We start from the raw sequence: 57671 nt of genomic DNA, 5'->3' as shown, positions 1-57671 counted from the left end.
ATGCCCGCCGGCGGCGGAATGGGTGGAATGGGAGGGATGGACTACTAAGGAGAAGGGGACACCCTCTGCAGGGTGTCCCCCGCCTAGAGAATCAGGGCGCGGAGAAAACTCCGCGCCCTTTTTTTTGTGCGCCCATCATGGGCAATCAATGGAAGGTGCAACTCGCCCCGGATCCAGCCGGCAGGCAATTTGGCGCTCTAAACTAATGTCGCTAGGAATCTTTCGGCGGGCATGATCTCAACACCACTTGCGTGCACCACATCCCTGGAACCTTGAGCTGCGATTTGGACCGATCGGGTCTTAGGAAACCGCTCCTTGAGGTACAAGAGCCCCGGATGCAGCTTCTCGTCCGCCCATTTACATTCCAAAAACAGGATGGGTGAAGAATCTTCCAATACGGCGAAATCAACCTCGCGTTTGTCGATATCCCGAAAATACCGAAGTTCCAGATTTTGGCCTTCCGTATCATGGAGAAAATGAGTCCATTTCAACAGATGGCAGGCAACCATATTCTCGAATCGTAATCCCGGTTCCTGAACGAGCGTCCAATCGAAATGGTAATGTTTTTGTTCCTTTTTGACAGCCCGAATTTTGGGCGAACCAAACGGAGGAAGCCGGAAGAATGCGTACAGCCGCTCAAGCGCATCCAACCAACGTCGAACCGAATGATGGCTGACCTGCAAATCCTCTCGAATTGCATTGAGCGACAACGGAGCACCTACCAACGAGGGGAGGCGGAGCATCATCAGCTCGATGTTCCCAAGATCTTGTAGTGATTCCAAAGAACGCAAGTCGTCTCGAATCAGGCGCGTGCGATAGTCATTGGACCAGCGCTTGGAATCGACCCGCGATGTATTTAGAAATTGCTCCGGAAATCCCCCCAATTCGAGGAGTCCGAAAAGGTCCGCTTTGGTTTTCATTCTTAATTCGGCAAAACTGAGGGGGTGCAGTCGATAGTAGTAATGCCTTCCCTGCAAAGAATCCCCTCCGTATCGATACAGGTCCAATCGGGCACTGCCAGTCACCAGGATTTGCCTTCCAAAATCAGGATTGTCATACAATCCTTTGAGATAATTTCTCCACGATCTGTATTTGTGAATTTCGTCGAATAAAATGGGATTTCCGCGCGGGAACTCACGACGCAAAATGGATTCCCTATGCTCCGGCACATCCCAATTCAGGTAACTCTTCTTACTGGAAAGCAGGTGAAACCCGAGCGTGGTTTTGCCTACTTGCCGGGGCCCTCCCAGGAATACCATTTTTTTCCGGAGATCCCGCGCGATCGATTTTTCCAGGTAGCGATTCACAAGCCTGAATATAGATCGTTTTGATGTCCTAGTCAATTTACTCGCGAGTAAATTGACTAGGCGATTCGTACGCGACCCGACCGTTTCCGTGCTATCGAACGAGATCTTCGCCCGGTTGATTTACCTCCGAAGTGGGTGGCTGCCGGAGCCCTCATTTCCGGAGAGCTAGAAGTTTTGTCAACGGCAAAAGAAGGAGGAGAAGCACCGGCAGGGACGTAAAGCATACAACGATGAATGCTCCGGCCGGGAGATCCCACCGGTGGCTGAAGACGATGCCCAGAAGGCTCAGACAGAATCCGAGAGTCCACCCGAAAAGGAGGCGCGCTCGAATCGATTTACAAAACAGCGTGCTCACTACCGAAGGGACGATCAAATAAGCAAACACCTGCAAGATGCCCGCGAGACTTACGGACGAGGTGATCACCACGCCGAAAAGGGCGTAAAAAAGAAAATCCCAGAAGGGCGTCGTGCGTTCCCCTTTTTCGAAGGAGGATCGAATGAGCGGTTTTCGGAAGATAAAATGCACCGCTCCGACGGCACCGTAAATCAGACCGGTCCGAAAGACATCTCCCCACGTGACCCACAATACCTGCCCCACGAGAAGATCCTTGATGTGCTCGGCGCCGTGAGCCGCCCGGTCGACCACGAGCACGACGGCAGCGGAAGAAAGGGCGTAAACGATGCCAATAACGGCTTCTTGCGGGAAGAGTTCTTCGTGCCGGCGCGCAAGGGAAAAGAGCGCTGCGGCCAAAAAAGTGGCGGCGAGCGAAACAAAGTAGGTGGCCGTCCCGTGATGCTCGAACCCGAACAAGATGGCCACCGTCGCGCCGAAAGCTGCGACTTGCGCGAGGCTTAAGTCCACGAAGATGACTCCCCGGGCCAGGACGTGCAGGCCGAGGTAACAATGGATACCCGCCAGGATCAGGCACATGACGAACGGTGCCGCGAGGAAGCGAAAAACCTCCGTCCATTCAGCCGCCGTCATTTTTTCGCCTCGATCGTTGCGACCAGGGTTTCATACAGATCATCGAGAGATTTGATTCCGGGCGCTCCGCCGACGGCGACCGGAACGATGGCCGTGCGGACCGAAGGGACCTGTTCCACGATTCGATGTGTGACGGTCGGATCGAAATAATTTTCGATGAGAATCAATGGAACCGACTGATTCCGGACGATCTGAATGACTTCCAAAATGTGTCCGCTGGTCGGGGGAATCCCCGGCTTGGGCTCGAGAATGGCGGGATTTTCGATGTGAAAACGGTCCAGAAAATACGTGAGCGTCTTGTGATACGTGATGATTTTTTTGATCCTTGATTTCTCCAATCGTTGGGTCCACGTTGCGCTCTTGGCTTCCATCCGACCTTTTAGTTTCTCGGCATTGACCAGATAAATCGCCGCATGGGGCGTGTCGATCTGGCCGAGTCGTTCGGCGACCAAAAGAGCGGCTTTGCCAACTCGGATCGGGTCCAGAGTGAAATGGGGATTTCCAAACGGATGGACGTCTCCTTCCGCGCGCGTGATTGCGCCGGTGTGCACTTCGAGCGGTTCGATCGACGGGCCGATTTCGAGATAACCCGGATTTCCCGGCATAACTTTCGGATTTCTTGCTCCGCGCAGGATACTCGGGAGCCAGCTGGCAATCCCGCCGATTTTCCCACGGAGGGGATCATTTCGAACGTCGCCGTAGATATATTCCGTCTGCCAGATGCACGCTTTGTATTTTCCTCCTTCCGCGGGACGCCATTTGAAAACCAAATCACTTCCCAGCGCCACGGACGTGGCGTTGAACTGGTTCTTCCCTCCCGTTCCGAATCCGTTCCATTCGAGCGTCCAATCCGAAGAAAGATCCCAAAGATTTCGGAAATTTCCGACCGGTGCAAGATCCTTAGAGTCCGGTCGACACTATTTCTAGCGCCGGCCCGCAGAGATCGATATTTTGTCCGAGATTTGGAAACCGAACTCTCTTTAGTCGTTCCGATGTTTAACGAGGCGGAACGTTTAGATCGCTGCCTCGGGAAATTGCTCGACTCGCTCGTCCATCGACATCCGAATACACAGGTTATTTTGGTGGACGATGGGAGTACGGATGGGACACACGCCCGCGCACAGGATCTTTCTAGGAAATATTCCGCTCTGCGATTGGAGCTGACTCGTTTGCCCACGAATCGGGGAAAGGGAGCGGCGGTGCGGGAGGGAATGGATCGCGCGGTTGGTCGTATACGGATGTTCGCCGACGCGGACAACGCCACGCCGATCGAGGAGCTCGATCGACTATTGCCGTACGTCCAATCTCCCCGCCATATTGTGATCGCGTCCAGGGATCTTGAGGGGAGTGTTCTGGAAATTCACCAGCCCTGGTGGCGGGAAGCGATGGGTCGGTGTTTCAATTTCATCGTTCGAAGGATCCTGGGGTTCTCGTTTCGAGACACGCAATGCGGGTTCAAACTCTTCGGCCAAGAAGCGGCGGAACTCTGTTTTTCACGTCAAAAGCTGGATCATTTTGCGTTCGATGCTGAACTCCTTTGGATCGCGAAAAAGCACGGATTTAAAATTGTCGAAGTGCCGGTCCGGTGGCGCCACATCCCGCAAAGCCGCGTCAAGCCAATTCGCGACAGCCTACGAATATTTTGGGATACGTTACGGATTCGTTGGCTGCACCGTTGAGAAATCACGCTTCGCGAGAACGCAGAGCGACGAACCGAGCGGAAGCCGAAATTTTGAAATCAACTTTGCTTCCAAGTCAAACCAACGAATGACACATCGGTTGAACCAGTTCGGTCCCTCGATATAACTGCTGATCGGCTGAGGGGATCCAGCAGGGGTTAGAATGCGCCGGAGAATGACTGCGGGCAACAGGCTCATGAACAGTGCCGACGAAAAGTGAATCACAAAGCCGGAGTCCCTGAGGAGCCTGCGGAGCCCGGCAGTCGTGTAGCGGCGGTAATGCCCCAAAGCCTCGTCATTGGCGGAAAACAGGCTCGGATACGCGGGAACCGAAAGCAGGAACCACCCCGTCATCGCCAACGTACGGCGGATCTCCCGGGCCATCCGTTCGTCCTCCTTTACATGTTCCAGTACGTCCGCAGCGATGACGAGATCGAATGAAGAAGGGCGAAAGGGAAGCGCTTCGCCGCGAGCCACAATCTTCAGAAGCTCGGGTACCGAGCGAAAAGCAGGGTGAAGTTCCGGTTCGACAAGATAGAAACGGGCTCCGGAAGGGAGAAGCTCGCGTGTTTTTCCTCCGGCGGCGCCGATATCCAACACCCGGCTTTTCGCGGAAAGCACGACGGGAAAGCGGTCTAAGAGTGCCCGAAAATATTTCCGTTTGGCGACATGCCACCAGTACGTCGCTTCATGTTCGGCAAGACGTTCACGTTCTTTACTAGATAGCGACATATTTTTTAGAGGACGATCTCCAACCTCTGTTCGATTTGCGAAGCGGCGGCCGAGAGTCGCTCATTTGTCTGACTTTTCCACAGCGCAAGAATATGCGGTCCGAGAACATCGATCGGCGTGAAAGAAAATTTCTCCTCGCCGAACCGGCGTACGTTTTCATACTGCCTGGAAACGATCCGAGCGTCCTGCCGAAGAATTCCAAATAGAACCGGCCCCGCCAAGAGGAAGGCCAAAGTTTTCGGAATCCGAAGTCGAAAAACGATTTCCATAAAGAGCCGGGTTCTTCCCTCGTTTTCGGGCGTCAGCGCCGTCGTTTCGATGATGTGACTTTCGCCCAGTCGGTACTCAATTTGTGAAATCGAAGGTGAAAAGAATCGGTCGACATGGGTGACTTCGCCGGTTCCGGAAGCCAGAAGGGAACCGATCAATCCCGTTGGCTTGGGCTCGCCTTTGTATCGCGCTTCCACTCGATCGGAAAGGCGCCGGACGGTGACGGAAATCGCTCGGCCTGCGGAGGTGCGAAACAGCCCGCGATGAAGAAAGGCGGTATGCGGCACATCCAGAAAATTTTCGAGAATATAAAAAGCGGGGGCGTCGAAAACGGTCCGGTACCGAATTAAGCCGTAACTCGAGTCTCCCATATCCGGGAATCGAAACGGGGATGAGCTTGGAGCCTCCGTCGGACCCAAATGCACCCAAACGTAACCTTGCTGTTCGGCGACTCGAAAAGAAGGGACGTCTCTTCCCTTGGTGCCGGCGATGTCCGCAAGGCCCGGAATTTTGCGGCAGCTGCCCGAACGATCAAATTCCCACCCGTGGTACCCGCATTGAATGTGGTTGCCTTGGATGCGGCCCAATGAAAGCGGCGCATTCCGATGGGCGCATCGGTCGGACAGGGCCGCGGGCACTCCCTCCGCCGTTCGAAAAAGGGCGAGCCGCTGACCGTGAATCGTTATCGGCAGCGGACGATGCCGAAGCCGATCCGAGCGGCATGCGATATACCAGTCATGGGGAGGAGGATTCACGGGTGTCGGAGCGCATTCTAACTTAGACCCGGATTCAAGATCGAGGTTGAATGTATCGTCGGTTTATTCGATTCGGCGGATCGCCGTGCTAATCTATGTCCATGGGTCAAAAGGTAGCCGTCTCCATAGCGTTGTTTCTTACGTTGTTTCTTTTTAGCGGATGTCCCGTCAGCAGCACCTCCAGCGGAGGAGGCGGCGGGGGCTCGTCCGGAGGGGGTGCTGACTTACTTCCGCCCGGAGGTGCCGGAACGGAACCGAACTCCCTCTTGGAGAATCCACTCTCCTCCATCTGTCAGACCCTTTCGGGGGTTCTTTATGCGGGGAGCAACGGCGGAAAATTGCTGACGTCTTCGGACGGATCCACATTCACCGTTCTCGACGGCACCAAAGTGGACATCCGATCGGCCCATTGCGACCGGCAGTCGACATTGGAGACGAACGTTTGGTTTGTCGGTCCCGGCGGAACTATAGTGAAGTACGACGGCACGGCCCTCACGTCGGAAACTTCCGGGACCACGGTAGACCTGAATGCCGTATTCGGTACGGACAAAAGCAAAGTGTACGCCGTGGGAAACGAAGGAACGATTCTCTTCTTTGACGGTATATCCTGGACAGCGCAAACATCGGGGACGACAGAACATCTTATGGGAATCGCCGGCACGAATTCGCAGGCATTCTTCGTGGCGGTCGGCGGACGTGCGACCGTTCTGCAGTCGAATGGAATCAATTGGGACTCTGTCGATGTTAGTGGTACGGGAATTCTGGACGCCACGCTGAACGCCGTGTGGGGAGACGCTCTCGGCGGCGAATTCTTCGCCGTGGGAAACGCGGGAACGATTCTTCATCGGGCGGCCGGTACAAACGGTGCGTGGGACAAGCAGACGAGCCCGACGTCGTTGGATCTTCTCGCCGTTCACGGAACGTCCGGATCACAGGTCTTTGCCGTCGGGAAGGAGGGCGTAATCCTCTCGTATGACGGATCGACCTGGACCAAACAAACCAATCCCGCGGAGACCGATTTTCAGCTGAACGGAATATTATCGTTATCGTCTACGGCTGCCTTGGCCGTGGGAGCCGACGGAACATCGGCCACATCGACCGGGATTCTCCTCCAGCTCTCCGCAGCCGGCTGGGCCAAGTTACTTTAGGACCGACCCCTGAATCCCCAGTTCGTCGCCGAATGGCTTCAGCGCGTCGACGACGAATTGAATGTGCTCGGCCGGATCGACGCCCAAGAGTTCCGTTCCCTTCCGAATCTCTTCCCGTTCTACCTTCGCCGCAAACGCGCGGTCTTTGAGTTTTTTTCGAACGCTCGACGCCTCCAGCGTTCGAACCCCCTCGGGCCGGACGAGGCAACAGGCCACGACGAATCCGGTCAGTTCGTCACAGGCGAGGAGCGCTTTATCCATCGGAGATTCGTAAGCGACGTTCCATTTCGTATAGTGAGCCGAAACCGCATGAGCGATCTCCGGTTCGTTTTGGTCGCGCAGCCAAGCGACGATTTTGTTCGGATGTTCGGCGGGCCATCTTTCGTAGTCGGCATCGTGCAGCATTCCCGCGACTCCCCACATTTCTTCATCCAGGGAACCGCTTCCATAACGGTGTGCCGCCTTCCGCATGACGATTTCGACGGCGCGGGCATGTTTTCGTAGGGAGTCGGTTTCCGTCCATTCGCAGAGATGTTCCCATGCTTTTTGCCGAGTAAGATTCATGTGCGGATTAACCTCGTTCTTCTTCCGGTGCGCGCGCGAGGAGGTCGGCCACAGCCTGGCGCAAAGGTTTCCGGTCATAGAGTGTCAGGTAGATCTCCTCCAAAATCGGAGCGGCGACCTTCATTTCTTGAGCCAGGCGATGGGCCGCCTTGGCCGTGCGGATCCCTTCGGCCACCTGGCCTATTTCGCGGAGGATCGTCTTGAGCGGTTTCCCTTGGGCGAGCTTGAGACCGACTTGCCGATTTCGCGAGAGATCTCCCGTGCATGTAAGAAGCAGATCTCCAAGGCCCGACAGTCCCGAAAAGGTGAGGGGGTGCGCGCCCTTCTTGACGCCGATTCGCGTGATTTCCGCCAACGCCCGCGTAATCAGCGCGGCCCGGGCGTTCAAGCCGAACCCGAGGCCGTCGGACGCGCCCGCGGCGATGGCCACGACGTTTTTCAAGGCGCCCGCCAGCTCGACTCCGATTACGTCGTCGCTGGCGAAAAGCTGGAACGTATCGGTGTGACAAATTTCCTGCACCGATCTCGCCGTGCCGATGTCGTTCGCGGCCACGGTTAGAGCGGTCGGGATCTTTCGAATAACTTCCCGAGCGAAGCTGGGCCCGGAGAGCACGCAATAATGGTTCTGCACCCAGGTTTGTCCCAACACCTCGGAAGCCACGATGGACAGCGTGTCCAACGTGTCGGCTTCGAGGCCCTTGGCCGCGCAGACGAGAAATGTTTCGGGAGGGAGGCTGGACTTTATTTTGGATAAGAGATCTCGAACCGTATGCGAAGGAACGGCAAGGAGAATTACATCCGCGTCGCTCAGGGCCTTGATTAACGAAAGCTCGATCCGGATTCCCGAGTGAAGTTCCAGGTTGGGGTAATAGGCTGCATTGATTCGCGTTCGCTGAACCTGCCTCGACCGAGTTTCGTTTCGATCCCAAAGAACGACTGCGTGGCCGGCGCGGGATTGAACTTCCGCTAGAGCGGTCCCCCAGCTTCCACCGCCTAATATAGTGATACGTGCTTGCACGGATCCATGTCTATGCGGGGGACGGACGGTCGTCAAAGGTTGACGGGGGACATTCGACACCCCTTTCGTTTCATGTTAGCCAAAGAAGGGTTGTATGTTGCGCGAGCTACGGATCCGAAATTTGGCGATTCTCCCTGAGATTTCGGTCACTTTTTCCAGCGGTTTCAATGTCCTGACGGGTGAGACGGGGGCGGGAAAATCCATACTTATGGATGCGCTCTCTCTTCTTGCGGGGCAACGGGCGTCCGCGGAGGATGTCCGGGCCGGCGAAGTCATGGCCGTGGTCGAGGGAGTGCTTGAAATTTCCAAGACGTCGCCGATTTGGCCAATATTAAAGGATGCCGGAGTTTCGTCTCCGGATGGAACCGTCATCGTTCGCCGGACGATCGGTGCCGACGGTCGAAGCCGGGCGTACGTGAACGAATCGCCCTGGACGGTCAACGGCCTGGCCCAGTTGGCTACGGGATGGATTGACGTGAGCAGCCAGCACGGTCAGCAGAGGCTCTTGGATGAGTCGACGCACGTCGAACTCCTGGACCAGTTCGGCGGTCACGGTGCCGCGCGCGAAGATTATCGCGCGGCATTCGCGGCTGTTCTCGCCGTAGACCAAAACCTGGAGAGACTTCAACGGGACAAAGAAGAGGGGGCAAAACAGCGCGACTTTCTAGAATTTCAGGTGAAGGAACTGACCGCGGCTCAGTTGAAAACAGGTGAACAAGAAGAATTGGAAACCCTCCATCGGAGGCTCGCCCACGCTGAAAAACTGATGCGAGCGGCGACGTCAGTGGAGGGCTGGATCGATGGAGACGAAGGAATTCTCTCTCGAATGGGGCAAGCAGCGACGACGCTTCGGGATTGCGCGAGACTCGATCCCACATTGGAACCGCTTGCGGAAGAGTTGGCGTTGCTGGAATCCCGAATTCGGGATGTGAGTGCGCAGGTTTCAAAGTACGGTCGCCGGCTCGGATTCGAACCGGAAGAGATCGAGCGAATTAACGAGCGGCTCGCCCTGTTGCAACGGCTGGCGCGGAAATATGGTTCGATTGAGATCGCTATTGCCGAGCGGGAGCGGGCGGTTCAACGACTGGGCGCCGTCGAAAACTTTGAGTTGGCGGAATCGAACCTTCTTCGAGATCGAAAAGAAAACATTGAGGCGTTGATTCAGGCCGCCTCGAAGTTAACGGCGGTTCGAAAAAAAACCGCCCGGCAGTTCTCGGAACAGGTGACACGGGAACTTCGGCAACTGGGCATGCCTTCGGCCGAGCTGGCCGCGCGAATCATCGAACCCAATACGGGAGGTTCGGTGGTGAAAGAGGGAGACAAGTTCTTTTCGAGCGAAGGAACTGAAAGTATTCGTTTCGAGTTGGCGCCGAACCGTGGTGAAGGATTTCGACCGCTGTCGAAAATCGTTTCCGGTGGTGAATTGTCTCGCGTCCTTCTGGCCATCAAAGGAATCGCTCTTCAAGAACAAAAGACGGCTGACATCACGTTTGTTTTCGACGAGGTCGACACGGGCATCGGCGGGGAAACGGCCGAGAGAGTGGGAATTCAACTTCACCGTTTAGCCCAGGGACGGCAGGTGTTCTGCGTGACGCACCTCGCACAGATCGCCTGCTATGCGGACGCACATCTTCGTGTGGAGAAGAAAATGCACACCGGCCGCACAGTCGGAAACGTCAAGTTTCTGGCGAAAGAACATCGCGAGGATGAACTGGCGCGTATGATCGGAGGGATCGAAATCACACCCAAGACGCGCGATTACGCCGGTGAGTTGTTGCGCCGCGGAACCTCCCCCAACCATGATCGACCTATCCTCACTCGTTAAGTGGGCGTTAGGCATTGTTGCCACGGTTATCGGAAGCCTCCTTTCGATTTTCGTCTTGGTGTTCGACCGAGACGGTCGATATTTGCACTGGAGCATGGGCTGCTGGGCTCGATGGTGCCTGGCCATTGCAGGGCTCCGCATTGAGATCAGTGGACTGGAGAATGTTAAGGATAAGGGTCCGTATGTCGTCGTGGCGAATCATCAGGGGCAGGCCGATATCTTGGTCATCTCGGCGGTGCTTCCATTTCCGTTTCTTTGGGTGGCAAAAAAGGAACTGTTTCGAATTCCCCTGCTCGGGTTCGCGATGAAACGTGCCGGTTTCATCAGTCTTGACCGCAGTCACCGCGAGAAGGCGATTCAAAGTATGGGTGTTGTCGCCGAGAAAGTCCGACAGGGAAAATCGGTCGTGATGTTTCCGGAGGGCACCCGGTCCCGCGACGGCAAACTCCAACCGTTTAAGCGAGGGGCGTTTCACCTGGCGGCCGAAACAGGCGCTTCGATCCTTCCCGTCATGATTCAAGGGAGCTTTGATGTTCTTCCCAAAGGCTCGGCCAAAATCCGTTCGCGAACGATAAAAGTGCGCTTTTTCGAACCTATAAATAGTGGGAATTACGGCTTGGCGCGGAAGGACAAGCTTCAGGAGGAAGTTTGGGGTATTCTCAACAGCGGCCTGGCGGGGATTTTGACGCCTGTGGACGGGTTGGATAGGGTACCCTCCCTCAACCAGCGGAACTCGGAACCATGAAGATTATTTCGTGTGGAATTACGGATATCGGCCGGAAGCGGCAGCGAAACGAAGACAGTTACCTGGTTAACGACAAGCTGAAGCTTTACGTCGTGGCCGACGGAATGGGGGGACATGCCGGCGGCGAATTCGCCAGCAAGATCGCCGTATCCACGGTGGAAGAAATTCTGAAGGGGGAAGACCGGCAAAAATCCAACGTTCCCGAAAAAACATATCTCGACACCGAAGAAAACGAAGACGAGGGCCACGAGCAAGATCGGCTTCGAGATGCCATCGCCCGAGCCGGGAGCGTCATTGTCCGCCGAGCGGCGGAAGAGCCCGAATTGCGGGGCATGGGAACGACCGCAACGGTCATGCTGTTTCTTCAAGACAAAGCGTTCATCGCCCACGTGGGGGATAGCCGGGCTTACTGCGTTCGCGGTCGGAAGATTTCGCAGATTACAGAGGACCACTCCTTGGTTCACGAGCAACTAAAGAGCGGCTTAATTACGGAAGAGGAAGCCCGCACTCACCAACTCAAGAACATCATTACTCGATCCGTGGGAGTTCAGGAGGAGGTCGAGATCGATACAGTCGTCTGGACCGTCCAGCCGGGGGACTATTACCTACTTTGTTCGGACGGGCTTTCGAATATGGTGGCCGACCACGAAATGCAGAACCTCATGGTCGACAGTGAACCGGAACAGGCGGCCCGAGGCTTGGTTGACCTCGCCAATCAGCGGGGTGGTGACGATAACATCACGTTGATCGTACTCAAGATCGCCGAAGTGCAGGGACCGGTGAAAACGTAAACTTCGGTTTCCATTTCATCCTCCCGGAAAGGGAAGGTTTTTTTCCAGAAAATTGTTTGACTGCCCAACTTTCGTCGATAGGATCACGGCGAAAACTCGGGTAAAATACCTGGAGCCCTCATCGGCCCGAAAATCTAAACGAAGCAGACAGAATCATCGTGGCGAATCGCTTTTATACATTCATGCTCATTCCCGAGCGGAGTTCGCACGTCCGGAAATGGATCGTCCCCGTGCGCGCCGTTCGGTGGGCGCTGGGGCTGGCCGCAAGTTTGGTCGTGGTTGGAATTTTCACGACGTTCATGACGCTCCGTTACGTCGCCAAACAGGGGGAATTCCAGGAAGCGGTGCTGAAGAGCCAATATCTGGAAGGTGAAATTCAGCGGCTTCAAAACAAAATCAGCACGGCCGATGCGACGATCGTCCGAGTTCAAAACTTTGAGCGGAAACTTCGGGTTTTGGCCCGCATCGATGCGAAGCCCACGCACCTTGAAGGCATCGGCCCGATTACACCGGAAGATGAGCAGGCATTGGGTGGCGGCGAAACTCAGCTGGATGGAACCCTTGTCGCTTCGGCGGAAGGTGTTCCGGCGAGTACGAAGTTTCGTATGCGGTCGCTTGAACTCTCCGTGGACGATCTGCACTCGCGGGCGACGTTACAGGAGCAAAGTCTTCAGGAACTTTACGAACTCCTAAAGGACCAGGATTCGCTGTTGTCGTCCACGCCATCGATCTGGCCGGCGCAGGGATGGTTGACTTCACAGTTCGGTTACCGCGTTTCGCCGTTCACCGGAATTCGGCAGTTGCATGCGGGTCTTGATATTGCGGCGCCGGTCGGAACGAAGGTCACGGCCGCGGCGGACGGGATTGTGACTCAAGCCATCACCGATCCGCACTACGGCAAGGTCGTCATCATCAATCACGGTTATGGGGTAGTTACGCGCTACGGGCATAATTCGGAGGTTATGGTGAAGCCGGGACAGCGTGTGCGGCGCGGCGACGTGATTTCGATGATCGGAAGCACGGGCCGGGCCACCGGCCCGCATCTCCATTACGAAATCCACGTCAACGGTATCCCGGTCAATCCTTCGCGGTATATTCTCAACTAGCGTCGAATTTTTCTTTTATCTGTTAGTATGCCACGCGGTGTCACGATACCAGCATGATTACAGCCGTCGCTAAGAAACTTTTCGGTACGAAGCACGAACGGGATATCCGGAAGCTGCAGCCGGTCGTCGATCAGATCAACGCACTGGAGCCGGGGATACGAGTGCTTTCAGACCGGTCCCTTCGCGAAAAGACGGACGAATTTCGCGCCCGCCTGGCGAAAGAAAGCGATCCGGCCCGGCAGAAAGCGATGTTGGAACTTATTTTGCCGGAGGCGTTCGCCGTTTGCCGCGAAGCGAGCCGGCGAACGCTCGGGATGCGCCATTTCGATGTCCAATTGATCGGCGGCATGGTTCTGCACCAGGGCAAGATCGCCGAAATGCGGACCGGCGAAGGAAAAACTTTGGTGGCCACACTTCCGGTTTATTTAAACGCTCTGCTGGGTCGCGGCGTTCATTTGGTCACGGTCAATGATTATCTGGCCCGGCGCGACGCCGAATGGATGGGCCAAATTTACAGATTTCTCGGTCTGACCGTCGGCGTCATCGTGCACGAAAAGAACGATGAAGAACGGAAAGAGGCCTACAACTGCGACGTCACGTACGGCCAGAACAACGAATTCGGCTTCGACTATCTGCGCGACAATATGAAGTTTCGGTTGGAGGACTATGTTCAGCGGAATCTTTTTTATGCGATCGTCGACGAGGTCGACTCGATCCTGGTCGACGAGGCTCGGACCCCCCTGATCATCTCCGGACCGACGGAAGAATCGACCGACAAATACGTTTCCGTGAATCGGATCATCCCGTTGCTCAAGAAGGAACGTGACTTCACCGTGGATGAGAAGGCGAAAACGGTGATTTTAACGGAAGAGGGGATGCCCAATATCGAAAAAGCGCTGGGCGTGACCAACCTCTACGATCCGGAGCAGATGGAGACGCTCCATCACGTGAATCAAGCCCTCCGGGCGCATCATCTTTATCAACTGGACGTCGACTACATGCTCAAAGACGGCGAAGTCGTCATCGTCGATGAATTCACCGGTCGATTGATGCCGGGGAGGCGCTGGTCCGACGGCCTCCACCAAGCGATCGAGGCCAAGGAAGGGGTCAAGATTCAAAACGAGAACCAGACGCTCGCCTCGATTACGTTTCAGAATTATTTCCGCATGTTCGAGAAGTTGGCCGGAATGACCGGCACCGCCGACACCGAGGCCGAGGAGTTTCACAAGATCTACAATCTGGATGTCGTCGTCATTCCGACCGACAAACCGATGATCCGGAGCGATCATCCGGACATTATCTTTCGCACGGAAAAGGAAAAATTCGAAGCGATTGTCGAGGAGATCAAGAAACTACACGAGAAGAAACAGCCGGCCCTGGTCGGAACGATCTCGATCGAGAAGTCGGAGCGGCTGTCGAAATATTTAAAGCGCAGCGGCATCCCCCACAACGTGCTGAACGCGAAACATCACGAGCGCGAAGCGGAAATCGTGAAGGACGCGGGCCAACCCGCGCAGGTCACGATCGCCACCAACATGGCGGGGCGAGGCACCGACATTGTTCTGGGGCCGGGCGTGGCGCAAAACGGCGGACTCTTCATCGTCGGGACCGAACGGCACGAAGCTCGCCGGATCGATAACCAGCTGCGCGGGCGTTCCGGTCGCCAAGGCGACCCCGGTGAATCGAGATTCTATCTCTCGTTCGAAGACGATCTCATGCGGATTTTCGGAACCGACCGGATGAAGGGGATGATGGAAAAGCTCGGCATGGAAGAGGGGGAGGCGATCGAGCACAGCTGGACGACCAAGGCGATCGAATCGGCGCAGCGGCGGGTCGAAGGGCATAATTTCGATATCCGCAAACATCTTCTCAAGTACGACGACGTCATGAATCAGCAGCGCAAGATCATCTATGCCCTGCGCAAGGAGATCCTGGGCAAGGAAGATATTCGTGACGTCATCCGCCAGGACATCCAGGAAGTGGCCGAAGAGATGATCGTGGCTTTCACGCACGACGGCAAGTCCCCGGAAGATTGGGAGTGGAAGGGGATCGAGGAAAATCTCCGAAAGGTCTTCGGTATTAAGATGACCGTGGATGCTGCGACGCTCTCTCCACGAACGCAAGAGGGGTTACGCGATGCGCTCCTTGCAGCAATCAAGGCTCGGCACGAAGAAAGGGAACGGGAGTTCGGTGCCGAGTTCGCCCGATTGCTCGAACGGGAAATCAAGCTTCGGATGATCGACACGTTCTGGAAAGACCATCTTCTCAACATGGACCATCTGAAAGAGGGGGTCGGGTTTGAGGGTTATGCCCAAAAAGATCCTCTGGTGGTTTATCGGAAAAAGGGCTTCGAGCTTTTTTCCGAAATGATTTACAGCACCAAGGAAGCCACGCTCGAAAGACTGTTTCACGTCCAGTTGGCGCAGCGCGAGCCTCAAGAGGCGCTCAAGATTTTTCGCCCTCGGCGCCAGCAACAGATTTCATTGAGCCACCCGGAAGCCGCCGGAACGGCAGCCGTTGCTCAAGCTCAGGAGAACCCTCAGGCCCAGAAGCAGGTGGCCGTCGCCGGAACGATTCGCCGCCAAGGCGAGAAGGTCGGCCGGAACGATCCCTGTCCCTGTGGGTCAGGGAAAAAATACAAGAAGTGTCATGGCAATTAAGGGGACACACGACTGGACCCAAACTCGGCAAGTGTTGTGATCGTAAGCGGTTTCGGGCCCGGTTTCTTCTTTAGCAGCGAACGCCCGGTTTGGCTCTCGAGCCGTTTGATAAACTCACTTGAACCTAGAGGTCTTCCTGTGCGTTGATGTTTTCCAAGAAGTTCGACCAGTGCCATCTCCGTTCCCTCGGCAAGAAAGTTGTTCCAGTTTGAAACTCGCTGCAATAATGGCTCCGTGCGCACGAAATCGTCGTGGCTCAGACCGAGGTGCGCTCGGGCGCTGCTCCAGATGTAGTCCTGCGGAATTCCCACCAGCTTCGCCCGAACGGGGTTAAGTTCCGTGTATCGCGCGGCTCTCAGGAGATAAGCTTCGTCCATGGGAAAGGAACTAAACCGTCCTTGCCACAAGTATCCACGCCAGTTCATCTTGAAATTTAGGTAATGTGTGAAGGCCTCGTGGCCCTTGCCAATGGCGTTCCCCAGGACTTGTTCGGTCGGGAGACCGGAATTCGGGTCCAGTCGTGTGTCCCTTTAATTCTTATACGTTAAACCGGAAGAAAACGAGATCGCCGTCTTTCATGACGTACTCTTTTCCTTCCAATCGGATCTTGCCCTTCGCCCGAGCGGCGGCTTCGGTTTTATGCTCGACGAGATCGTTGAAATGGTAAATCTCGGCACAGATGAATCCGCGCTCAAAATCGGAATGGATCGTTCCGGCCGCTTGCGGAGCTTTCGTCCCTTTCTTGATCGTCCAGGCCCGGCATTCTTTCGGTCCGGCCGTAAAGAACGTCATGAGCCCGAGAAGGTGATAGGCCGCGCGAATGACCCGGTCGAGGCCGGACTCGGTCAGGCCGAGATCCTGAAGGAAACTTTTTCGTTCTTCCACCGACAGTTCTGAAATCTCCGCTTCCACTCGGGCGGAGACTTCCACCACGTCGGCTCCTTCCGTCTCCGCAATCTTTCGGACGATATCGACATACGGATTCGGTTTGCCGACACTCGATTCGCCGACATTGCAGACGTAAAGGACCGGTTTCGCCGTGAGGAGGTGAAGCTCTCGAAAAGCTTCCATCCCTTCGTCCGGCAATCGAAGGGAGCGGGCCGGTAGGCCTTTTCCCAGGTGATCCCGTATGGCCGTTAGTGCGGCAGACTTTGCCACGAGTGCCTTATCCGCCGATTTTGCAGCCTTTTGGGCGCGGTCGGCGGCTTTTGTAGCTGTATCGAGATCGGCCAGGCAGAGTTCGGTTTCGATGGTCTCGATATCGCGTTTCGGATCGACGCTCCCTTCCACATGCACGACATTCGGATCTTCAAAACAGCGGACGATATGAATGATGGCGTCCGTTTCACGAATATGTCCGAGGAACTGGTTCCCGAGACCTTCTCCTTTGCTCGCGCCTTTTACGAGGCCCGCGATATCCACAAACTCAATAGTGGTGGGGGTTACTTTCTCCGGTTTGAAGACGGAGGCGATATGATCCAGCCGCGGATCCGGAACCGGTACGATACCCACGTTCGGATCGATCGTGCAGAACGGATAATTCGCCGCTTCCGCCCGAGCCGACGACAGAGCATTAAAGAGGGTCGACTTCCCGACATTGGGAAGCCCCACGATACCGCACGAAAGACCCATGCTACTTATGGACCGTGGTTCCCTTCTGGGTCGCGATTCTCTTCAACGCTTCCAATCGCACGGCCTCGAATTCATCGTTCGGATTCCAGCGTGGCATCTCCTTGGCCTGGGCGACTTCGTAGCCGAGATAAAAATTGAGCTGGATGTCCTGGACGGCGCCGCTCAAATCCCAGTCCGGCCGGACTTCATCGCTCGGTTGGTGATAGTGCGTGTCCTCCCACTTTTCGATCTGTTCCTTTCCCCAACCCTTCGGTTTGCCGAGGATGTCGATTCCCGCGTCGAAGTAAGCCGCCGGAACCCCGATCTTGGCCAAACTAAAATGATCCGATCGGTAGTAGTAGCCCCGGTCCGGGAATTGATCCGGTTTAACGATCCGGCCCTGCATTTTGGCGATCGATTCGACTTCGGTATCGAGCGTCGATTTCCCTTTTCCGACCATCGTGAGGTCGGAAGCAGCGCCCCAAATGGAAATGCCGTCCATGTTAATCACGGCCGCCATGCGGCCCGGTTCGATAACAGGGCGGTGCGCCAAATATTCGGATCCCAACGTCCCGGCCTCTTCGGCGCCTACGGCGGCGAAGAGAATCGATCTTCGTGGACGTTCGGACAGAGAGTTGTATGCGCGGACGAGCGCCAAAAGGGCCCCCACGCCGCTCGCGTTGTCGAGTGCGCCGTTATAAATCGTGTCCTCTCCCGGTTTGGCCCCAGCCTTTTTGCCGAGGTGATCGTGATGGGCCATGTAAACGACCGCTTCTTTTGAAAGTTCGGGGTCGGATCCGGTCAGAATGCCGAGGACGTTTGCCGTCTTCGTTTTGTGAAGGACGTTCTTCATTTGAACGGAAAACGTGGTTCCCAGCGGCACGGGTCGAAAGTCCTTTTTCTCGGCCGCCGCACGAAGTTCGTCGAGGTTCTTTCCCGAAAGCGCGACAAGTTTCTTCACGGAATCTTCCGTGGCCCATGCGTTAAAGACCGTCGTCGGGCCTCCTTCGTGCGGAAGTTCGAACTGTTCACCGGCCCAGGAGGTCTGTACGACCTGCCACGGGTAACCCGCGGACTCATGCGTATGAATGATGATGGCGCCCGCGGCCCCCTTCGCGGCGGCGATTTCATATTTGTACGTCCACCGGCCGTAATAGAGTCTCGTCTTTCCGGCGAACAGCTTGTCGTCCGACGAAGGATCGTTGTTCATCATCAGTAGTATTTTTCCCCGGACGTCGACGTCCTTAAAATCATCCCAGCCATACTCGGGTGCGACGATTCCGTATCCGACAAAGACAAGTTCGGCGCTTTTTACACTGGCTGTTTCACTTTGGATTCCGGAGACGCCCATATAGTCCGTGGAATATTTTAGAGACAAGGTCTTAGATTTGTTTTGAAAGTGGATGATTTTGGGTGCGCCTGACGTGACGCCGACCAGATCGAATTCTTGAAACCAGGAACCGTTGGGTCCCGCCGGCTTGAGTCCTTCGGCCTCAAACTGAGAGGCGATATATTGCTGAGCGAGATGGTCGCCGTTGGAAGCCGGCGCGCGCCCCTCCAGCAGATCGCTGGACAAAAAACGGGTAGGGCCGAGAATCGTGTCGGCCTGAATGGTCTGCGCCGCTTTTTTTGCGTCGTTGCTCGGCCGATAGGTCTGTACAGCGAATGCGAAGGTCGTGGAAAATCCCAGGATCGTCGAGAAAAGAAGAAGGTTTTTCATGGCGGCGCAGAGTACCAGATTCAGACGTCTTGCCAACAACCGCCGCCCTGACGTAGGAGAAGGGAGAAAGCAGGAATTCGTGGCATTCATTGTGGACGAAAAAATCGAATGCTCACCGGCCGGCTGGAAGGGCGTTTTTTGAAACTCCTGGTCCAGATGCTTGGGGCTCGACGCGTGTGACCTCACCAATTACATCGATAAGCAAGCGGCGGAGACCATCGAAACGTCCAAGCGAGAAATGGGCGTGCTTTTTGAGGAGTTGAATCATCGCCTGGAAACAAGCCTGGAGTTCCCATAGAGATCACTCACAAGGATCATTCTTCCGGAGCCGAACTGTCGGAGTCTGGGAGAGGCGATTCTTCGGGGGCGGGTGAAGAAGGCGCGCTCTCGGGTTCGCTGGACGGCGTCAGCCAATCTTTGAGTTCGCGCGCCAGAGCGGATTGGGGATTCTTGTGGATCGCCTCGTCCAATAGCCGCCGGGCTCCGTCGGTGTTGCCATCCTCAATCGCTCGAATCGCCTCCAGGAGAAGCGGTTCCACGTCGTTCGTTTGCATCACCGGTGCCTCCGGCGTGGGCTGTGTTGGTGGCGGCGTATGGCGAAAAACTTTGTCGTAGACCACCCAGGCAAGAAAAAGGGCGCAGGCGATGAGCGTCGGTCCGAATGCATGGGCGAGAGTTTGTACAGGCGACGGCGGCAAGACGAATTCCGTTCTTGGGGACCCTTCTTGCACGGGAAGCGGCGTTTGTGCGCCCGCGGCTTGCGCATCCGGGGGGCGAACGGCGGTTCCTTCTTCCCGAGGCTCCGGCTCACCCAAATCCACCGTGGTTTTCTCCGATGGGTGCGGAGATTTGTCGAATTGACCTTCCGGGGCGATCTCCGTCTTGGAACCGAGCGATGGCATTTTGGATAGGACCGGGCGGACGGAATCGTAAGCACTCAGCTCGTCCAATTCGCGAATTTCGTTCGGGATCGGAGGTTCTTTGGGCGGAGGACGTGGAATATCTCTCTTCGGACGGACGTTTGTCGGCGTCTCACTCTCGTCCGGCGGCGGAGGCTCATCGACCAGCGATCCGCAGCGAGGGCATTGGACATCGGCTTGCCAGGGATTCGGCTTGAACTTGTGCCCGCAACCCGAGCAGATCCACTGTTCTTTCATCGGTCGATCACTTCCAGTGAACAATAATTTAACATGAGTTTCTTCAGACCGGCCCGCTGGAACTGAATCGTCAATTTCAGGTTGTTGCCGTTGCCTTCGCGTTTTCGAATCGTTCCCACGCCGAAGTCGGGATGAAGAACCCGCGTACCGGGTGCGTAGGGGGAACCTGCTTCGGCCTTCAGGGCCGCTTTTCCCCAAGCGTCTCGGGCCGTGCCGAAGTCGTCGTCATACGACTCCTGCCGAAACTCGTCGAACGGCGCGGTTCGAACTTTGCGTTTCGGGAGAACGCCGAGATGGACACGCTGGGAGCCGTAAACGGGCCGCGCGTCTATGTTTTGTTCCTGAATTTCGACGATCAAGTTTGCGGGAATCTCGCCGATAAACCGGGACACCGGGTTGAACTGCGTTGAGTGATAGAGTCTGCGCCGGTGCGCGGCGGTCAGCAGTAGCTGTTTCCGGGCGCGTGTCATCGCCACGTAACAGAGCCGGCGTTCCTCCTCGACTTCGTTCGGGTCCCCCTCGTCAATCGAGCGCTGATGCGGGAAAATCCCCTCTTCCATACCGACGACGAAAACGAGATCGAACTCCAGCCCTTTTGCATTGTGCATCGTCATCATCGTCACGTGGTCGGCGTTTGGATCGTACTTATCCATATCCGAGTAGAGGGATATACGATCCAAATAGGTGGCGAGATTTTCTCCCGTGTTTTCGCTGAATTCTTCCATGGAACGGAGCAGCTCCTCGATATTCTCGATTCGCGCCTCCGCCTCGATCGTTCCTTCTTTTTCCAGAGCTTTGATGTAGCCGCTCTTCGTCAGAACGATATCCGCCGCTTCCGCCGGGGAAAGCGTGGCCGCCTTGTCCCGAAAGGGCGTGAACCAGGCGTGGAATTCTTTCAGGGCTTCCGAGGCTTTGCCGCGGCCCCCAAAATGTGGAATCGTGTCCACGGGCGAAAGCTTTCTCTCCCGGGCCTCCGCGGCCAACTGTTCGAGGGTTTTTTCGCCGATCCCTTTGGAAGGAGTGTTGATCACGCGCAGGAACGAGACGATGTCCATCGGATTGAGGGCCAATTTCAGAAACGCCAACGTGTCCTTGATTTCCGCGCGGTCGTAAAACCGGACGCCGCCGAAAACGACATAGGGTTGACTGTGCCGGCGGCACTCCTCTTCCAAAAGCCGGGATTGCACGTGTGTGCGGTAAAAGATCGCCACGTTTCGCGCTTCCACGGCTCCGTCCCGGACCGCTTCGTCGATTTTTTCCAGGACGAAAGCCGCTTCGGCGTGGTCGTCCGGGGCGTGATAAAAGGAGACCGCCGCCCCTTCATCGTTCTCCGTCCAGAGCCGTTTTCCCCGCCGGCCGATGTTGTTCGAAATCACATGGTTCGCGACGGCCAGGATCTTCTTGGTCGAACGATAGTTCTGTTCCAATTTAATCAGCTCGGCGCCGGGGAAATCGTCTTCGAATTCCAAAATGTTTTCGACTCGGGCGCCTCTCCAGCCGTAAATCGACTGATCTTCGTCCCCCACGGCGCAGACCGTTCCCGACGTTCCGGCCAGAAGATGGACCAATTCTTTCTGGATTCGATTTGTGTCCTGGTACTCGTCGATCAAGATGTGCCGCCAGCGTCGGCGAAGAGTTTCGGCTACTTCGGAATGGTCGCGGAGCGCGCGGACCATTTCGGTAAGGAGCGATCCGAAGTCGAGCGCGCTGTTCTCCCGCAACAGGTTTTCATAGCGCTCCACCACATGAAGCGCCTGGTTGGAAAGGCCCGAATGTTCTACGAGGTATTTGAGAACATCTCCCGTTTCGTTCTTGGCCCGGTCAATGTGATACCGGATTAATTTCGGCGAGATCCGTTTGGGGTCGTAATTGAGTTCCGTGACGGCCCGTTTGACGGCGACGAGCTGATCGGTCTCGTCGTAGATCGAAAACTGATGCGGAAGGCCGATGGGGTCGGAAAATTCTTTTAAGATCCGGAGACACGTGGAGTGAAACGTTCCCACCCAACGAGGCTGCTCGTACGTGGGGAGCAGGAGCCGGACGCGCTCGGCCATCTCCTGCGCGGCTTTGTTTGAAAACGTCATCGCAATGATCGAAGAGGGGGATATGCCGCACTCTTCAATCAAATAGGCGATCTTGTGCGTCAACACGCGGGTTTTCCCCGAACCCGCGCCGGCCACGACCAAGAGATGGCGGTCGACGCGTTTAACCGCTTTTTCTTGCTCCGGATTTAGTCCCGCCAGCGCCCGCATTCCCCACGTTTTAGCTGAGATATTGGCTTGTTACTACAATTGTCGGGACGATCGAATCTCCGCGCTCTTAAACCACGACCGCATCGTGTTTTTTTCGGTATGAAATCCAGATACCATAGGGCCGTGCTCCGCCTAATGAATACGTTCTCCGGCAAAATCGAGCCTTTTGAGCCGCTCGTGGCCGGAAAAGTCACGATGTACGTGTGCGGTCCGACCGTGTACGACCACGCGCATATCGGCCATGGCCGCGCCTATATTTCGTACGACGCAATCGTTCGTTACCTTCGGTTTTCCGGCCTTTCGGTTCGATATGTTCGGAACATTACGGACGTCGACGACAAGATCATTCGGAAATCAAACGAGGAGAAACTCCCTTTCGGTGCCGTGGCGTCGAGGTACACGAAATCTTTTCACGAGGACATGGCCGCGCTCGGATTGCTTGAACCGGACGAAGAGCCGTTGGCGTCGGAGACGATGCCCGAAATTATCGGCATGGTTGAAAAACTGGTGAAGAAAGGCAAGGCGTATGCGGCGGGCGGCGATGTTTATTTCTCGATTCCATCGTTCGAAGCGTACGGAAAGCTCTCGAAAAAGGATGTCGAGGACTTAGAAGCCGGCGCTCGTGTGGAGCCGGGCGAGCACAAAAAGGATCCCCTCGATTTCGCCCTCTGGAAGGGAGCCAAACCGGGTGAGCCCTCCTGGCCGTCCCCTTGGGGCGCCGGAAGACCGGGCTGGCACATCGAATGCTCGGCGATGGCGGAAAAATTACTGGGGGAGTCGATCGACATTCACGCGGGCGGGCGGGACCTGATTTTCCCGCACCACGAAAACGAAATCGCTCAGTCGGAATCCGCACATGGAAAGCCGTTTGCGAAATACTGGCTTCACAACGGGTTCGTGAATCTGAACAAAGAAAAGATGTCGAAGTCGTTGGGAAATATCGTCACGCTCAAGAGTTTATTGGCCAAGTACCATCCCGAAGCGTTGCGCCTCTACCTGTTGTCGAGCCATTACCGTTCGCCCATCGATTTTTTCGACGGTGCGGTCGAAGAAGCGGCGAAGGGATTGGATCGAATGTACCGCGTGCTGCTTGCGATACCCGAAGACGTTCGGGAAGGTTCTTCCGCCGAGAAATATGCCCGGCCGTTCCGGGAAGCAATGGATGACGATTTCAATACGGCGAAAGCGATTGCCGTGCTTTTCGACGCCGTAAAGGAAGCCAATCGGCTCCAGCAGAAAGCGGAAACCGTGGCGGAAGCCATGGCTCTCCGGGCCACGGTGATTCGCCTGGCCAACGTCCTGGGACTCCTGCAGGACGACCCGCAATCGTACTTCCAGTCGATTCCCGGGAAGGCGGATTTTGATCGTCCCCAGATCGAATCGCTCATCGCCCAGCGGGCCGAAGCCAGGCGGACGAAGGACTTTCAACGCGCCGACCGAATTCGAGATGAACTTAAGGCGCTGCGCGTGATTGTGGAAGACAGTCCGGAAGGCACGACCTGGCGGATATCGGACACTAAGTGACGCCAAAGAAGTTGAATAACGGGAACAGCCCTTTTCGGCTTACCACCGATTTCGTGCCGAAAGGGGATCAGCCGGAAGCGATTGATTCGCTGGTGGCCGGTCTCGGTGAGAACAAACCGTATCAAGTTCTTCTCGGAGTGACCGGTTCCGGCAAGACGTTCACCGTGGCGAACATGATCGCTCAGACGGGGAAGCCCGCTCTGATCATCGCTCCGAACAAAACGCTGGCGGCGCAACTCTACAACGAATTCCGGAATTTTTTCCCGGAGAACGCCGTCGAATATTTCGTCAGCTACTACGACTATTATCAGCCTGAAGCCTACGTTCCGACGACCGACACGTATATTGAGAAAGACGCCCGAATCAACGATGAAATCGACAAGATGCGCCACTCGGCGACGAGGTCCGTTCTCACGCGGCCCGACACGATCGTCGTCGCGTCCGTATCCTGCATCTACAACTTGGGCAGTCCCGAGGAGTACAAGGCACAATTGGTTTCGATGAACGTCGGCGAGGAGATGGAACGGGACGCCCTTCTTCGCAGCCTGGTCGACGTTCAGTACCAGCGAAACGACTATGAATTCACGCGGAGCACGTTCCGTGTACGGGGCGATGTCGTGGAGATCTTTCCGTCGCACGAAGAGAAACGGGCCCTCCGGATTTCCTTTTTCGGCGATGAAATCGAGAAAATAAGGGAATTCGATCCGCTGACCGGCCAGTCAATTCGCGAATTGCCGAGTGCGGCGGTCTATCCCGGAACTCACTACGTGACCCCAAAAGACAAGCTCCGGCGGGCCATTCAGAGTATCCAAGACGAGTTGCGCGGGCGATTGCAGGAGCTTCGAAGCTTAAACAAATTGCTCGAGGCCCAGCGTCTGGAGCAGCGCACGCTGTTCGATATCGAAATGATGGAGGAAATGGGCTTTTGTTCGGGAATTGAAAATTACACCCGGCATCTGACCGGGGCTGCCGCCGGCGAGCGGCCGCCGACGCTCCTGGATTATTTCCCCAAAGATTTCGTTTGCGTCATCGACGAAAGCCACGTCACCATCCCTCAGATCGGCGGAATGTTTCGAGGGGACCGCAGCCGCAAGAGCACATTGGTGGAATACGGTTTTCGCCTCCCCTCCGCCCTGGACAATCGCCCGATGACGTTTGAAGAGTTCGAGGCATTTCCCAAGAGGACCGTGTTCGTATCGGCGACGCCCGGACCCTATGAACTGAAGAGCACGAAAGGGGAGGTGATTGAGCAAATTATCCGACCGACCGGACTTACGGATCCGGAACTCGAAGTCCGCCCGGCCACGCAACAAGTGGACGATTTGTTGGGTGAGATACGCAAACGGGTCGAGCGAAATGAACGGGTTCTGGTGACGACGCTCACCAAGCGAATGGCGGAGGATCTGACGGACTATTATCGGGAACTGAACGTGAAAGTGGAATATCTCCACTCCGACGTCGATACGCTCGAGCGGGTGGAGATTCTTCGCGACCTGCGCCTCGGGAAATTCGACGTGTTGGTCGGCATCAACTTATTGCGCGAGGGGCTCGATCTTCCGGAGGTTTCTCTTGTGGCTATTTTGGATGCCGACAAAGAAGGTTTTCTCCGGTCCATCACTTCGTTAATCCAGACCTTCGGCCGGGCGTCTCGAAACGTCCGTGGGCGGGTGATCATGTACGGGGATCAGGTCACGCAATCGATGCAAAAAGCGATCCACGAAACGCAACGACGGCGCGAGATACAGGCTCGCTACAACCAAGAGAACAACATTACGCCGGCGACGATCGAGCGGATAATACATTCGCCGATGGCGGCCGTGTATGAGGCCGACTACGTGGATTTCGCGAAAGCCGCCGAGCCATCCGAGGAATATATTCCCCTTGAAAATGTCACGTCGATGGTGGAAAAGCTCCGTAAAGAGATGTTTAAGGCCGCCCAGAACTTGGAATTCGAACAGGCTGCCGAGCTTCGAGACAAGATTTTGCGCCTTCAAAAGCGCTCCGTGATGACGGGATGATGCCGACATGACGGCGTCAAAAGATCGTCGACGATCCAAACGAATCAAACACCGGATGGTGGTCCGCTTCGAAGTGGGCGGAGTAAGTCAGCGTGGAGTGATTCTCGATCTCTCGGAAGTAGGGCTCTTTGTTCAATCCGATCGAATCTTAAGCCTGGGATCGGAGCTGTCACTGACGGTGGGTTCCGGAAAGCAGGTCGTCAGCGTTCAGGGGACGGTCGTCTGGAGCCTCTCCAAACGGATCGACGACGGTGTGGAATGTCCCGGGGGGATGGGAATCTCCCTGGCTGCGGCCTCCGCCGAATATCTCCAGCTCGTGCATCGGTTGCGCTCGCAGGCGGCCGAAGCTCATCGACCGAGTGAGGAGCGTTTCGACGTGTATCACCGGGTTTCGTTCGAATCCCAAGGGGCATTTCTCACCGAATACATCCAAAATCTGAGCCGAGGCGGGATGTATTTAGCAACGGAAACCCATTTGAAGCCCAACACACCGATCCGCGCCAAACTCGAAATTCCCGGCGTGCCGGACCCCATCGAAGTCACGGGACGAATCGCTTATCTGATGAGTGCGCAAAAGGCGCTGGAAGTGGGACGGGCGCCCGGGGTTGGCGTGCAGTTCGTCGATCTGGTCCCCGAGGCTAAAGCGGCGATTGAACAATACCTTCACCGACTGGAAGTCCACCGCTGCACGCCTGAACGGCGACAGGTGAAGGAAATTCCGTTCTCCGGATCGCTGGGACATTACTTGGTTCCCGAGATTCTCTTGGACCTCCATCGTAAGCGGGCCACCGGATTGCTCCGCCTGGAATTTCGGGAATTGAAGACGTCCGTTTATCTGAAACAGGGTCAGCCCATCTTTGTCGAATCGAACGGCCGCACCGATAAGCTCGGATATTATCTTGTTCAGAAGGAGAAAATCTCCCTGGACGCTTGGGAGGCGTCGATGCGTGAGGTCGGGGAAAGTGACCTGCGCTACGGAGAAGTGCTGATCAAGAACGGCTGGATCGATGGCGCGGCCTTGGCCGAAGCGCTGATCGAACATCATGAGGAGAAACTGATCCACACGTTTCCCTGGTTCGACGGCAAGTTCATGTTCTCCACGGTCACCGAATGGCCCGCTTCGATCTCGATTTTTCCTCTTCGGACGTTCCATATCCTCTTTTCCGGGATTCGCCGCTGGTACGATCCGCCCCTGATTCGCTCCTGGATGGGCCTGGCGCCGGAGAGTCGGATCCGCCGCGTGAGTTCGCCCTCCGCGGATGCTCCTATACCGCCGCGCGTTCTTCGACTTCTTCGTTTAATCGCCGAATCGCGATCGTTGTTGGAAATCAGCGCTGAATTTAAAGAGTCGGTCGATCTTCTGCTCCCGGATATTTTCGCTCTGATCCTGGCGGGATGGGCGGCGCTGGACTTCGCGCAACCTACAAAGGAAACCGCGGCCCGTGTATCAAGAAAACAGGCCGCCGCCCCCGCTTTAAGCGAGCAGGCGATGGAGACGCTCAAGCGGCGGATACGAGAGGATCACAAGCGCCTTCGATCTCTCGATTTTTACGAGATTCTCGGCGTTCGTCCGACGGCTAATGAGGCCGAGCTTATGCGGGCTTATGTGGCGTGCACGGCGCCCTATTCCTCCACTTTGATCGAAAATTTGGAAGATCCCGAGGCGTGCGAACAGGCCGCCCAAATCGCCTCCTGGATTCGCTTAGCCTATGACACGCTCAGGGATCCCGGTTTACGCCAGATCTATGCCCGCCGAGGCAGCAAACCGTCAGGGGCGGGCCGGGACTCGCAGATTGATATCGAGCGATATCTTCTGCGCGGCGTTCAAACACTGGAACAGGGGAAAGTGAAAGAGGCCGTACGCCTTCTCGAGGCCGCGCTCAAACAGTATCCGGACGATTCGAGTCTTCGAGGGTATCTCGCATGGGCGCTCTTTACGAAGGATCCGAAGGAACACCTGCAGCGCGCCTCTGAACTACTGGAAGATGCGATCCAACACGAGCCCGCCGATCCTCACTTACGATACTTTCGGGGAGAGATTTTTGCTTATCTCGGCAATTGGTCACGGGCGGAGAAGTCGTACGCCCAGGCCGTTCGTCTTCACCCGAACTTCATTAAAGCCGCCGCGGCCCACGAGCGTGCCCGTGACCGGCGGATCGCCCAAGAACGCCCGGCTCGCGTGAGAGGATGAGCGTATGGCGGGCCACGTTCATTCCCCCATCACTTTCACAATCAGCCTCTTTTTCCGCCGGCCGTCGAACTCGGCGTAGTAAATCTGCTGCCAGGTGCCCAGGTCGAGTTCCCCTTTTGTAATCGGAACGATGACCTCATGTCCGATCAGCAAACTCTTCAAGTGGCTGTCCCCGTTGGTTTCCCCGGTCCGATGGTGGCGATAATTTTCACGAAACGGAGCCAGCTTCTCGACCCATTCGTCGATGTCGGCGATTAAACCGTCTTCCGCGTCATTGACGTAAACACCCGCCGTGATGTGCATCGCGGAAACGAGGACGAACCCCTCGTGCACGCCGCTTTTCCGGACGATCTCCTCGACCGGGTCCGTGATTCGGATGTATTCGCGGTGCTTCTTGGTATGAAAATAAAGGTACTCGGTCAGCGTTTTCATGCCGCGGATGCGCAGCCGCGGGAGTCGACACCGTTCGCCCGGTCGAGGCCGCTCAGAAAGTTCCAGAGCGCCTCCGAAGCCGTTCTTGCGGCCTCCAAGGCTTGCTCTTTTTCCACGTCGGACAATCGATCGATCGCTTCGCGAGCGGTCGCGGAATGCCATTGATCCGCTTCTTGATGGACGGCGAAAAACTTGAGTCCGCGGGCGTTTTCGACGCCGTAGAATTTCTCCAGACCTGAGATTTTCTGTTGGGCGATGTCCGGGACCTGCGATTCGTAGGCGTAAAGCGCACCCAGGCCGGATGCGAAGCTCTCGCGTGTCAGCCGTCTGAACGTTTCGACCAATTCATGGGATTCAGCGATCGGCGAGGTCCGGTTCACTTCTTCGCGCGTTGCGCCCACAGCCTCGGCGAATCGAAGCCAAAGTTCCGGATGATTTTCCTCCCCCCGTTCTTCCTCGATCAAATTCTCGAGCAGCGCCTGTCGTTGTTTGATGTCCTCGCATCGCGAATGAACGGCGGACACGTACGTGGGGAACGCCAAGACGTGCGGATAATAGTTCGCTGCATATGCGCGAAGTTCATTCATCGTCAGTCGCCCGTCCACCCATCTTTGGTAGAAGGGGTGTTTCAGGAGATGTCGCTTCGAGATGACTTTGTCCAAGGGGTGCATAGGAATCCTCCGGAAAATTTAAGCGGAAACTCTAGGTCAGGCGTTTCGATTTATCAACGAAAGTTAAATTTCCCTGATCCCCATCAGGATTTCCGGCTTGGCATATGAGAAACTCACGTCAACCATAAGAACCAGAGAGGGCGCGTGGAAGAAAGACCGGCAATCCTAGCCATCGAGCCATGCTGCGGGAAGGGGAAGGCCGCGTGCGACTTTCTTCACTTAAGCGATCAATTTCTCCTTTACGGGGCTTCTTCGCTGGCCGAGGGTCTCAAGCTCCTTCAGGAGCGTTCGATCGATCTCATCATCCTAGACCTCATGATCTCCGACAACGAAGGACTGGACACCTTCCTGCGTGTCAAGAGAGAAGCCCCTCACATGCCGGTCATCATCGTTACAACCCTCGAAGATGAATCGGTCGCTATGGAGGCCGTGAAGCAAGGAGCGCAAGATTACCTGCTCAAACAGGAAGTGGATACGGAGCACCTTTCGCGCTCCATCCGTTACGCGATAGCGCGGAATCGCCTTCTCCTGGAAGTTGATTTTCTGCGCGAGCAAGAGCACTACCTCGCGACGCATGACAAATTGACCAATCTTCCGAACCGCTACCTCTTCGGGGAATATCTGGAAAAGGCGGTGGCCAACGCCGGGCGCTCGGGATCCAAATTGGCCGTTCTATTCATCGATCTCGACGGTTTCAAGCAGATCAACGATCAGTGGGGGCATGCCGCCGGGGACCATGTTCTTCAGTCGGTTGCGGAGCGCCTGAAAGAAGCCGTACGTCACAGCGATGTGGTCGGACGGGTAGGTGGCGACGAATTTATCGCGATGTTGTGCAATATTGAAAACAGATCCGATGCCGGACGCGTCGCTCGCGAGATGCTTCGCGCCGTGCGGCATGCCGTGCTGTTCTGCGGGCGCAGAATGGTCGTCGACATCAGCATCGGGATTTCGATCTGCCCCGGCGACGGCCGACGACTCGATGATTTGATATCGAAGGCCGATATGGCGATGTACAAGGCCAAGAAGCGGAAAGGGCGCCATGTGCAGTTTTACGTTCCGCCGAGGCTTCCCCGCGTAAGAGAAGTTCAAGAGCCGACCGAGTCCCCGGAGACGGTTCCGTTTGAAAGCCCAAGGCGCACGCCACTCCGTCGAGTGCATTGACCCCGCCGGTTCGCCGTCGTTCAGTCTTTTCTCCAGCCGGTGATCCCATCGTCTGGTGCACCGGAACGCCGCAGAGCAGATCGAGCGGGCCCCCCAATCACCGGGCGTCTATCTTCTCAAGGGCGCCGAGGAAAACGTCCTCTATGTGGGAAAAGCCAAACGTCTGCGGGACCGGCTCAAAGCATACGTCGTTCCGGGCCGCGATGAGCGCCCATCGGTTCAAATCCTCGTCCCGCAAGTCGAAACGGTCGAATGGCTTCTGACCGACAACGAGAAAGAGGCCCTCCTTCTTGAAAACAGCCTCATCAAGACGCATCGGCCGCGATACAACATCCTGCTTCGCGACGACAAGTCGTACGCGAGTCTCCGGCTGACGAGGCACGCCTTTCCAAGATTGTTCGTCACGCGAAAGATCGTGCGCGACGGAAGCGAGTACTTCGGGCCCTATTCGTCCGTCGCGGATCTTCGCCAGACGCTGAAGTTGATTCAGAAACTTTTTCAGATTCGGGACTGTTCCGATTCGTTTTTTGACCGCCGTACCCGTCCGTGTCTCCAGCACCAGATCCGCCGGTGCACGGCCCCGTGCGTGAAATGGGTTCGCGAGGATCAATACGCCGGGCAGATCCAACAGGCGAAGCTCTTTTTAGCGGGCGACAAGCTGACCCTCATCGAACGCTTGAAGTCGGAAATGACCGCCGCGTCGACCGACCAGCTTTACGAAGAGGCGGCGCAGCTTCGCGATCGGATGTTGGCCGTGGAAGGGACGTTGGAGCCGCAAAAAGTGGAATCGCGGAAGGACGAACGGGACGCCGACGCGATTGGTCTGGCCGGGGATGAGGACGCCACGCTCGTGAAGATCTTGAAGATCCGGCGCGGGCGGCTGATTTCCGCGGATGAGTTTTTCGTGAACGAACCGATTTCGTCCGCTCCGGAAATTACACGGGCGTTTCTTCAACAATATTATTTATCCGATTTTCCGGGGCATGAAATTCCCCCGCAACTTCTGGTTCAACACTCCGTATCGGACGCCGCGATCTTTGAGAGTCTTTTGGCCGACCGGTGCGGAAGAATGGTGAAGATCCTCCAGCCTCAGCGGGGAACGGCGCACCGGCTGCTCCTCCTCTCGGAGCGAAACGCCGTTTCCTCTCTGGCCGAACGGAAACGACGGAGCGAACGGAATGTAAAGCTTCTCGAGAATCTTCAGCGAAAACTTCATTTGCCGCGACTGCCGAAACGGATCGAAGGTTACGACATTTCCAATTTCCATGGGGCACAGCCGGTCGGTTCACGGGTGACATTTATCGACGGGGAGGCCGACAAGACGAAGTATCGCCATTACGGCATCCGGACCGTCAAGGGGTCCAACGATTTTGCGATGCTGCACGAAATGTTCGAACGCCGTTTCCGGACGATGTCGGAGGACGACCGCCCCGATTTAGTTCTGGTGGACGGTGGAAAAGGACAGCTTCGCCAGATCGTCGAAGTCGCCCGTGACCTCGGAATTTCGGATTTGAGCCTCGCGTCGCTCGCCAAGGAAAAGGAGCTGCGCTCCCGCAGCGGTCGGAAATACGCTCCCGAACGAGTTTTTCTCCCGGGCCAAAAAAATCCGCTCATCTTCGCGCCGTCGGATCCACTCCTTCATCTTCTCCAACGGGTTCGAGACGAGGCCCACCGGTTCGGAATTACGCATCACCGAAAAGCGCGAAACAAGGCCACGTTGCAGTCGATTCTCTCCCGGATACCCGGTGTAGGCCCGAAACGGCAAAGAGCGCTCTTAAAATCCTTGGGTAGCTTGGAACGTATTCAAGCCGCGTCGATCGAAGAGATCTCCGCTGTAAAGGGAATGACGGCGCCCGCGGCCCGGATGCTGTTCGATTTTTTCCATCGGGTCGAAGATGCCTCCGAAGAATGATTTTCTTTCCCGCCTGCCGATTCTTCCGTATTGCGTGTCGTATGCGTTCGGCATTGTGCTGAGCGATCGAATCGGCGGAACGTGGATCCTGATTGCGGTGTTTGTTTTGTTACTGCTCGGGATAGGTGCGTGGTTCTTAAAGAGGAGTCTCGTTACAACCTTTCTCCTTGTATTTGTGGCGATGTTGATCGGCGCCGAGCGCGCTCATAACCAAAATGTCGTTCGATACGCACCGGGTTCTTCCGCGCCTCCCCAAGCCACCGAGGCCCAAATCTACGACGCGACCGTGGAAAGTTATCCGGAGCGTTCCGAGGCCGGATACCGCTTTCGCGCTTTGGTTCACTCATGGCAGAACGATGGAAATTGGGAGCCGTTGGAAATTCACGCGCTCCTTTCGATGCGAGGCTTTGAAACTCCCGAACGGGGAGAGTCCTTTCGTTTCCGGGCGAGGTTGCGGACGCCTCGAAATTTCGGAAACGACCGGGAATTTGATTTCGAGCGATACGCGCGGACTCGGTCGATCGGGGCCGTCGGCGCGATTGCGGATGATCAGCGATGGGTACCGATGGCGACATCGATGCCGCCGCTTTGGAAAATGCTGAATTGGCTTCGTTGGCAGGCGAGTGAGCGAGCCGATTTCTTTTTAAGCCACTCCAATGCGGCGCTCTTCAAGAGTTTGGTTCTCGGCGATCGAGGAGATATCTCAAAGGGTCTCGAACGGGCCTTCCGAGGAGCGGGAATTCTCCACATCTTGGTGGTCTCCGGATTTCAAGTGGCGTTGATGGCGGCGGTCGGGTCGCTCTTGGCGGGGTTTCTTTGGAGCCGTTCGGTGTTCCTCGTTTCGCGAGTGCCGATTTGGTTTCCGCGAGCGATGGGGGGCGCCATCGGAGCCGTGGTCTTTTGTCTTTTGACCGATCTCCCCGTTCCGACGGTGCGTTCCCTTGCAGCCGTTCTTCTGGGCGGCCTGCTCCTTTTGTTCGGGCGTTCGCGCGATCCTTTCGCGATATGGTTGGCTGCGGCGTTCGGCGTTCTCTTGGTCTCCCCCCTTTATCTGTTCGATGTCTCGGCGCAGCTTTCGTTTTTGGCCGTTCTCGGCATTCTGTTGGGCGTTGCGCTATTCCCGGCTCCGCCAAAGAAAAAACCGGACCCGCTCCATCGAATCTTACTTGGGTGTCGTTCGCTCGGAATTGCGACGCTCGGAGCTATCTTCGCCACTCTTCCCGTCGTGCTTTATCATTTCGCACAGATCACGCTCTGGTCGCCGCTTGGGAATCTGATTTTCGTTCCCACGCTTGGAGGAATCGCGACGCCGCTCGGATTTTTGGCCATGTTTGTCTGCGGTCCGTTCCGCCCGCTAGGAGATTTTTTGATGTGCGTTCTCGGCGTCTGGCTGGATCTGTGGATCCCTTGGGTCGAACGAATCGGCTCTTGGCCCGCGTCCGATCTTTGGGTTCCTTATTTCTCCGAAGTTTCTTGTTTAGGTTATGCGGTTCTTTTCATTCTTGTTCTCGCGTGGAAAGGACAAAGGATTCAGTCGGCTTTCCTGAATACGGCGATGGCTCTGACCGGCGTTCTTCTTTCGCTTTATTCGCCGGTCGTCGACGGATGGCTTCGGCACAAAGGAGTCGACGAAATTCATGTCTTCCACGTGGGGCAGGGCGACGCCACGTTGATCCGTTCGCGTACGGGAAAAACAGTTCTGGTCGACGCCGGGCCGGGGGGAGGGCAAGACTTCGACGCCGGGGATCGCATCCTGGTTCCGTGGTTCCGGAAACACAACGTTCGAACGATTAGCCTCTTGGTTCTAACTCACGCCGACAGCGACCACATCGGCGGCGCAAAATCCGTCATCGAACAAGCGGACGTGAGAAAAATCTGGTTTGCCGGCTTCGCCGAGACGCCGGTGGTCCTGGAGTCGCGATCGGTGGCCTTGAAGCGGAACGTTCCTTGGGAAACGGTGGGCGCCGACACCGCCGCCGTTACGTTGGATGATGTCCGGGTCACGCCGATTCATCCGCCGAAGCGGGCAGATCATTTGAAGAGCGAAAACAACCGTTCGCTCATCGTTACCGTGGATATCGACGGGTACCGGGCGCTCATGGCGGCGGATTTGGAAGCCGACGGCGAGAGGGATCTGCTTCGGCGCAAGGTTCTGTCGCACGCCGATTTCCTTAAGGTGCCGCATCATGGGAGCCGAACCTCTTCGACCGATGGTTTTTTGGCCGTGGTGCATCCCTCCAACGCAATCATTACGGCGGGGTTCGGGAATCGATTTCATCATCCATCGCCGGAAGTCGTGGAGCGTCTGATGAAGTACGGCGCGCGCGTATGGCGAGGCGACGAGTGCGGTGAAATCATCACCCGGATCGGGAATGGACGCGCCGAGATGACCTCCGTCCGACCCTGCCGCAGGCCGACTCCATAGCGGGGTGGGGCATGCCAATTCCTTGATAGGACAAGGGTTTTTCACTTTGTCAACTATCAACTTGTGGTGCGTTCGCGATATAATCCCCTTTAATGGAGAAGTTCCTGCAGCTGCTCGGACCCTGCAATATCGACCCCGAAGATCTTGCCGATCTTCGGCGGGCTCTGTTGCTTTGCGAACGCGAAAAAACCCGAACCCGCGGAAGACGCTGCCTCGAACGTTTGGCGGAACGGGGCATACCGGCATTGCGCCCGCTGGCCCAGGCGGGTTTAGCCTCGAGCTCGTTTTGGGGGGGCGATCTCCGGGGCACGCTGTATTGGGCGAGACTCGCCGTCGCACAGTATCCGATGAGTCCGGCGGCCGTCTGGTGCTCGACGCTTCTGATTTCGGTTTACCGAACCCTCGGTATGCGCCGCGAGCGCTTCGACGCCGAACAAGAACGATTCCGAATCATGCGAAAAATCGCTTTTCAGAGCACGCTCGCGGGCGATCGAATTTATGCGCTTAGCGAACTGATGAAGGAACTTCAAGCGCGTGAGCTTCACGCCGACGCCGAGCGGTGCGCCGAAGAACTTCGGGACCTGATTCGTATTGCACGTCCCGAGTTTTCCGCGCCACCCCTATAGACCCTCGCGGGTACCCCAAAGACACAGAGCCATTCATTTTCATCGCACTTGACGGCCGCATTGCAGTTGATATTGATAAGCCGTATCAATAAAGGACGGTGATCCAAAATGCGGCGCTGGATGGATGATTTTGAAAGGTACCTCTCGGTTCAAGGGCTCCGGCACTCGAAAAGGCGGGAGCAGGTGGCGCGCGTGTTCTTTTCAATGTCGAAGCATGTGGGCATCGAGGAGCTGTACGGGGCCGTCCAGCGCGTCAATCCCAAGATCGGTATTGCCACTGTCTACCGCACACTCAATCTCTTGGTGGCGGCCAATTTGGCGGCGCGGCGTAACTTCGAAACCGGGGCGACGACGTACGAAAAAATTCCCAAAGAGCACCACGATCATTTGATTTGCACTTCCTGCGGCAAGATTGTGGAGTTCCAGAGGCCCGAAATCGAAAAGCTTCAGGATGAGGTGGCCGAACAGTACGGCTACGAACTTCGGTCCCACAAAATGGAGCTGTACGGCCTCTGTCAAAGTTGCGGGGCCAAAACCAAAAAAGGAGAGGAAAGGCATGCGACGGCGTAATTCAATCGGTTCGTTGGCGGCTTCTGCGATCGTTGTGATTTGCGGCAAAACTTGGGCGCAAGAGGTGGAGCCCCAAGTGACACCCACACCGTCCCCGATCAAGGCATCCACCCCTTCGACGACCACCGGGGGGCTTTATTCCAAACCCTTTGTCGTGAAGTTCGGAAAGGGTTCTTTTCTCGGCGGTTATTTCGACACGCAGTTTTTCAATACGTTTGACACCGGTTCGGACAAGACGTTTTTCGATCAGACTCGTTTTGTGCCGTTCATTTTCGGGGAGATCCACCCCCGGTTGCATCTTTCCGCCGAAATTGAATTCGAACATGGCGGCTTCGTCGCGGGAGACCCGACGGAAGAGACGGACGGGGAAATCAAGGTCGAATTTGTCACGCTCGATTTTCGAATGACGGATTGGCTGAATTTCCGTGGCGGTTTGATTCTCGACCCTCTCGGCCGGTTCAACCTGGTTCACGACGGTCCGATCAATGAATTGACCGATCGGCCGTTGGTCGATCGATATGTCATTCCGACGACATTGTCCGAGGCGGGGGTCGGTTTTTTCGGGAGTTTCTATCCGACGGAAGAAGCGGCCATGAGCTACGAGATTTATGTCGTCAACGGCTTTGACGGCGATACGGTGAACGCCGCCGGAACGGATCTTCGGGAAGGCCGCGGCGGAGCCGGTTCGGACAACAACCGGGACAAGAGCATGGTGTCGCGTGTCGCCTACAGCCCTTTTCTCGGTTTGGAGGTCGGCGGTTCCGTCCATACCGGCGCATACAGCGACAATGGGGAGGACTGGCTGACGATTGGGGCGGTCGACGTGACGTATTCGCGCGGAGCGTTCGAACTTTTGGGGGAATACGCCAAAGCGTGGGTCGAAAAGGGAGTGAACCAACAGGGTCTGTACGGCCAGCTTCAATACAAATTCTTGCACGGGCTTTTCTCGGCGGTGCCCGACAGTCATTTCACGGGTGTCGTTCGATATGACTTGGCGACGGAGCGTTCCCAGCCCGCGGACACCTACACCGATCGTTTCACCGTCGGCCTCAATTTCCGGCCGATCGACGAGACCGTCTTCAAGATCGATTACGCGCTTTTCGGTGTCGCGGCGAACGAGAACGGGACGGGGCTGGACGAAGGGAGTCAATTGGCTTTTTCGTTCGCGACGTATTTTTGATGGGACAGTGGATCTTGTTTCTTGCGCTGACCCAGGTGTTTCTTGCGCCGCGAGTGATCGGCGCCGAGGCGGAGCCGACACCGACGGAGGAAGAGATCGGAAAGGAACAGATTCTTCTTACCGAGGACCAAGCATTGAAGGAGACCTTTCCCGAAGCCGCCCGGTTCGAAAACGACACGAAAGAGATTTCACCGGAAATTCGACGGAACGTAGAACAGAAGATCGGTCACCCGTTTGAAGAGCAGACGCTGGTTTTTCATCGGGCCGTCGACAAGAATGGCTCCCTGTTCGGGTACGGACTCGTGATGAACGAAAAAGGGAAGTACCGGCCGATCACGATCTTGGTCGCGATCACGCCGGAGTTGGCCGTGAAAGAAATAGCGGTAATGGTCTATCGCGAATCGCGCGGCGGCGAAGTCAGCCGTAAGCGGTTCTTGCGCCAGTTCGAGGGAAAGTCGCCGAACGATCCGATTCGGATTCATCGGGACATCATTCACATTTCGGGCGCGACGATCTCCTCGGATTCCGTCGCGGTGGCGACACGGCGCGCGCTGATATTCACCCGTGAGTTCTACGGACCGGTGAGGGTAATCCATCCATGAGTTCGATCTACGCTCAGAAATATCCCCGTCGCGACTTTTACTATTCGTATCTTCCGGCGAGTTCGCGGCTCTTGATCTCCTGTTTTTATCTGGCGATGGCGGCCGCCATCGCCCTCAGCGTTGTAATGTTTCATGCGAAAACGAGTTTCCAACCCAGCGTGGCGGCGGAATATGTGCGCGGGAATGAGAACGTGGAAAGGCCGGCCTCGCCGAAGATGCTTTTTCCGAAAACCAAAGAGGAATTAGGGGACGTCAGTCATCCTCACCTGTTCATTCAGGGAATCTTGCTGTTTATCTTGGCGCATCTTTTCACGCTTACGCGTCTCAAAGACCGCTCGAAAAGCATCGTGATCGTATCGGCGTTCGCGTCTTATCTCCTGGGGATTGCCGCGCCCTGGCTCGTCCGTTTTGTTCATCCCGGCCTTTCGTACGTTCAGATCGGAAACATGATCGTACTGACGTTTGCCCTGGGTTACATGATGGCCGTGCCTTTCCGGGAAATGTGGTGGCCCAAGGAGCCTGCGCGTCAATCCCAAAATGGGGAGAGTGGCGTTGTGAAACTGGCACAACATTCGCTGTGAATTACGGGGACAAGCGACTGGACCCGAATTGGTGGATACGAATTTGGGTTACGTCGTGTGTCCCCTTAATGGGTTGCCTTCGAGCCGAGCCGCCCTCCCTGGTGCGGGTCTGGCCGACGATGGGAACTTTTTTGCGCGTCGAAGTCGTCGGGCTCTCCGAGGTCGAGGCGCTTCGGGCGGTTCAAGAGGCGCATGCGGTGGTGGATCGTTGGGATCGTCTGATGAGCTTGTACAAGACGGACAGCGAGATCTCCGTCCTTAATCGCGAGGGTTTTAACCGGTGTGTTTCGGTGTCGGCCGAGACGCGGGAGATGATCGGTTTGGCGTTGAAGATCGCGAAGGAAACCGAAGGTGCTTTCGACCCGACGGCGGGCTCTTCACCGAAAGGGATTCATCGCGGGCACGAATCCGTTGAATCCGGCGAAAACTGTTTTCGGTTCCGCCGACGCGGAATCCGGATCGACTTGGGCGGAATCGCCAAGGGAGGGGCGCTGGAAAAAGCCCTGATTCCTCTACGAAAGTCGGGGGCGAGAGCCGCCTTGGTCGATTTGGGGGGAAATGCGGGCGTTTTCGGCGGGAGGCGGAGCGGTGAACGATGGAAATTCAACGTAGCGCTCCCTCCGCCCAGCGAGGCTCAACTTCCGCCCATACAGCTGCTGGAAGGTTACATTTCCACATCGAACCAAAGCGAGCGGCCGGGGCATATTCTCAACCCGGAAACGGGAAAATCGGTCCGAAACGACCTTCTTTCCGTTACGGTGCTGTCGATGGACGGTGCTCGTGGGGATGCGGCCTCCACGGCGCTATTCGTGATGGGAGCTCGGCGTGCGAAGGAATATCTCAAAGACCACACTGAAATCGGCGGTTGTCTGGTCAGGACTTCCGGGCCATCAGCTTCGCGCGAAGAGGATCGACTTTTCTGCCGTCCTTACGAAGCTCGAAATGTAAATGGGGCCCTGTCGTCCTCCCCGTCGTCCCGACTAAACCCAAAAGATCTCCCTGTTTTATTTTGGCCCCCTCTTTGACCAACGACTTGGCGAGGTGGCCGTAAAGCGTCTCGTAGCCGTCCTTGTGGTCGAGAATCACGACGTTTCCATACCCGCCCTTAGGGCCGACATACGTGACCCTTCCATCAAGAGCGGCTTTCACTTCCGAACGATCGTCGGCGGCGATGTCGATTCCGCCGTGAAATTTCAGGTCCTCGTTGAACGGATCGCGTCGAAGGCCGTAGCTCGACGTCACTTTCTCGATTTTCGGGATGTAAAGTGCGGCCGTCTTTTTGCCGGGAATCGATTTGATCGTCGGTTTGACCGGCTTCGGGGGAGGAGAGTCATCCACGACGTCGCTGTCGTTTTCGGGTCCGCCCTGGGGGAGCGGGTTAGATGGCCGAATGTTTTCGCGAGGAGGCGGAATTTCCGGCCCGGGTGTCGCGGGAATCACCTCCGCTTTGTCCTTCCCCGATTGGAACGCGAGAATCGTCAAGCCGATCGTCAAAATCGTGCTGACCGAAATAATGACGAGGAGAAGGATTTTAAGAAACGGAAAAGGCGGCCGTTTTCTCGGCCGAAGAGCGACGTGCACCGGCGCCGGTCGACCCTTAAAACTTTCGATGAGCCGAAAACGAAGATTTTTCGGGGGCTCCTCCGGAGTCTTGATGTTCACCTTGGGGGGAGGTGAATTCGGGAGTTCGGGCATCAAGGTTCGCGGCAGCGTCGGGTCATCCGGTGAAATGGCCGGCGGCGGAGCGTTGAACGCCTCGGTCGGTTCGTCCGTGGCGATGCTGCAAGGGATTCCCAAAGCGGAATGAGAGCCGTGGGGAGTCAGCTGAATGATCTGTTTGCAGTGGGGACAGGGCGTCCGAAACCGGTACCTCACGCGAAAGACGTTCTTGCATCGGGCGTATTCGATGCGCCCGACTTCCGTTACCGGTGTTTCAAAGCTCTGCCGGCAGCTTTCGCATTGAACGTTCATGACTTGGCTCCAAAAAGCTTTTCCAACAGGGAGTTACAGCAAGCCACGTACCACCAAACTGAAAGCTAAATGTTTGAAATTAAAAGAATAAGTATCCCTTTTTTGGGGCGAAAAGCGGCCGGTGAGGCACTCCTGTCCAGAGGTTTCTTTGTTTGACAGAGGGTGTTCAAACGCACCACAATGCCGGTAGGGATCGACAGCGACGTGCTATACTTTTCGAGATCCGAGCCCTTCAAAATCAACCCATTCAGAGGAGGTGACGCATGAGCGCAGAATTAGTGCGTTCCGATCACGATCGGGATCCAGTGGTCAGTGAACTTCTTGAGAAGAATGATGAATTCCGGAAACTCTTCAAAGACCACCGCTCCCTGGACGAGCAACTCGAGGAAATGGACCGGCGTCCGTACTTGACGCCCGAGGAACAGGTGGAGCGCAAACGGCTCCAAGTCATGAAACTGCATCGGAAGGATCGAATGGCGGAGATTCTTCGCCATCACGCCGTAAGGTAAATTTTCTGATCGCCCCCGCCGTAAAAATGCGGCCGGAAGGAGACCTTCCGGCTTCCGGGTATGTACGTGTCAAAAGAATCGCGGGAATTTGTGTCGACGGCCTGCCGTTTGTCGGCGTCGGCGTTCTGCTGACGATTCTCGGCGTTTTAATTCTTGGAAAATGGGCGGGATTGCCGTTGGGTCTTCTGACGCTCTGGACGATCTGGTTCTTCCGCGATCCCGAACGGACGGTTCCGTCCGATCCCAATCTCGTCGTTTCGCCCGCGGACGGGAAAGTGATCGACGTCCGGCGGACATCGTATCCGAGGCTACTGGCCGGTGAGGCGACGCGGGTTTCCGTTTTTATGTCGGTGTTCAACGTTCATGTGAATCGGAGCCCCTGTTCCGGAAGGGTGCGAAGCGTGCAATACAACCCGGGCAAATATCTCGCCGCGTTTGCCGAAAAGGCGTCCTTGGACAACGAACAGTGCGCGATCCTCATCGACACCGACCGAGGTTTGCCCGTGATGTTCGTTCAAATCGCGGGCCTCATCGCGCGCCGAATTGTCTGCCGACTGGCCCCGGGAGAGTCGGTGAATCGAGGGGAACGATTCGGCCTGATTCGTTTCGGCTCCCGATGCGACATTTATCTTCCGGACGGCGCGGACGTCCTGGTGCGCGTGGGGGACAAAGTTCATGGCGGCAGCGGCGTCATTGGGAGGTTTCGATGAGTGATCTAAGCCAGGGCGTTTACATGCTCCCCAATCTTTTTACGACGGCAAGTCTGATGTGCGGTTTCTACGCCGTGATCAACGCGATCAACCTCGGGCTTGCGGGGAGGCAGGATTTTTCGGAGTGCGCGTGGGCGATTCTCTTGGCGGCCATGTTCGACGGCCTGGACGGCCGCGTTGCGAGGCGGACGCGAACCGCTTCACGGTTCGGGACCGAATATGATTCCCTCTCCGATCTTGTCTCCTTCGGCGTCGCCCCGGCCGTGGTTCTTCACATTTGGGCGCTCGGTTCCATGGGGCGCATCGGCTGGCTCGGGTCATTTCTTTACCTCGCGTGCGGAGCCCTGCGTTTGGCCCGGTTCAACGTGCAATCCGGCAGCGTGGAGAAAAAATTCTTTCAGGGTTTGCCCATTCCGATGGCGGCCATGATGGTCTCGGCGGCCATTTTGATTTGGGAAGGCAAACTGAAAGGCGACACCACGCTTTTCTTTGAAGACGACGTGTACGTTTATCTCCTGGTGATGACGTTTTCGCTGGCCGGCCTCATGGTCAGCTCGATTCCTTACCGAAGCTTTAAGACACTGCACCTTACGGATCGCCGCCCGTTCTATAGCCTGGTGCTTGTGGTGATGGGTCTCATGATCTGGGTGACGAAGCCTTGGTGGATGCTCTTCTTTTTGGGCTGCGCGTATCTCTTGTCCGGGCCGATCGAACAATACGTATTGCCGCGGCCTGTGCGGGCGTTCGAGCGCGCCAAGCGCCGCCACCGCGTCCGAAAAGCGCTGGATCGCTTGGATTCCCTCGCTTCGGGACCGTTACCGACGCCTCCTGGCACCAAATCCGAGGATGAAGCGACGGGAGAAAACGTCCGTCCGCTCCGGCGGTCGTGAGACCGCTTTTTCGCTCCCGAGCGCGCAGGGGATTCACGCTTCTGGCCATCGCACTGATCTGCACCGCTTCGCGCTGCGCGGGGGAAGAAACAGTCGCCGTATCGGCCATCGGCGAAAATGCCATCGAATATACGAAGGTGATTACGGGCATCGGGCCGCGTCCTCCAGGCTCGGCGGGAATTCAAAAGGTTCGCGATTGGTTGTCGCGCAAAGTGAGCGAGCAGGGATTCGCGCTTCAATCCGATCGATTCCAGGCTCCCACGCCGATCGGAAGGATCGAAATGGTGAACTTGTCGTACGTCATTCCCGGTCAACAGCGGATTCGAAAGGTTCTTTTGGTCGCCCACTACGACAGCAAACGATTTGTCGGATTTGATTTTGTCGGTGCGAACGACGCCGCATCCTCGGTTGCGCTTCTCGTGGCGCTGACACCCGAGATTCAAAAACGGAAACTCCCGTTTGACGTCGAAATCGACTTCGTGGACGGGGAGGAGGCGATCGCTCAATGGACCGACGCCGACAGTTTGTACGGAAGCCGGCGGCTGGGAAGTTCCTTGCAGGGAAGAAAGGACATCCGGGCGGCCTTCGTCGTGGACATGGTTGGGGACGCGGATCTGCGTCTCCTGAATGAATTCAATTCCGATACGAATTTGCGGGCACAATTAAAGCAGGTGGTGGAGGATCTGGGCCACAGCGAACTTCTGGACGTCACGCCTTCGGGGATGATCGACGATCATATTCCGCTCATCTCCGCAGGTATTCCGACGCTTCACTTGATGGACTATACGTACGGGGATACCACCTCACCCGGAAAATACTGGCACACGGCTCAAGACACGGTCGACAAGCTCTCGCCCGCGAGTCTTTCGTTCGTGGGGGAAGTCATCCTTCGCATGTTATCGAGATTATAAGGGCTCGGCGCCCACAAAGTGGGAACTTATTTTTGCGCGAACCCTAAGCGCCGGCCGCGGCATTGACGGCGGTTCGCACAACCCATATCGTTCGAGCGATCCACCATGGCTAGAAGCGCGGCCAAGAGCTTCGTTTTTTCGGTCGTCGGCGCCACGGGTGTGGTGGGGCGAGAGATGGTTTCGCTTCTCTCCTCACGAAAATTTCCTTTAAAAGCATTGCGCCTGGCCGCATCCGAGCGCTCCCAAAACCAGACGGTCGAATTCAACGGCGAAGAAATTGCGGTGCGCCGCCTGGCTCCAGAACTGTTCGCCGGAAGCGATTTCGTGTTTTTCACGGCCGGAGCGGCCGTGAGCCGGGAATTCGTTCCGGTGGCCGCCCGCGCGGGCGCTCTCGTCATCGACAACACGAGCGCCTTTCGAATGGATGCCGACGTTCCTTTGGCGGTGCCCGAGGTGAACGCTCACACGTTGGACCAAGTCCCCGAACGACGCATCGTTTCGGTGCCGAATTGCGCGGCGATTCAAATGGCGGTCGCTCTGGGTCCTCTTCACGAGCACGCGCTCATCCGTCGGATCGTCGTCTCCACGTTTCAATCCACGTCGGGGGCCGGACGAAGGGCCATGGAAGAGCTTTCGCGGCAGGTCACGGATCTTTTTAATTATCGTGAAACGAAGAATGAGGTTTTTCCGGAACGGATCGCATTCAATCTGATCCCGCACATCGGGGATTTTGCGGAGAGCGGGGAGACGGGGGAAGAGATCAAGATCTGCGAGGAGACGAAGAAGATTTTGGGGGACAGCTCGATCGGCGTCTCGGTTACGGCCGTACGCGTGCCGACGTTCCACGGCCATGCCGTTTCCATCAACGTCGAGACGAAAAAGAGCGTCACGCCCGAAGAGGCCCGCGCGGTTTTGTCCAAAGCGAAAAGCATTCGCTTGATCGACGACAGGAACTCCCGCCGGTACCCGGTTTTGGCCGATGCCGTCGGCCAGGACACCGTCTGTGTCGGCCGAATTCGCGCCGATTCGTCGCGCAAAAACTGCCTGAATTTATGGGTGGTTGCGGACAACCTCCGCAAGGGCGCCGCGCTCAACGCGATTCAGATCGCCGAGCATTTTGTCGCGAAAGAATTGATTTAATTAATTGCTGTAACTAATCGTGCCGTCACCGGTTCCCGCACTCTCGCCGCCGCTGTCGAAGTTCATTCGAAAATCGGCGCTGATCCCTTTTAAATAACCGTCGACGATATTCACCGAGTAAAGATTCAAAAAGCCGTTCGTCGTTGAGACCGTATAGGTGCGGGCGCCGGACCCGCTGGTCACCGTGAACGACGCCTCGAACGTGTTGGTCGCGCCGTCCAGGTCATATTTTGTGTTGGTGGGAAAAGTTCCGCCCACGGGGGCCAGGACAATCTGCATCGTGTCCCCCTCCGGATTCGTAAACAGCATTCGGAGATTCGTATCGTTTCCGTTCGGACCGGGCGGCTGTGTGAAACTGGTGAAATTGATATTGGCGGAGGCGGAATTCTCACCGGTGGTGTCCCCTGCAAAACTGACGGCGGCTCGTAATGTGGCGATCGGTGTGCCGGAGCAGCTGACGAGAAAAAGAGAAAGAAGGATGATCGGCAACGTGTATCGGCGGGTCTTTGTCATAACCTAAGTATATCAAATAGTTGTGCTATGATGCGTCGCGATCCCATGCGGCTTTTCAGAACCCGAACTCTCCCTATTATTGCGGGATGTTACCTTCTTGGCGCAAACGCCGTGGCCTATCCGGACAAGGTCGCCGGAGTCATTCCCCTGTCGATTCAGCCACTCGCGGCACGGGTCGGGCCGACCGACCGTTACATCTACGTTTTGGATTCATCCAGAGGTTCGCTCGTTGTCGTCGACACGTTATCTTTCTCGGAAAAGTCGACCGTTCAGTTTTCCGGAACCCCCAGGGACCTTGCATTCAGCCAAGACGGCACAATTTTGTATGTCGTCATCGATGCCGCGGACTCCGTCCTCTCGTTCGACCTCAAAGATCCGTCGACGCCCGCGAGCCCCACGACGATTTCGATCGGCACTTCGGGGGTGACATTCGATAACCTTGAGGTGGCGGGTTCCAGCGGCGCCGACATCTTGGTTCTTTCCAGCCGGTCTCAGAGTGCGCTTTATTATTTCAGTCGCACGTCGGACGAGCTGGTGAAGAACGGTTCTCAAGATCGGATCGACGTCGGTTTTGATCCCGTCTCGCTATCCCTCTCCCCCGATTTCCGAAGGGTGGCCGCCATCAGCTCCGACGGAAAATTCAAGACATTCCTGGCAAGTGCACTCTCTCAGGCGGGAGCGGAGCTCGATTTGGGAGCGCAGACGACGACCCAAGCCTTTGGCGGCGTTCATGTGGGCGCTGCTTCGGGCGGGACTTACGCTTTTCTTTCGAACAACGTTTCGCCCGGCGAAATTTTCATGGTGAACATGGTTCAGACCGACAACAACCTCTTTATCAGCGACGCGGATTCTTCGACCACCGCGCTCGATCCCATTGTCGTCGGCGACGGGCCGAGCGGTTCCCTCGTATTGCAGGTGAACCGCTCTCTAGCAGATACTTCGGCCGGCGCCGCGTATCTGTTCGCCGCGAACCGCACGGCGGGAACGCTTTCGGTCGTGGATACAGCGGATATCGGTGGAGCGGCGAAGGTCGAACCGATCGCCACGATTGATTCGGTTCCCGATGTTCCGCCGGGAGGACTCGCAGCGTCCTCGACGGACGAAGGATACCTGTACGCCCTCAACAACGCCGGAGCTTCGGTGTCTGTCGTCACCGACCAGCCGTTTTTGACCGTCACTTCGGCGCCCAGCGGCTCCATAGGAACGGGGAATTTTTCCCTCTTTGTCCGGTCGAATGTCACCGGAACCCTATCCGTCGTCCGGTATACGGGGACGACCGACGAAAGGGTGTCGAAAACCAACGGCTCGCTTTTGACTTCCGCCTCCCTCGATGCGGACATCGAAGCGGAAGTCTCCATTCCATCCGAAAACTTCGAAGAAGGTTCCAACACGTTGGCTCTCTTTTTGGACAGCGGGACGTTGATCGGCAGGACGGCGGTCGACGTCGTGAAAGACACGCCGCCTCCCGCCCCGACCGGGTTTCGTTTATCCTTCGGAAATCAGAAAATCTTCGCCGCGTGGGACAAGGTGGAGGAGGCGGACATCAGCCATTACAACGTCTATTTCGGCACGACCGACGGCGCAGAAGGAGGCTTCGGCTCGCTCTCCTCACCCCAGAGGGTCGAACAAACCGCGGATTCAGCCCTCACATTGCAGCCGATCGACAACGGTACGACTCTTTTCGTCCGCGTGACGGTCGTCGATCAATCCGGGAACGAAAGCGCCCCCACGGAGACGCTGTCCGAAACCGCTGAACAGACGATCGGAATTTTAGAGCTGTCCGGAGAAACCGGCGGATGCGCGGCGTCTGCGGTTCCGCCGATTTTGTTTTCCGTGATTTTTCTCCTGTCGGTTCCGGCGCGTCGCCGCGAGGCGGCCGCCATAATGTTCCTGGTCGTTTGTTCGGCGGCGTCGACGCGGTCCGTTTCGGCCGAGACGCTGACTTCCGCTGAAAGCGTGCCACCGGTTCGAGCATCGACCGAATTCCGCGTCGGTTGGTGGCTGCCGCAAGATGATCTGGTGAATTCCTTTTTCGGAAACGGCGGGAACGAAATCTACACGCTCCGGTTTGGCGTCCGGGCCGGTTCGTTCGATTTCGGATTCGAGGGGGGATTCTTTTCCGAAGACGCCGCTCTGGTGGGTGTCAGCAGCGGGCGGCAGAGCGGCGAAGAGTCGCGCCTGACACTCGTGCCGATGGAGTTTTCCGCACAATACAACGTGGAAATCGGCGCGCGGCCGTTGGCGGTTCCGTTCGTGCGCGCCGGCTACGACCTGATCTATTTCGACATCCACGAACCGCAGGCGTCTGAAAACGGCGCGAAGCAGGCTATAACGGTCACGGGCGGCGTTCGCCTGATGCTCGAACGTTTCGTCTCCGGAAACGATCTTCAGGACCTGATGGGAATTGAGCATTTCTTCTTGGAAGTGCTTGGCTCGTACCGGCACCAATTCAGCAAAGGTCTCGACGTCAGCGGCTGGATCGTCCAGCCTGGTCTCGGCGTGGAGTTCTGATGCGAAGAGGGCCTCGACCCGGTCCGCCTCCTGGTACCCGGCGGACGATTCGGATCGACGTGCAATACGAAGGGACCGCGTACGTCGGCTGGCAGCGGCAGCTGAAGGGGGCGTCGATCCACGGACTTTTGGAAAGGGCGCTCGGCAAGATCGCCGACGAAAAGGTGACGCTTTTTTCCGCCGGCCGGACCGATGCCGGGGTTCATGCCCGGCAACAGGTCGCCAGTTTTTCACTTCGAACGTCGCGTACTCCGGTGGAGGCGTTCGTCGACGGGACCAACACGCTTCTGCCGCCCGATATCCGCGTTTACCGCTCCGAGGAGGCCGAACTTTTGTTTCACGCCCCCGAAGCGAAAGAAAAGACGTATCGCTATTTCTTTCAGATCGGCGCCGAGCCGCTCGTGTTTTTGCGAAACTACACGTGGCACGTTCGCCAGGCCTTGGACCTGGAGGCGATGAGGGAGGCGACCAAACAACTGGTCGGGACACACGACTTTGCCGCGTTCAGGACACGGGGAACGGAGACCAAAACCACGGAAAGGACTGTTCGAGAAGCAGTGTGGGGGAGCGGGCCGTTGGAGCTTCTCTATTTTGAGATCACGGCCGACGGTTTCTTAAAGCAGATGGTTCGGAACATCGTGGGAACATTGGTCGAAGTAGGGCAGGGGAAGCGAAAACCTTCGGACATTCCTGATATCCTCGCCTCCAAAAGGAGAGAGAAGAGCGGCGTTTCCGCCCCGGCTCAGGGACTCTTTCTCTGGCGCGTGGTCTATTAATTCGGTAAGAGAGCGCCCATGGCGATCATGAAAAAGACGAAAAAGAGTCGGAATCGGCGCAAAACGGCCAAGAGTAAAGCGCGTCTGAAGCGCCACGAAAAGAAACGAAAAGCGCGGTTTTATTCGTAACGGGGTTTACTGAAGCGGTTTTCCCCACATCCGGCGGACCTCGGCCGAAAAGAAATCCTTAATCTTCGTCCATTCCGCCGGCATGAACATTTCAGGCATCGGCTGGCCGTCGGCCTCAGCGAAGTAAGACAGACTGCGCAGTCGATGGTAGGGATCGTAGCCCGTACCTTTAAATTTCCGCTCGAAGAAGCGAAACGCGTCCTCCAACGTGAAATGCCCCTGCAAAAGAAAATAAAGGTCGATGAAATCCTTTCGGCTTCCGCGCCCGCCGACGGCCTCCAGTTTCATGGCGGCGATGTCTTCCAAGCCGACCAGGTCGAACTTCCACGGTGTTGGGATCAAAGGGGCGATTTCGGGATATCGATAGCGAAAGAAGCTCACCGAAACAGTTTTCCATGTGGCCAAAAGCGTTTGGGGCGCCTGGCGTGTCCGGCGAAAACCGGGCAGACGTCGGCTCCATTCCTGATAGAGTTCTTCGACATCGAATTCCGCGTTTGAAAAAAAGTCAAAGTCGACGGATTTTCGGTGCCCGAGGATCAAGCCCAAAGCGGTGCCGCCGGCCAAATGAAACGGCGTCCCTCCTGTCTCGGATACTCTGTCTAGAATTTCCAGCTGCTCGACGGTGAGGATCTCCGTGTGCATTCTTCCCTCGGCAAATCGAGGAGCGTAAGCCAAAGCGAACCGGTCTGGACATCCACTTGATCCAAGCCCCCGTTCCGGAAAAACTCCTCGATGGTTTTTCGGCCGACCATTTTCTCTATAGCGTAGACCTGCTTGAGTGTGCCTCTTCCCAGGACTCTCGCGATCAACCACCGGCGGTGAAGCGCGGGGTCTACGGCGGCTGGATCAACGTCCCAGGCGAGATCATGGAAGAGAGGGGGCAGCATCAATTCAATTATACACGCGAAGGATCTTCTATTTCACGTTGAATAATGCGCCCAGCTCGCGCGAGCGGATCGTGGCGCGTTCGACGGCGTTGATCAGCGTGGTGCGAAGACCTCCCTCTTCCAGCGTGTGAATTCCCGCGATGGCGGTGCCGCCGGGCGAAGTCACCATGTCTTTCAATCGCCCGGGATGTTCGCCGGTTTCAATCAGCAATTTGGCCGCTCCAAGAACGGTCTGCGCCGCAAGACTCAGCGCGATGTCGCGCGAGAGGCCGACTTTGACGCCGGCGTCCGCGAGCGATTCGATCACCAGAAAGATATAGGCCGGCCCGCTTCCGGACAGGCCCGTGACGGCGTCGAGCTGCACTTCTTCCACGACCACGGTGATTCCGACGGCCTCAAACAGCGCCCGTGCCAGGGCCAGATCCTCTTCCGAAGCATGCTCGCCGACGGCCAGCGCCGCGGCGCCCGCCCCGACCAAGGCCGCCACGTTGGGCATCACGCGGACGATCCGGGAGCCTTTGGGCAATTTCTTCTCAATCGATTCGATCGGCACGCCCGCCGCCATCGACACGACCAATTTTTTGGAAGTCACTTTCGCTCCAACTTCCCGGAGAACTTTTTCCAGCGCTTGCGGCTTCACTGCCAGAACGATGATGTCGGAGCGTGTGACGACCTCGCTGTTGTCGGTCGTCGTGAAAATTCCGAATTCCTTCGCCAACGTTCTTACTTTCGTCTCCCGATGATCGGATGAACAAATGTTGGATTTAGACGCGTGATTTCCGTTCAGCAGTCCGGAGACCAGTGCCCGAGCCATGTTGCCGGAACCGATAATGCCGATCTTTTTCTGTTTGAGCATGGTGTCTCCTTCCGTGCGGAAATGTGTCACGCCGCGCCGGGCGTTTCAGTCTTAAATCCTTCTTCCAGCGCCATGTTCGCGAGCTGCCGGTCGGAACAGACAAACGTTACCGGGAGATCGTATTCCCGAAGGTAGACGGCGGACGCCAGCTGGACCGCGTCCGCTCCTCGAAGTGGATGTTTTCCGATCAATCGGATGACAATCGGCTCGAGTTCGGCGGTTTCGCGAACAATGCGAAGCCGCTCCCAATCCTCCAAGAAATTCTTCTTTGTTACGCCGAACTCCTCACGTGTGAGGAGTTTCTGTCGTTCCAGGCGCGCAAGCGCCGCCAGGCATTCGGAAAGGGAAAGCCAGGCGACGAAGATTTCGGAACTGCTCGACAAGAGCGCGTTGACTTCCGCCGTGCCTTCTTCGGCAACATAGTGCTTAATGAAGCTGCTGGAATCGATGAAGATCAAGAGTTGCGCCGGTCTTGGAGAATGAGGTCCAAAGCGGGCGTGCCGTGAAAACGGGGACGTTTCGGCGTCACCGAAAGCGGGCCCGGCTTCAGCGGGCCGCGCACCGATCCCCGGAACTCGATCTGATGCAGGAGAATTTTGACGGGATCGGCTCCCGTCGACAGCGTGCCGTATGCCGCCAGCTCGGCGATTGGCTTTCCGCGGTCGGTTACGACAAACCGGGCTCCTTGGCCGACCTTTCGCAAATACTCGCTCAAGCGACTCTTCAGTTGGCTGACGGGAACGGTTTTCATAGACTAGTTAACTATATTTTGAAATGACCTACTAGTCAAATGTTCGTTTGTGTTCACGCCGACTCCGTAACTCATTTTCCGAGCCTAAGACATTGTTATAACTAAGCAATTAAAGTGCGCCGTCACGTTGTTAGGAGCTATCTCAAAACCTTCTTCCGACGTAAGTGAAAAAAGTACTTCCATCCATAGATGAAGATATGCTGGCGCTCCTTTTCTGAAAGCTCGATTTTAATTCCGTGCGTCCGCTCGATTTTGGCCAGCAGATAATCCAGCCAGTTCGGAACGGTAATAATCCCCTTCGGCCAGCGTAGTTTCGCTCTCCATCGGCTTCGGCGGAGAAAGCGGGAAAGACGATACCTTCCCCAAAGATCGAACGAAGTTCGCCTGGGCCGGCGATATACCCGAGAAGCGGAATCGTACGTGACATTCCATGGCGCCGAAGACATCTCCTCAAGGGCCGCTCCGAAAGCGGCGTCATAGTAATCTTTCTCCGCCTCGTACAACCGATCGACCTTGTCCGTGGCTTCCACGCGGAATTCCCCCAAATAACTCAAGTTAAGCGCCTGCAGAACCAAATCGGAAATCGAGAATGTCTCCGGCAGCGAGAAATAGACCCGTTGCGCCACCGCCCGCATCGCCGATACCTGCCGCGAAGCCAGAAACAACCGGGCGGATTCGTCCCGGGCCCAGCCGATGGCAATCCGTTTCGAGAAACGGCCCAAGTGATAAACGTCCCGGGCGCGAGGAGAAGTCTCGCGCTTTAAATCCTTTTCGGAAATGACGCTGTATTTGGCGTCCCTTTCACCCGCGCGGACATGAAAAATGCTGGGAGGGAGGAACCAATTTAAGAGCGCTTGCGAGATCGAACCGTAGAATTGGCAGTAATTCGGTACGACCACGTAAAAATCGGGGATGGAGCTCTCCGACCGCGTCGCCGGATTGAGGCAAGAGCCGTAGAGGACGATTCCGGAGGCGCGCTCGCCCAGCTTAGCCGCCAAGAGAGAGAGGAAGGGCTCAGCCGCCTCTTTGGGGCAGAGAGCCAGTTTGGCCGATACGATCTCTTCCAGGCGACTCATAGCGGGACCCCGAGGGATACCAGGCCAAAAAAGTTTGACAACCTTTAGGGATCCTTCAGAATTCGGGCACTACTCGGCAGCTTCGTACCAGGATGTACCAGATAGGGCTTCCGACCGATTTAAACGTAAAAGGACGCAACTCACACATTGAATTGGAGGAATGAAATGAAGAAGTTACTTTTAGCAACTCTGCCGCTCATCGCGCTGACGGCGGTCGGCTGCAGTTCCAGCGGCCCCGAAGGCGGCTCGATTTCGGCCAGCAACGGAATTTTGGTCGGTTTCGTCGTGGATGCGAAATCCGGCGAGAAACTGAACTTTTTCGGCACGACCAATAATGCCGATGACAATAATTCGACAGATCAGATCTATGCTTTGGTCGACGGATCGTTCAAGACCGCCCAGCCTTGCGGCACGGGCGATTCCAACACGACCAATACGGTCAGCATGAATGGCTGCTACCTCTTCCGCGGCCTTCCCACGGGTGTCTTTTTCCCGGTGTTTGTGCAGAGAAGCGGTTACGAAGGATTCAGTGGAACCGTCTTCATCGATCCAGATGCGGCCACGGACTTTTATGGAGCGGCATTCGGCAATGAGCCGCAATTCGCGGGCAGCCCGGGATTGTATGCAAACATCCGAATCTTCCCGACGGGAATCAGCTATGACTACACGGTTCTCGCGGAGTTGAGCGGCCGGGGAATCCCCGATGTGTCGGTTCGCTGTGTATTTAACGGCAGCAACGACTTTGACGTTGTCGGCGACCCCGGTGTGTCGAATTACATCGACCCGGACAACGACTTTAATCCGATCGTTTCAGGCACGACCGATGCTAGTGGCGTAGTGGTATTCGCTGGCTCGACACTGACCAAGGGCGCGTCATATGACTGCGCCGCCCATGCGACGGATGAAGTCGATGGTGCTGTGGTCTCATACACGGGCTTCGGCGGGTTCACCGTTGGCGTGGATGATAACTTCGTGACGATATCGCTGAGTGCGAGCGGAACGGGTCTCTTTGCGATCTATTCCAATATCGATGACGGCAATCATCGGATTGGCGAGAATGGCCCTGTCACGATCGTCCTGAACCGGGATGCCAGCCTTGTCGGTGGCGCAAACTGCGTAGCAGCGGAGGTTAGCACACCGAGCTTTGACATCGCGGCGGACCCGAACGCTACGACGAACCCAAATGTGGACAATACCGCATCCGAACAGGCGACTGTGGATGTGACCGGAGACACGGTTACACTTACGCCGACATATTTGGTCGCTCCGAGCGGCGGCGACTTAGGCTACACCTGGACATTTGGTGGTGTGTTTCTTACGCCCGCCTCGGGTGAGGACGCTGGTGCTATCTACTCGATCAACGGTGGGTATGCAGGTATCAGCGTTGCAAACGATCCAGGCGCGAACGTAGTGTCCGGCTACGGAGACTGTGATGGCGTTGAAACAGCTGCTAGTGGGGCGCTCAACAATGTGAACACGGGTGCGCCTAATCAGGTATTCACGGCGACACTCAACTAGTCTCGACTAGTTGAGAGCCAAAAAAGTTAAGGGCGGCCGAAACGGCCGCCCTTTTCTTTTGTCTTGTGACCGAAAACGCGACTCCATTTCTGGAAAGTCGCGCTGCTCAAAAGGATGTTTCATCTAACTACCTGGATTTAAGGATTATTTTTCCTGTTTATCTCTGGCATTTTCTTTGCTCTTATTGCGCATCAGTTTCAACCATGGAGTCCACGATGCCCAGACAAATTCAATTCCAGGCAATTCCCCTTTCACTTTTTGCCTTCGTCTTTTCGTGCGGAATTCAGGATGAACCGACAAGGCAAAACCTTCAGCAACAGGCGACAGGCGCCGAACGTTTGATCATCGTGGGTGGGAACAGCCAAAGCGCAACCGTGACGACAAAACTTTCCGATCTGGTCGTTGCTGCGATCGATGGTTCCGGTAACCCGTTGATCGGTGCAAAAGTGGAGTTTGGTGTCGAATCCGGCCCGGTTCGCTTGGGAGCTTCGGAAATTCAGACAGACTTGGACGGCAAAGCCACAGTGTCCGCCGAGCTGACGACCGTCGCCGGCGCTGCGAAGGTGAAGGCTCGATTGCTTCCCGACCCGAACAACGACGAAAATCGGACGGTTTTTTTTGATGTCATGGCAGTAAGAGATGCTCCGACAACATTATCGCCTGTTACTGCAGCAACGTGCACGAGCGTTGACAAAGAAAGCAAGTGGGTAGTGAAGTTGAGCGATAAGTACAACAACGGTGTTTCGGGCCTTCTCCTGAAAGTTACCCCTGAGAATGGTCTTATATTGAATGGGGATACGAAGTCGGTCGACTTACAAACAGACGGAGGTGGCAAGATCTCGTTTATTGTACGTGCCCCCGCGAATGCCGGAGCAACACCACCCGCTGTCGGGGATATTTTAGTCGAAGCGCCGGTCGGCACAAACGTGCCTCCAAGCAAAACCACGGTTCAGACGTGGCCCACACTGCGATTTCTTTCCTTGGATGCGGTGTTGCCGACATCGCAGCCGGACAACCAAACGGCCTTTATGCCAACACTGCAGTTGCTTTTCGAAGGGTGCACCGCTGTTCCAAATCAGGATATCAGGTATCGAGTAGGCTATTACAGCACGTGCCCTACAAACCCAATTGATATTCTACCCTCGGCACAATACGGCACTCAGGCGACGACAGATGCCAACGGACGATATACCGGTCCTTCGTTTGGGAATGTCAATTACCAATCGGGCGCGCCAAATCTCTGTTACTACTACCGGGCAGACTATTCGGCCGCTGTGGCGTTTTACACGTTGTTCACGCCAATAACGCCTTAGTCTACGCCGCTTCGACGCGGTTGCGGGTGCTGTTTTTCACCTTGTACATTGCCTCGCCGGCGGCGTGGCTCGGGAGGCTTTCCTAGTTTGATCGAGGCCGACTTCTCTTTTTCCCTTTTTTTGAATTTTTTCGCTGCAGTTTTCGTAATTGCTCAAGGTCGATGCGATCCTTCGGTCTCCCGGCGGCTCGTTTCATCGAGATTAGATCGGTCAACGAGACGAAATTCGTAAGCACATTTCCGATAGTCGATGCCTTTCTACGCTTCCACACCCCTTCAAAGCTGGAAGCTCCCTTAACCATTGGATGAATATCCAAGGGAAAATCGTACTGCCGAAAAAGGATTTTGTATTTCTTAAAATCCTCCGTAGTAGCGTCGGACAGGTCGTATCCAAACTCCGACAGAGCCTTGCGCAATCGAACCAGGTTCTCATCGTCGTTCGCCACAAATAGATCCAAGTCGCGTGTGGCGCGGAACCATCCATGAGCGACAAACGCCGCAGCTCCGATGATGACGTATCGGACTTTATAGGCGTTTAGTAACCGAAGCAGGTTTTCGAGCTGTGCCACGTCGCGTGCCGATCTTTCCTAGCGCAAGGGACCAGTCTAACATCATGCGAAATCGTTGGGTTGTTGAAAGCGATCGATAGTAAGCGAGATCGAAGTCTTCCTCCTTTATGTTGGTACCGGTCTCTTGAGGATCAATTTTCATAATACGCCGCACGGGAAGTCATTTTACCAGGATTCGGAGTTCTACGCCGCCTCCACCCGGTTGCGTGTGCTGTTTTTCACCTTGTACATCGCCTCGTCGGCGGTGCGATGAAGCTTGCGGGGTTCAGTTAGGTTTTTTTGGGTGGGGGAGAATGCTTTTCAACGAGATCGACGTCCAACAGATCCTTCGGGCGGCCAGCTGCCTTCTTGTTTACCAAAAACAGCTCTTTTCCAATCACAGGGACGTTCAAGCCGGAAATGTCGATCGTCACCCTCGTCGTCCACGCCTCTTCAAAAGTCACCCCCGAAATTTTGGTCAAAATATCAATACGGTTCGGTGGCAGACCCATCTGAAACACGATCCCCGGCTTTGACAAATCATCGACCGTGAGATCCTTAAGGGGAGCCCCGAAATCCTTCAAGGCCTGATACACCCTTTTCGCGTTTTCTGGAGCCGCCTCCACCCAAATATCGAGGTCTCCTGTTGCGCGAGGTTCCGCATGAACCGATAGGGCAAAGGCTCCGACCACCAAGAAGCGCGATTCAGTCCCTAATAACTCGCGCAATACGTCGAGGAAGTCCTGGTTCAAAAGAACCCTTTCGGTGAATTTCCCAGTGCATTTTTGAGAGTTGCCAAGTTTGAATCATTTTTTCCGCGGGAGAAAGTTGCTGCCAGAACGACCGGTCAAACGATCCGTCATCCTCGCCCAGAGTGATTTTGCGAGCGGTGATCCGCCGTTTCCTTTTGGGACCCATGTGGGGATTCTATCACAAGTCTACGCCGCCTCGACGCGGGTTGTTGTTTCGATAGGTTCATTGATATAATCCCATTCTCAATGAAAGAGTTAAACTGGCACGATCGGGTTTCTACAAACCCGAAGATTTGCCACGGGAAGCCGTGCATCAAAGGTACACGGGTTCTGGTCTCCACTATCCTGGACTCTCTCCAATCGGGGGAGTCCGACGCAGAGATACTGCGCCAATTTCCATCGCTCAAAGATAGTGATATCCGCGCAGCCATCGGGTACGCCGCCTGGCTGGCCCATGAAGAAGAGGAACAGCCGCTGCGAACCGAAACCCAAGAGTGAAGATAAAGCTCGACGAGAACATCCCTCAGCATGCCCTGGGAATCTTTAAGGATGCTGGGCACGATGTGGCAAGTGTTTACGTACAGGGAATGTCCGGAGCTAGTGATGTCGAGCTGCTTCGCGTCGTCACTCAAGAGGAACGTATTCTCATCACGTTCGACACCGAGTTTGCAAACGTGCAGAAGTATCCCGTGGGAACCCACGCTGGGATCGTCGTTTTTCGACTTCCGGACCAACGTCAGGACATGGTTGGAGATGCAGTGCAACGGCTGGTCAGATCAGGAGCCCTGGATCGATTGGCTCGCGGAATTGCTGTGGTTTCCCCGCTCTGAATTCGACTCCGGACCAGGCCGAAATCTTCGAGACATTAGTTTTTTTACGCGGCCTCGACGCGGTTGCGGGTGCTGTTTTTCACCTTGTACATCGCCTCGTCGGAGGCGTGGATCAGGTCGTCCTTGGTCTGGGCGTCGTCGGGGTAGGTGGCCACGCCGAAACTCGCCGTAAAATGAACCTCCAGCTTTTTTTCCTGCAAGAACGAGTGCTGCTCGATCGCCTCCCGAACCCGGTTCGCGACGTGAATCGCGTCGGCCTTATCCGTTTCCGGCAGAAGAATGACGAATTCATCCCCGCCGTACCGCGCGGCGTGGTCGACGGAGCGAATTTTGGACTGAATGACTTCCGCGGTTTCCTTTAAGAGCTGCGACCCGTGCATGTGACCGTACGTATCGTTGACGTTCTTGAAATGATCCAAATCCAAAAAGATCAGTGAAAATTGCTTTCGGTAGCGCCCGGCGCGCAAGACCTCGGAATCGAGAAGCGTGTGCATGTGCCGGACGTTGAACAACGTCGTCAGATCGTCCGTGATCGTCAGTTCCTGAATGCGCGCGAAGTTGCGGGCGTTTTCTATCGCGATCGCGGCGTAGTCGGCGATGACGGCGAGCGTGGCGAGGTCGTCCTCCCGGTAGAGATTCTCGTCGGTCTCCTTTCGCCGGATTTCAATGACCCCGAGGGTTTTCCCTTTGCTGCGCAAAGGGACGCAAAGAAACGATTTCACGCCTCTCTCCGGCTTGATTGCGAACGGCGGCTTATACCTCTGGTCCGTTTCCTTGCCGGCGGAGGGCCAGAGAATCGCCTTTCCCTCCTGCGCCACCCAGCCGGTGACGCCTTGTCCAAGTCGAACCGGAACGTTCCGATC

General features: G+C 56.2%; 55 protein-coding genes and 1 pseudogene (1 of these 56 running past the window's edge). 31 read left to right on the top strand and 25 right to left on the bottom strand.

From position 1 onward, the window contains the following. Positions 1 to 48, top strand: partial view of a chaperonin GroEL gene (gene groL, locus VI895_13605; GenBank protein HLG20835.1) — the end only. 1593 nt of this gene lie to the left of the window's left edge; 48 of the gene's 1641 nt are visible here — the last part of the coding sequence; its start codon lies beyond the left edge, outside the window; its stop codon occupies positions 46 to 48. Between the two features lie 149 nt (positions 49 to 197). Here the strand turns inward: groL and VI895_13600 are convergent, their stop codons facing one another. The 3 genes from VI895_13600 to VI895_13590 all read right to left on the bottom strand — a co-directional run bounded on the left by VI895_13600 (position 198) and on the right by VI895_13590 (position 3080). Then, the gene (locus VI895_13600) at positions 198 to 1307 is read right to left on the bottom strand and encodes an ATP-binding protein (GenBank protein ID HLG20834.1); all 1110 of its coding nucleotides are present in this window, start codon (positions 1305 to 1307) and stop codon (positions 198 to 200) included. 151 nt (positions 1308 to 1458) lie between these two features. Further along, positions 1459 to 2292 carry a metal ABC transporter permease gene (locus VI895_13595; protein ID HLG20833.1) on the bottom strand — a complete coding sequence of 278 codons (834 nt, stop codon included), beginning with the start codon at positions 2290 to 2292 and terminating at the stop codon, positions 1459 to 1461. Further along, entirely contained in the window at positions 2289 to 3080 is a 792-nt protein-coding gene (locus tag VI895_13590; GenBank protein ID HLG20832.1) for a metal ABC transporter substrate-binding protein, read from the bottom strand. The genes VI895_13595 and VI895_13590 overlap by 4 nt, the downstream gene beginning before the upstream one ends. 174 nt (positions 3081 to 3254) lie before the next feature. Between VI895_13590 and VI895_13585 the strand changes: the two genes are divergently transcribed. Further along, positions 3255 to 3971 carry a dolichyl-phosphate beta-glucosyltransferase gene (locus tag VI895_13585; protein ID HLG20831.1) on the top strand — a complete coding sequence of 239 codons (717 nt, stop codon included), beginning with the start codon at positions 3255 to 3257 and terminating at the stop codon, positions 3969 to 3971. Here the strand turns inward: VI895_13585 and VI895_13580 are convergent. Both VI895_13580 and VI895_13575 read right to left on the bottom strand, forming a co-directional pair. Further along, on the bottom strand, positions 3945 to 4703 hold the full coding sequence (locus VI895_13580; protein HLG20830.1) for a class I SAM-dependent methyltransferase: 759 nt from the start codon (positions 4701 to 4703) through the stop codon (positions 3945 to 3947). The two genes, VI895_13585 and VI895_13580, sit on opposite strands and share 27 nt — an antisense overlap. Positions 4704 to 4708: 5 nt before the next feature. Then, on the bottom strand, positions 4709 to 5728 hold the full coding sequence (locus tag VI895_13575) for an aromatic ring-hydroxylating dioxygenase subunit alpha (GenBank protein HLG20829.1): 1020 nt from the start codon (positions 5726 to 5728) through the stop codon (positions 4709 to 4711). Between the two features lie 95 nt (positions 5729 to 5823). Between VI895_13575 and VI895_13570 the strand changes: the two genes are divergently transcribed. Beyond that, positions 5824 to 6876 carry a hypothetical protein gene (locus VI895_13570; GenBank protein HLG20828.1) on the top strand — a complete coding sequence of 351 codons (1053 nt, stop codon included), beginning with the start codon at positions 5824 to 5826 and terminating at the stop codon, positions 6874 to 6876. Here VI895_13570 and VI895_13565 read toward each other — a convergent pair. After that, entirely contained in the window at positions 6868 to 7440 is a 573-nt protein-coding gene (locus tag VI895_13565) for an HD domain-containing protein (protein HLG20827.1), read from the bottom strand. The genes VI895_13570 and VI895_13565 overlap by 9 nt on opposite strands. Positions 7441 to 7447: 7 nt before the next feature. Beyond that, positions 7448 to 8458, bottom strand: a complete 1011-nt coding sequence (locus VI895_13560) for an NAD(P)H-dependent glycerol-3-phosphate dehydrogenase (protein ID HLG20826.1) — start codon at positions 8456 to 8458, stop codon at positions 7448 to 7450. Between the two features lie 94 nt (positions 8459 to 8552). Here VI895_13560 and recN point away from each other — a divergent pair, with 94 nt between their 5' ends. From recN to secA, 5 genes are all read left to right on the top strand, one after another. Continuing rightward, positions 8553 to 10283 (top strand): DNA repair protein RecN, encoded by a 1731-nt coding sequence (gene recN, locus VI895_13555; protein HLG20825.1) that lies wholly within the window; start codon positions 8553 to 8555, stop codon positions 10281 to 10283. Then, positions 10258 to 11028 carry a lysophospholipid acyltransferase family protein gene (locus tag VI895_13550; GenBank protein HLG20824.1) on the top strand — a complete coding sequence of 257 codons (771 nt, stop codon included), beginning with the start codon at positions 10258 to 10260 and terminating at the stop codon, positions 11026 to 11028. The genes recN and VI895_13550 overlap by 26 nt, the downstream gene beginning before the upstream one ends. After that, complete coding sequence (locus VI895_13545) at positions 11025 to 11819, top strand: Stp1/IreP family PP2C-type Ser/Thr phosphatase (protein HLG20823.1); 795 nt, start codon at positions 11025 to 11027, stop codon at positions 11817 to 11819. The genes VI895_13550 and VI895_13545 overlap by 4 nt, the downstream gene beginning before the upstream one ends. 158 nt (positions 11820 to 11977) lie before the next feature. Then, entirely contained in the window at positions 11978 to 12925 is a 948-nt protein-coding gene (locus VI895_13540; protein ID HLG20822.1) for a M23 family metallopeptidase, read from the top strand. Between the two features lie 53 nt (positions 12926 to 12978). Next, entirely contained in the window at positions 12979 to 15585 is a 2607-nt protein-coding gene (secA, locus tag VI895_13535; protein HLG20821.1) for a preprotein translocase subunit SecA, read from the top strand. Here the strand turns inward: secA and VI895_13530 are convergent. From VI895_13530 to VI895_13510, 5 genes are all read right to left on the bottom strand, one after another. Further along, entirely contained in the window at positions 15582 to 15962 is a 381-nt protein-coding gene (locus VI895_13530) for a hypothetical protein (GenBank protein ID HLG20820.1), read from the bottom strand. The genes secA and VI895_13530 overlap by 4 nt on opposite strands. A 160-nt stretch (positions 15963 to 16122) precedes the next feature. Continuing rightward, entirely contained in the window at positions 16123 to 17217 is a 1095-nt protein-coding gene (ychF, locus tag VI895_13525; protein ID HLG20819.1) for a redox-regulated ATPase YchF, read from the bottom strand. A 1-nt stretch (position 17218) separates the two neighbouring features. Continuing rightward, on the bottom strand, positions 17219 to 18916 hold the full coding sequence (locus VI895_13520) for a M28 family peptidase (GenBank protein ID HLG20818.1): 1698 nt from the start codon (positions 18914 to 18916) through the stop codon (positions 17219 to 17221). A gap of 314 nt (positions 18917 to 19230) precedes the next feature. Continuing rightward, on the bottom strand, positions 19231 to 20073 hold the full coding sequence (locus VI895_13515) for a hypothetical protein (GenBank protein HLG20817.1): 843 nt from the start codon (positions 20071 to 20073) through the stop codon (positions 19231 to 19233). Further along, positions 20070 to 22325 carry a UvrD-helicase domain-containing protein gene (locus VI895_13510; protein ID HLG20816.1) on the bottom strand — a complete coding sequence of 752 codons (2256 nt, stop codon included), beginning with the start codon at positions 22323 to 22325 and terminating at the stop codon, positions 20070 to 20072. Before VI895_13510 ends, VI895_13515 begins: the two co-directional genes overlap by 4 nt. 135 nt (positions 22326 to 22460) lie before the next feature. On the opposite strand from VI895_13510, the gene cysS reads away from it, so the two are divergent. Genes cysS through VI895_13495 form a run of 3 tightly spaced genes read left to right on the top strand, consistent with a single transcriptional unit; the run spans position 22461 to position 28058 of the window. After that, entirely contained in the window at positions 22461 to 23849 is a 1389-nt protein-coding gene (gene cysS / locus VI895_13505; GenBank protein HLG20815.1) for a cysteine--tRNA ligase, read from the top strand. Further along, a complete protein-coding gene (gene uvrB / locus VI895_13500; protein HLG20814.1) occupies positions 23846 to 25867 on the top strand; it encodes an excinuclease ABC subunit UvrB in 2022 nt (673 codons plus the stop codon). The genes cysS and uvrB overlap by 4 nt, the downstream gene beginning before the upstream one ends. A 7-nt stretch (positions 25868 to 25874) precedes the next feature. Further along, entirely contained in the window at positions 25875 to 28058 is a 2184-nt protein-coding gene (locus tag VI895_13495) for a PilZ domain-containing protein (GenBank protein ID HLG20813.1), read from the top strand. A gap of 18 nt (positions 28059 to 28076) precedes the next feature. Here the strand turns inward: VI895_13495 and VI895_13490 are convergent, their stop codons facing one another. Beyond that, positions 28077 to 28490: a secondary thiamine-phosphate synthase enzyme YjbQ gene (locus tag VI895_13490; protein HLG20812.1), complete on the bottom strand. Its 414-nt coding sequence runs from the start codon at positions 28488 to 28490 to the stop codon at positions 28077 to 28079. Beyond that, the gene (locus VI895_13485; protein ID HLG20811.1) at positions 28487 to 29161 is read right to left on the bottom strand and encodes a CADD family putative folate metabolism protein; all 675 of its coding nucleotides are present in this window, start codon (positions 29159 to 29161) and stop codon (positions 28487 to 28489) included. Before VI895_13485 ends, VI895_13490 begins: the two co-directional genes overlap by 4 nt. Before the next feature lie 144 nt (positions 29162 to 29305). Here VI895_13485 and VI895_13480 point away from each other — a divergent pair, with 144 nt between their 5' ends. The 9 genes and pseudogenes from VI895_13480 (at position 29306) to VI895_13440 (ending at position 39060) form a co-directional block, all read left to right on the top strand. Then, positions 29306 to 30322: a GGDEF domain-containing response regulator gene (locus tag VI895_13480; GenBank protein ID HLG20810.1), complete on the top strand. Its 1017-nt coding sequence runs from the start codon at positions 29306 to 29308 to the stop codon at positions 30320 to 30322. Positions 30323 to 30377: 55 nt separating this feature from the next. Continuing rightward, on the top strand, positions 30378 to 32234 hold the full coding sequence (uvrC, locus tag VI895_13475; GenBank protein ID HLG20809.1) for an excinuclease ABC subunit UvrC: 1857 nt from the start codon (positions 30378 to 30380) through the stop codon (positions 32232 to 32234). Next, a complete protein-coding gene (locus VI895_13470; GenBank protein HLG20808.1) occupies positions 32218 to 34659 on the top strand; it encodes a DNA internalization-related competence protein ComEC/Rec2 in 2442 nt (813 codons plus the stop codon). The genes uvrC and VI895_13470 overlap by 17 nt, the downstream gene beginning before the upstream one ends. Before the next feature lie 92 nt (positions 34660 to 34751). Then, entirely contained in the window at positions 34752 to 35285 is a 534-nt protein-coding gene (locus tag VI895_13465; protein HLG20807.1) for a hypothetical protein, read from the top strand. Between the two features lie 108 nt (positions 35286 to 35393). After that, positions 35394 to 35855 (top strand): Fur family transcriptional regulator, encoded by a 462-nt coding sequence (locus VI895_13460; GenBank protein HLG20806.1) that lies wholly within the window; start codon positions 35394 to 35396, stop codon positions 35853 to 35855. After that, a complete protein-coding gene (locus VI895_13455) occupies positions 35842 to 37035 on the top strand; it encodes a hypothetical protein (GenBank protein HLG20805.1) in 1194 nt (397 codons plus the stop codon). Before VI895_13460 ends, VI895_13455 begins: the two co-directional genes overlap by 14 nt. Then, positions 37035 to 37637 carry an FMN-binding protein gene (locus VI895_13450; GenBank protein ID HLG20804.1) on the top strand — a complete coding sequence of 201 codons (603 nt, stop codon included), beginning with the start codon at positions 37035 to 37037 and terminating at the stop codon, positions 37635 to 37637. The genes VI895_13455 and VI895_13450 overlap by 1 nt, the downstream gene beginning before the upstream one ends. After that, positions 37634 to 38218 carry a hypothetical protein gene (locus VI895_13445; GenBank protein ID HLG20803.1) on the top strand — a complete coding sequence of 195 codons (585 nt, stop codon included), beginning with the start codon at positions 37634 to 37636 and terminating at the stop codon, positions 38216 to 38218. The genes VI895_13450 and VI895_13445 overlap by 4 nt, the downstream gene beginning before the upstream one ends. Positions 38219 to 38286: 68 nt before the next feature. After that, a pseudogene (locus VI895_13440) lies at positions 38287 to 39060 on the top strand (FAD:protein FMN transferase). Between the two features lie 31 nt (positions 39061 to 39091). On the opposite strand, the gene VI895_13435 reads toward VI895_13440, so the two are convergent. After that, positions 39092 to 40189 carry a M23 family metallopeptidase gene (locus VI895_13435; protein HLG20802.1) on the bottom strand — a complete coding sequence of 366 codons (1098 nt, stop codon included), beginning with the start codon at positions 40187 to 40189 and terminating at the stop codon, positions 39092 to 39094. 263 nt (positions 40190 to 40452) lie between these two features. On the opposite strand from VI895_13435, the gene VI895_13430 reads away from it, so the two are divergent. From VI895_13430 to VI895_13410, 5 genes are all read left to right on the top strand, one after another. Beyond that, the gene (locus tag VI895_13430; GenBank protein ID HLG20801.1) at positions 40453 to 40698 is read left to right on the top strand and encodes a YdcH family protein; all 246 of its coding nucleotides are present in this window, start codon (positions 40453 to 40455) and stop codon (positions 40696 to 40698) included. Positions 40699 to 40724: 26 nt separating this feature from the next. Next, the gene (locus VI895_13425; GenBank protein HLG20800.1) at positions 40725 to 41408 is read left to right on the top strand and encodes a phosphatidylserine decarboxylase family protein; all 684 of its coding nucleotides are present in this window, start codon (positions 40725 to 40727) and stop codon (positions 41406 to 41408) included. Next, complete coding sequence (gene pssA, locus VI895_13420) at positions 41405 to 42298, top strand: CDP-diacylglycerol--serine O-phosphatidyltransferase (GenBank protein ID HLG20799.1); 894 nt, start codon at positions 41405 to 41407, stop codon at positions 42296 to 42298. Before VI895_13425 ends, pssA begins: the two co-directional genes overlap by 4 nt. Further along, positions 42295 to 43209: a M28 family peptidase gene (locus VI895_13415; GenBank protein HLG20798.1), complete on the top strand. Its 915-nt coding sequence runs from the start codon at positions 42295 to 42297 to the stop codon at positions 43207 to 43209. The genes pssA and VI895_13415 overlap by 4 nt, the downstream gene beginning before the upstream one ends. Positions 43210 to 43314: 105 nt before the next feature. Next, positions 43315 to 44349, top strand: a complete 1035-nt coding sequence (locus VI895_13410; protein ID HLG20797.1) for an aspartate-semialdehyde dehydrogenase — start codon at positions 43315 to 43317, stop codon at positions 44347 to 44349. Here VI895_13410 and VI895_13405 read toward each other — a convergent pair whose 3' ends face one another. Beyond that, positions 44350 to 44862: a hypothetical protein gene (locus VI895_13405; protein HLG20796.1), complete on the bottom strand. Its 513-nt coding sequence runs from the start codon at positions 44860 to 44862 to the stop codon at positions 44350 to 44352. It lies immediately after the preceding gene. 45 nt (positions 44863 to 44907) lie between these two features. Between VI895_13405 and VI895_13400 the strand changes: the two genes are divergently transcribed. Both VI895_13400 and truA read left to right on the top strand, forming a co-directional pair. After that, on the top strand, positions 44908 to 47373 hold the full coding sequence (locus VI895_13400; GenBank protein HLG20795.1) for a hypothetical protein: 2466 nt from the start codon (positions 44908 to 44910) through the stop codon (positions 47371 to 47373). Then, on the top strand, positions 47373 to 48149 hold the full coding sequence (gene truA, locus VI895_13395) for a tRNA pseudouridine(38-40) synthase TruA (GenBank protein HLG20794.1): 777 nt from the start codon (positions 47373 to 47375) through the stop codon (positions 48147 to 48149). Before VI895_13400 ends, truA begins: the two co-directional genes overlap by 1 nt. 135 nt (positions 48150 to 48284) lie before the next feature. On the opposite strand, the gene VI895_13390 is transcribed toward truA, so the two are convergent. From VI895_13390 to VI895_13365, 6 genes are all read right to left on the bottom strand, one after another. Further along, a complete protein-coding gene (locus tag VI895_13390) occupies positions 48285 to 48920 on the bottom strand; it encodes a nucleotidyl transferase AbiEii/AbiGii toxin family protein (protein HLG20793.1) in 636 nt (211 codons plus the stop codon). Then, positions 48878 to 49165, bottom strand: coding sequence for a hypothetical protein (locus VI895_13385; protein ID HLG20792.1), 288 nt, complete (start codon positions 49163 to 49165; stop codon positions 48878 to 48880). Before VI895_13385 ends, VI895_13390 begins: the two co-directional genes overlap by 43 nt. Before the next feature lie 28 nt (positions 49166 to 49193). Further along, positions 49194 to 50021: a pyrroline-5-carboxylate reductase gene (proC, locus tag VI895_13380; GenBank protein ID HLG20791.1), complete on the bottom strand. Its 828-nt coding sequence runs from the start codon at positions 50019 to 50021 to the stop codon at positions 49194 to 49196. Between the two features lie 26 nt (positions 50022 to 50047). After that, complete coding sequence (locus VI895_13375) at positions 50048 to 50479, bottom strand: type II toxin-antitoxin system VapC family toxin (protein ID HLG20790.1); 432 nt, start codon at positions 50477 to 50479, stop codon at positions 50048 to 50050. Beyond that, a complete protein-coding gene (locus VI895_13370) occupies positions 50476 to 50772 on the bottom strand; it encodes a type II toxin-antitoxin system Phd/YefM family antitoxin (protein HLG20789.1) in 297 nt (98 codons plus the stop codon). The genes VI895_13375 and VI895_13370 overlap by 4 nt, the downstream gene beginning before the upstream one ends. A 137-nt stretch (positions 50773 to 50909) precedes the next feature. Beyond that, positions 50910 to 51848, bottom strand: coding sequence for a hypothetical protein (locus tag VI895_13365; protein ID HLG20788.1), 939 nt, complete (start codon positions 51846 to 51848; stop codon positions 50910 to 50912). A gap of 165 nt (positions 51849 to 52013) precedes the next feature. Between VI895_13365 and VI895_13360 the strand changes: the two genes are divergently transcribed. Together VI895_13360 and VI895_13355 are read left to right on the top strand one after the other, a co-directional pair. Further along, positions 52014 to 53366, top strand: coding sequence for a hypothetical protein (locus VI895_13360; GenBank protein HLG20787.1), 1353 nt, complete (start codon positions 52014 to 52016; stop codon positions 53364 to 53366). Between the two features lie 65 nt (positions 53367 to 53431). Next, positions 53432 to 54679, top strand: a complete 1248-nt coding sequence (locus tag VI895_13355) for a hypothetical protein (protein ID HLG20786.1) — start codon at positions 53432 to 53434, stop codon at positions 54677 to 54679. 82 nt (positions 54680 to 54761) lie between these two features. On the opposite strand, the gene VI895_13350 is transcribed toward VI895_13355, so the two are convergent. Then, entirely contained in the window at positions 54762 to 55247 is a 486-nt protein-coding gene (locus VI895_13350; protein HLG20785.1) for a nucleotidyltransferase, read from the bottom strand. 269 nt (positions 55248 to 55516) lie between these two features. Then, positions 55517 to 55978: a hypothetical protein gene (locus VI895_13345; protein HLG20784.1), complete on the bottom strand. Its 462-nt coding sequence runs from the start codon at positions 55976 to 55978 to the stop codon at positions 55517 to 55519. Between the two features lie 246 nt (positions 55979 to 56224). On the opposite strand from VI895_13345, the gene VI895_13340 reads away from it, so the two are divergent. Further along, a complete protein-coding gene (locus tag VI895_13340) occupies positions 56225 to 56476 on the top strand; it encodes a DUF433 domain-containing protein (GenBank protein HLG20783.1) in 252 nt (83 codons plus the stop codon). Beyond that, on the top strand, positions 56473 to 56808 hold the full coding sequence (locus VI895_13335) for a DUF5615 family PIN-like protein (GenBank protein HLG20782.1): 336 nt from the start codon (positions 56473 to 56475) through the stop codon (positions 56806 to 56808). Before VI895_13340 ends, VI895_13335 begins: the two co-directional genes overlap by 4 nt. Positions 56809 to 56852: 44 nt before the next feature. Here the strand turns inward: VI895_13335 and VI895_13330 are convergent. Continuing rightward, positions 56853 to 57671 (bottom strand): sensor domain-containing diguanylate cyclase (locus VI895_13330; protein ID HLG20781.1); only part of this gene is annotated, 819 nt, incomplete at its 5' end.

The organism is Bdellovibrionota bacterium (genome assembly GCA_035292885.1).
GTDB lineage: Bacteria > Bdellovibrionota_G > JALEGL01 > JALEGL01 > DATDPG01 > DATDPG01.
The sequence above is the reverse complement of the archived record's forward strand: the minus strand, read 5'-3'. Positions and strand labels throughout refer to the sequence as shown.

What these genes read in the sequence shown, in the direction of transcription:
- VI895_13430 (HLG20801.1), top strand. Translation starts at nt 40,453, where the DNA reads ATGAGCGCAGAATTAGTGCGTTCCGATCACGATCGGGATCCAGTGGTC.
- VI895_13550 (HLG20824.1), top strand. Translation starts at nt 10,258, where the DNA reads ATGATCGACCTATCCTCACTCGTTAAGTGGGCGTTAGGCATTGTTGCC.
- VI895_13455 (HLG20805.1), top strand. Translation starts at nt 35,842, where the DNA reads ATGCGACGGCGTAATTCAATCGGTTCGTTGGCGGCTTCTGCGATCGTT.
- VI895_13530 (HLG20820.1), bottom strand. Translation starts at nt 15,962, where the DNA reads ATGGACGAAGCTTATCTCCTGAGAGCCGCGCGATACACGGAACTTAAC.
- VI895_13370 (HLG20789.1), bottom strand. Translation starts at nt 50,772, where the DNA reads ATGAAAACCGTTCCCGTCAGCCAACTGAAGAGTCGCTTGAGCGAGTAT.
- secA (HLG20821.1), top strand. Translation starts at nt 12,979, where the DNA reads ATGATTACAGCCGTCGCTAAGAAACTTTTCGGTACGAAGCACGAACGG.
- VI895_13465 (HLG20807.1), top strand. Translation starts at nt 34,752, where the DNA reads ATGGAGAAGTTCCTGCAGCTGCTCGGACCCTGCAATATCGACCCCGAA.
- VI895_13485 (HLG20811.1), bottom strand. Translation starts at nt 29,161, where the DNA reads ATGCACCCCTTGGACAAAGTCATCTCGAAGCGACATCTCCTGAAACAC.
- VI895_13340 (HLG20783.1), top strand. Translation starts at nt 56,225, where the DNA reads ATGAAAGAGTTAAACTGGCACGATCGGGTTTCTACAAACCCGAAGATT.
- VI895_13595 (HLG20833.1), bottom strand. Translation starts at nt 2,292, where the DNA reads ATGACGGCGGCTGAATGGACGGAGGTTTTTCGCTTCCTCGCGGCACCG.
- VI895_13425 (HLG20800.1), top strand. Translation starts at nt 40,725, where the DNA reads ATGCGGCCGGAAGGAGACCTTCCGGCTTCCGGGTATGTACGTGTCAAA.
- VI895_13490 (HLG20812.1), bottom strand. Translation starts at nt 28,490, where the DNA reads ATGAAAACGCTGACCGAGTACCTTTATTTTCATACCAAGAAGCACCGC.
- VI895_13460 (HLG20806.1), top strand. Translation starts at nt 35,394, where the DNA reads ATGCGGCGCTGGATGGATGATTTTGAAAGGTACCTCTCGGTTCAAGGG.
- VI895_13435 (HLG20802.1), bottom strand. Translation starts at nt 40,189, where the DNA reads ATGAACGTTCAATGCGAAAGCTGCCGGCAGAGCTTTGAAACACCGGTA.
- VI895_13580 (HLG20830.1), bottom strand. Translation starts at nt 4,703, where the DNA reads ATGTCGCTATCTAGTAAAGAACGTGAACGTCTTGCCGAACATGAAGCG.
- VI895_13385 (HLG20792.1), bottom strand. Translation starts at nt 49,165, where the DNA reads ATGCTGCCCCCTCTCTTCCATGATCTCGCCTGGGACGTTGATCCAGCC.
- VI895_13515 (HLG20817.1), bottom strand. Translation starts at nt 20,073, where the DNA reads ATGAAAGAACAGTGGATCTGCTCGGGTTGCGGGCACAAGTTCAAGCCG.
- recN (HLG20825.1), top strand. Translation starts at nt 8,553, where the DNA reads ATGTTGCGCGAGCTACGGATCCGAAATTTGGCGATTCTCCCTGAGATT.
- VI895_13565 (HLG20827.1), bottom strand. Translation starts at nt 7,440, where the DNA reads ATGAATCTTACTCGGCAAAAAGCATGGGAACATCTCTGCGAATGGACG.
- VI895_13410 (HLG20797.1), top strand. Translation starts at nt 43,315, where the DNA reads ATGGCTAGAAGCGCGGCCAAGAGCTTCGTTTTTTCGGTCGTCGGCGCC.
- VI895_13360 (HLG20787.1), top strand. Translation starts at nt 52,014, where the DNA reads ATGAAGAAGTTACTTTTAGCAACTCTGCCGCTCATCGCGCTGACGGCG.
- VI895_13405 (HLG20796.1), bottom strand. Translation starts at nt 44,862, where the DNA reads ATGACAAAGACCCGCCGATACACGTTGCCGATCATCCTTCTTTCTCTT.
- VI895_13495 (HLG20813.1), top strand. Translation starts at nt 25,875, where the DNA reads ATGACGGCGTCAAAAGATCGTCGACGATCCAAACGAATCAAACACCGG.
- VI895_13570 (HLG20828.1), top strand. Translation starts at nt 5,824, where the DNA reads ATGTCCATGGGTCAAAAGGTAGCCGTCTCCATAGCGTTGTTTCTTACG.
- pssA (HLG20799.1), top strand. Translation starts at nt 41,405, where the DNA reads ATGAGTGATCTAAGCCAGGGCGTTTACATGCTCCCCAATCTTTTTACG.
- VI895_13445 (HLG20803.1), top strand. Translation starts at nt 37,634, where the DNA reads ATGAGTTCGATCTACGCTCAGAAATATCCCCGTCGCGACTTTTACTAT.
- VI895_13365 (HLG20788.1), bottom strand. Translation starts at nt 51,848, where the DNA reads ATGAGTCGCCTGGAAGAGATCGTATCGGCCAAACTGGCTCTCTGCCCC.
- VI895_13470 (HLG20808.1), top strand. Translation starts at nt 32,218, where the DNA reads ATGCCTCCGAAGAATGATTTTCTTTCCCGCCTGCCGATTCTTCCGTAT.
- proC (HLG20791.1), bottom strand. Translation starts at nt 50,021, where the DNA reads ATGCTCAAACAGAAAAAGATCGGCATTATCGGTTCCGGCAACATGGCT.
- VI895_13450 (HLG20804.1), top strand. Translation starts at nt 37,035, where the DNA reads ATGGGACAGTGGATCTTGTTTCTTGCGCTGACCCAGGTGTTTCTTGCG.
- truA (HLG20794.1), top strand. Translation starts at nt 47,373, where the DNA reads ATGCGAAGAGGGCCTCGACCCGGTCCGCCTCCTGGTACCCGGCGGACG.
- VI895_13520 (HLG20818.1), bottom strand. Translation starts at nt 18,916, where the DNA reads ATGAAAAACCTTCTTCTTTTCTCGACGATCCTGGGATTTTCCACGACC.
- cysS (HLG20815.1), top strand. Translation starts at nt 22,461, where the DNA reads ATGAATACGTTCTCCGGCAAAATCGAGCCTTTTGAGCCGCTCGTGGCC.
- ychF (HLG20819.1), bottom strand. Translation starts at nt 17,217, where the DNA reads ATGGGTCTTTCGTGCGGTATCGTGGGGCTTCCCAATGTCGGGAAGTCG.
- VI895_13510 (HLG20816.1), bottom strand. Translation starts at nt 22,325, where the DNA reads ATGCGGGCGCTGGCGGGACTAAATCCGGAGCAAGAAAAAGCGGTTAAA.
- VI895_13400 (HLG20795.1), top strand. Translation starts at nt 44,908, where the DNA reads ATGCGGCTTTTCAGAACCCGAACTCTCCCTATTATTGCGGGATGTTAC.
- VI895_13545 (HLG20823.1), top strand. Translation starts at nt 11,025, where the DNA reads ATGAAGATTATTTCGTGTGGAATTACGGATATCGGCCGGAAGCGGCAG.
- VI895_13390 (HLG20793.1), bottom strand. Translation starts at nt 48,920, where the DNA reads ATGCACACGGAGATCCTCACCGTCGAGCAGCTGGAAATTCTAGACAGA.